Origin of the sequence: Arthrobacter sp. ISL-65 (assembly GCF_018613795.1) — a bacterium.
Taxonomy (GTDB): domain Bacteria; phylum Actinomycetota; class Actinomycetes; order Actinomycetales; family Micrococcaceae; genus Arthrobacter.
Window position 1 is genome coordinate 1 of record NZ_JAGGPN010000002.1, and the last position, 52,323, is coordinate 52,323.

Below are 52,323 nucleotides of genomic sequence, written 5' to 3' on the forward strand. Positions count from 1 at the left end.
AACCGCGCAGGCGGCCATCGCCTGGGTCGCCGCGCAGGACGGCGTCACGTCCGTCATTCCCGGTGCCCGTTCCGTCGAGCAGGCCCGGGCCAACGCGGCCGCCGCGGCCACGGTGCTCAGCCCGGAGTTCGACGAAGGCGTGCGCTGGATCTACGACCACTACTTCCGCGAGGCAGTCCACCCCCGCTGGTGAACGCAAGCCAGGGCTCTGACAGCCCCCTGGGGTGTTGCGAGAGGGGCTCACCGCCCGGGCCGGGGACAACATTGTCACCCGGGAAAACGCCGTCGGCTGGGAGTGCCGTTGTTTGAGCGGTGCCGGGCCGGTGACAGAGCCGTCGGGGTGGACGTCGCGGACGTCCCACACGTCGCTGTTTTCACGAAGTCTTTGCCGCGGTTCATAACGACGGGAACCTCACCGTCCGCGAACAGATCCACGCAGCCGGCGCCGCTGCCCGGCCCCTGCCGGACATTGTCCGCGGAGTACGGGACATCGACGCCCAAGCTAACGGGCTGCGCATGGCCAACATCGCTCGGCGCGAACTTGGCGACGCTACCGCCGAACCATTTGTCAGCTCCCATGCCTGGAGCGCGGCGCCGTCGCGACCCACCTGGGCAAAGCGAAGAACGTCGGGGACGTTGCGCGTGACCTTCCCAGATCGGGGCAGCCTGCGCAGCGGGCTCGCCGCCGTCGACCAGGTGAACAGCGCTTCGGAGCTGGTTGTCGGTGACCCGGCGTGGTCGGCCGTCACCCAGGTTCTTTTCCGGCTCTTCTGCGTCTGCTGATGGAATCGGTGACTTGATCTCGTGCCCGAGAGCGGTCACGATCGTGATCAGCGGCGACCCTTGGCGTGGTGGGGCTCTCCGTCTGGCCGTGCTGGAAGGGCGGAGTGCCTGGCGCAGTTGATAGGTGGAGCCGCGGCCGCAGGGGTGGACTTCTCCACCCGGGACTCTCCCGAACCGGTGGTAAATGTGTAGAGACCGTGGTCAGTGACGTCATCAGTTGCGCCTGGGCCCCGAAGGCGTACAGGAGCGTCATGGCGGTCTCGGCGTCGACGCCGTCCCTGTTCCGGTGGGAGGTGGCGGTGCGGTCTGGGGCTGGACGGCACGTCAGGCGCCTAGGTCAGCAAGTACACGGCGATGTCCATGAGTGCGCCAGCGCCCTCCTGGCGGTTCCAGCGTCTTCCCCGGTATGGGGGACTGCTTTTACGCGTGGGGAAGGGCTTTGCCGTCGACATCGAGGTAGTCGCGCCAAGATCGTTTCGGGGTCCATCCGAGCATGCGCTGGGCTTTGGCGCTGGAGATTCCCGAGGCGTCCGGGCGTGCTGTGGAGCGGAGTTCGATCTTGTCGCCGTAGTAGGTCTTAAGGATTTCACCGAAGTTCCGTCCTCCGACGTTGTCCGGGGAGGCAATGTAGAAGACCTCGTGTCCGGGCAGCTCAGATTCTGTTGCCAGCACGATTGAGTCGGCGAGGTCGTAGGCGTCGACGTAGCTCCACAGGTTGGGGCTGAGGACTGAGGCGTCGCGAACCTGGGGGCCGAGATTCTGCTCGTAGTTGCTTTCGTTCTGAACCCAGCTTGGGCGTAGCGAGATGCAGCGGATGTCCGAGCGCCGGACTGCGGCGTCCATTAGTTGCTCGCTAAAGTGCTTCGAGAGTGCGTAGGGATCCTGTGGGCGGATGGGGTGTTCCTCGTCAACGGGAGCGTAGTCCGGCAGGAAGTCGCGTTCGGGGAAGAAGAAGCCGGGAACGGTCTCGCTTGAGATGTTAACGAAACGCTTAACGCCGAACCTGATCGAGGCCTCAAGGATGTTGAAGGTCGCCATGAGGTTTGTTTGGAACACGACCTGGGCGGGGTTCCCGGTGGGCTCCGGAATGGCGGCGGCGTGCACTACGGCGTCTGCATGACGCACGACGGCGTATGCCTGGCCGGCATCTGTGAGGTCGGCCTGTTGGTAGCTGGCCGTTCCTTCTTCGGGACGGTCGAACCCGGGTCGCGTAAGATCCACCGCGAGAACATTGTGGCCTGCATCCAGAAGCGCCTGGGTTGCAGCGCGGCCAACTTTACCGTGGGCTCCGGTGATTACTACTTTCACGATTGTTGCTCCTTGTTCCATATGCGCGCGCCCCAATGGCGCGCTGTTTGTTGATGCCGGTCAGTTCGGCTTTCTGTGCCACATGTTCGGAGCGACAGCTCCAAGATGATTACTCTGCTGGCTGCTTGCTGCCAGTAGGCAGCAAATGCCCAGGAGGATAAGCGCGTTCTGGATCGGGAGGCGGATCCTCGCCGCCTTGGAGAAAAGCGCTGTGGCCAAGAGCTCCCAGTTGCCAGCCCGTTCTGCCGGCGCAGGTTTTGCTCCGGCCGCCTGCACGAAGGACGGGTTTTCCGGTTATCAGGGGGTGCCGGCATCAGAATCGCGCTGAGGGGCTGGACGCTACCGGATGGCTGGTGGTCCGAGGTCAGGTGGCGTTGGCGGCCCCGGAGGCGTCTTCGCTTTCCGGTGATCGCGACGTGTCCGTGACCGCGGTTTCTTCTGCTCCCAAGCTGCCGAGCATTGTGAGCGAGTCGGCAGATGGCGAACCCGGTTTCGCTGAATACACGCGAAGCACCTGATCAGGGTCGTCACGCGGTGTGAGGTCTTCAGAGTTCAGTTCCAGGTCTCCGACGACCGGGTGGCGGAGCCGGATACTTCCCGCGGACCCCGTAGCCACCCGGTGCCCGGCCCACCACTGCCGGAATTGCTCGCTGCATACCGCGAGTTCGCCGACGAGTTGGTTGGCTTGGGCGTCGTTCGGATGCCGACCAATATCCACGCGCAGTGAGCCAGCGGCTTCGGACGCTATGGACGGCCAGTCCTGGAAGAGGTCGCGTGCGAGCGGATCGAGGAAGATCCACCGCGTCAGGTTCCTCTCCGCAGCCGGCATGGCAGGGAAGTCGGCGAGCAAGAGAAAAGCCAGCCGGTTTCCGGCCAGCACATCGCTGCGGCGGCCCAGTACCAGAGCGGGCACGTTACCAACGGCACCCAGGAGCTGGCGCAGCTCGGGCCGCACTGTCTGCCCCGGAATCGGCGGACGCCGGGTGTTCGCGCAGTTCTCTATGAGGTCGATCATGTGCGCCAGTTCGCCGGGGTCCAGGCGCAGGGCCCGGGCCACCGACTCCAGCACGGCACGGGAGGGATGGATGTTGCGGCCTTGTTCCAGCCGCGTGTAGTAGTCCGTACTGACGTCAGCCAGCCGTGCAACCTCCTCGCGCCGAAGCCCGTGGACCCGACGGCCGGCGGAACTCGAGGCGAGCCCTGCGTTCTCCGGCCTCAGACGTGACCTCATGGCCTTCAGGAATTTTCCAAACTCGGCGCTCTGACCCATGTGATCCATTCTGCCGTGCCCGGCCCCTGGCTTTCCACGCCGAAGGTAGGACTCCCAGTCCTAGGAATCGCAGGGTGAGGAAAACCTGCTGATATCAATTCCTCACGTGCGTAGGATCGTGTTCGTGCCGCTCGGTAGGAACTTTCGCTACCCGTACGCTTGCGGGCTTGAAGGAAACCAAGCCAACCACGCAAACTCCTCGATTCGATCTGGAAAGCGTCCACTATGACCGGTGCTTGGGACGTGTTGACAGTTATTGGCTACTGGTTCGAAGGACCTTGAACGACAAGAAGATGATTATGGATAATTCGCTAGGGATGGCTTTCATGGTCATCCATTCCATGAAGCACGACTACGGCATTGCGTTGCCGAATACACGTTTTGCGGGGGTGCGTCGTACGCGTCTTGTACCGAGACGGCGGGATCGTCTGCGGGGCTGGCTGGCGAGCGTTTTACACCGCGCGGCCTGGGCCATTGAGCCAGCCCCGCCGACCGAGGCTGCCACCCGACCGTGAGGTCCCCGCCGCCGTCGCCGGCGGCGTCGGATTTCATGGACGGTTCGGCCGTAGAACTGTCTTTGGCTTAGCCGCAGCCAAGCCGTTTCGTGCCGAATTTGCCCTGCGCTCCGACTGCACCAAACCAACCAGCCCAACCCAACCCAACCCAACGGAAGAATAGATGATGGCCCAGACACAAGAAACCGCTGTTCCCACCGTGACCCTGAACAATGGCGTCCAAATCCCGCAACTCGGATTCGGCGTGTTCCAGGTCCCGCCGGAAGAAACCCAGCGCATTGTCGAGGATGCCCTCGAGGCTGGCTACCGCCACATTGATACGGCCGCCGCGTACCGGAACGAGGCCGGCGTCGGAGCCGCAATTGCCGCGTCGGGGATCCCGAGGGAGGAAATCTTCATCACCACCAAGCTGCGCAACGGCGAGCAGGGCAAAGCAAACGAAGCGTTCCATAACAGCCGCCACGCCCTAGGAGTCGACTACGTGGACCTTTACCTGATCCACTGGCCCGTGCCGTCCCAGGGACTCTTCACTGAGGCATGGAAGCAAATGGAAAAGCTTTACGCCAACAGCCAGATCCGCGCCATCGGCGTCTCCAACTTCCTGACGGACCACCTGGACACGCTCCTCGCGGTGTCGGACGTTGTGCCGGCCGTCAACCAGATCGAAATCCACCCCACATTCCAGCAGCAGGAACTGTCCGCGAAGAGCCGCTCCCTGGGCATCGCCGTGGAAGCGTACAGTCCCCTGGGCCAGGGCGCGGACCTCAACGCAGCCACACTGAAGTCGATGGCCGGTAGGTATGGGGCCAGCCCGGCGCAGATAGTGCTGGGATGGCACCTCGCACAAGGCACAATCGTCATCCCGAAGTCGGCAGATTCGACCCGCATGCGGGAAAACCTGGGAGCCGTGAGTCTCACGCTCACCCCGGCCGAGGTGGTCGAAATAACGGCTCTGGAATCAGGCGCCCGTGCCGGTGCGGATCCAGCCGTGGCTTCATTCAGCCAAATGTAGGCGGTTGCAGCTAAACGGGGGGCCGGAAACATCATCGCGCACCTGCAACATCCTCCACCGTCAAGTGGACTTATGCGACCTGGCGTGCTTGTCTTATCCGTCGCACCGGTGATAGCTGTTGTTCCGGATCCACTGATATTTGAATGTTGTTCCCGGGCCACTGGGAACTCGTGCCACGAGGCGTAGTGACCAGGCGTGGGCCGTTGAGTTTGATCGTTGACGAGCGAACGGGGCTGCAGGGTCTGGATTCACAGCCCGATGCAAAATGGGCCCATCACCGCCTCCGGGCGTTACGTGGCACCTGAAGGCAGCGGAGTGTGTGGTGAACAAACAACGAGAACTTTCCTGATCCGGAATACCGGAGAGCTTCGGCGGTTCTGATGGGACGGGCAGCTGGCTACTCAAACATCTTCAGGTACCGGACTATATGCCGGCCCGGGCGGGTCAGTCCCGGTGAGCCCGGGTGACGAAGTGCTCAACCCGGCGGTGAGGATACCTTTCCGCCCGGTGGGGTACGGAGCAGGGCGCGCAACGTCTGGATGGTGTCGGCCTCCGCGGCCGTCTTGTCGTCACGGTAGCGCTTGACGCGTGCGAATCGAAGGGCGATTCCACCCGGATAGCGGGGAGACCGCTGGACGCCGTCGATGGCGATCTCGACCACGGTGACCGGCTCGGTCCAGACCGTACCCGCCGTACGCCTCACCTCCAACTCCTGGAACCTTTCGGTCTGCCATCGCAGCAGTGCGTCGGTGAGGCCCTTGAAAGTCTTGCCCACCATCACGTAACCGCCGGGTTCGCCGAACTCGCCGATAGGGTCCAGGGCTCCGAGGTGCAGGTTCGACAGCAGCCCGCTGCGCCGTCCTGACCCCCATTCGCAGGCGAGCACCACCAGGTCGTAGGTGAGGACCGGCTTCACCTTGATCCAGTTCGATCCACGCCGCCCGGCGGCGTAGGCCGAGCCCACTGCCTTCACCATCACACCCTCGTGGCCGGCGGCCAGCGCATCGCGCGACACTCTCTCGGCAACAGCCGCATCCGCAGTGATTTTCCCCGGGATGCGGTGACCGGGGGCGATGCGCTCGAGCACGCCGATGCGTGTGGACAGCGGCTCGTCGAGCAGGTCGCGCCCGTCGATGTGCAGCACGTCGAAAAACCACGGATGCAGCAGCGTGGTGCGCGCCGCGTTCGCCCCGAACCGGGACATGGTCTCCTGGAACGGCCGGGGGCCGCCGTCCTCGTCGAGGGCTAGGGTCTCGCCGTCGAGGATCACATCGCGCACGGGCAGTCCGCGCACCATCTCCACCACCTCAGGCAGCCGGTGGGTCACCTCGGCCAGGGTGCGGGTGTAGATGCGCACGTCGTCGCCGGCACGGTGCACCTGGATGCGTGCGCCGTCGAGCTTGTATTCCACTGATGCTTCTCCCGTCGTCGCCAGCGCCTCGCCGGCACTGGCCGCGGTTGCGGCGAGCATGGGCTGCACGGGACGCCCGACGACGAGGCCGACCGCGTCAAGCTGGGCCGCGGTGCCTGTGATCGCCAGCAGGGCGGTCCCGCCGAGATCGCCGGAGAGCATCGCTGCGCGGCGTACGGCCTCGATCGGCCGGCCGGCGGCGCGGGCTACCGCATCCGTCAGTACGCCTTCGAGTGCACCGGTACGAAGTTCTCCGAGCAGCACGCCGGCGATGAATGCCTGCTCTCGCTCGGTGGCTTCCGCCATCAGAGTCCGAAGGGTGGCGGCGCGTTCCACGGTCGCGCCAGCGCCTGCGGCTGCCAGCAGCCGGTCCAACGCAGCGTCGAGGTGGGCGATAGTGAGATTCGGCTCAGGAGCGGGCTCGCCCCTGGCCGCCCTCATGCCGCTCCAGCCGATCCCGACTCGGCCCTGGCGAGGCTTGGCGGTGAGCAAGCCGACCGCCGTTGGGATGTCTGCGGGGTCGAGCCGGAGCAGCAGACCTGCCAGTTCGTTGACCTTGGCGAGCCGGGAGCGGGTGCCCGCGACGGCTTCCGAGGTACTCACGAGCTCGTAGAGCAGCATGGCACCAGTCTGTCACGGCCGCTGGCTATGGACAGCGATTAGACCCTGTTCCAGAATGGGCGCGTGGGAATCATCGTCGCCAACCTGTTTGTCACCCTCGACGGCGTCTATCAGGCGCCGGGCGGCAGCGAAGAAGATACCGCGGGCGGATTCGCCTTCGGTGGCTGGCAGGCGCCGGTGTCCGATGACGAGGCCGGCGCTGCCATCGGCGAGGAGATTGGCCGCATCGACGCCCTGCTCCTCGGTCGGAAGACCTACGACATTTTCGCTGCCTACTGGCCGCACCAGTCCGACGAGATCGGCGGCACGCTCAACCGGGTGCCCAAGTTCGTCGTCTCCAATTCACTGGTTGCTCCGGCGTGGGCGGGCACCAAGGTGCTACAAAATGCAGCGGCAGCGGGCCGGCTCCGTGAAGAGTTCGACGAGGTGCACATGTTCGGCAGCGGCGTCCTCATCCGGTCGCTACTGGCGGCGGACGTGCTCGACCGCCTCCACCTCTGGCTCTATCCGATCACCCTCGGGCAGGGCAAGCGCATCTTCGACGCCGGGACCGTCCCCGCCTCCTTCCGCCTCGCCGAGCCGGCGCGCACCTTCCCGAAGGGGGCAGTGTCGCTGGTATACGACCGAGCGGGCAGCGTGGCGACGCAGAATATGCCGGGCGCCTGATGGGCAAGGTTATCGCGTCCGTCACCACGCCGGTTGACGGTTCATTACGGGCCCTGACGACAGGCCCGGGTGCGGCCTGGGCAAGGGCGGAGAGCGCGCCTGCGCTACTGGGTGATGGGCGGCCCGTGGACCTACGACGGCGGGCACAAGTTCAGGATGAACGGCCCCGATAAGGATTTCTACAACGAGCCTGTGGCCGGCATCGTCGGCCGCAGGATGTAGGCGCCGCAGTGGCTTGGGGAGGGACCAATCCGTTCGCTGGCCCGTTTTTCGTGCTCGGCAGTGCAAGACCCTGATTGCCATCGAGGCCTGGAGTCCCGTTCACTGCGACGCGATTCCGTGGTCTCAGCTGCCTCGATAGGCAGCGACAGTTCCCATGAACTTTAGCTACGCCTCGGCGACACCTTCTGGGGAGTGTAGATCGGGCCATGTTTTCCGCCGGTCCGTCTGAAGCTCCTGAGACACAAAGGCCGGTCGAAGTACGGCCTTGCCTCTGGCACAACAACAGCTGGCCTCCGCTTTTGCGGCTTGCCCTTCCGCGGCTCATTCCGTCGTTCCGGCTTCAACGGCTTGACCGTGAGTAAACGTGGCTTGGTCCCACGCGTTCGCCAAGATGGTTGAACAGCGCTACGCCCAAGGACGCCGCCAAAACCGTTGGCTGGTCCAAGACCACCGCTACGTGAAGACGAACGCGGCCCCATAGGAAGCTGTTCGACCGAAGCGGGCCCGGGCCGGTCACGCCACGCCGAGAAAACAACCCCGCCGGACCGTCCATAGTCCAGGGCCGCAGCCCGGACCGATCGCACGGCGATGTCTTGCTGTTAGTTCCCGCGTGCGGGAACCTTGGTGAGTCAAATCAGATCACGTTCTACCGGGAGACCACCGTGTCATCCATGCGCACCAGCGTCGCGTTCCACGTCTCAGAGCAAGTGGCCGCGGCCGTTGCTGGAGGGCGCCCTGTCGTCGCTTTGGAATCGACCATTTTCACTCACGGGCTTCCCCGTCCGCGCAATCTCGAAGTTGCTTTGGAAGCCGAGGAACGCCTCCACAGTCAAGGAGTCGTTCCTGCAACGATCGGTGTCTTCGCCGGCGTTCCGACGGTAGGGCTCAACCTTGAGCAGATCACCTCGCTCTCCAATGACGGGGCAGTGAAGAAAGTCAGCCTCCGCGATCTTCCCGTGGCCGCTGCTCTTCGGCTCCACGGCGGCACCACCGTAGCAGCGACGGCGTTCCTGGCACATCGCGCCGGCATCAAAGTGTTCTCAACCGGCGGCTTGGGTGGAGTTCACCACGGTGCGGCAACATCCTTCGATGAATCTGCCGATATGACTACCCTGGCGGCTACCCCGATCATCGTCGTCAGCGCCGGCGTGAAGTCTATCCTGGACGTCGCGGCGACCCTCGAACGGTTCGAAACGCTCAACATCCCGGTCGTCGGTTACAAGACGAAGAAGTACCCTGGCTTCTACGTTTCCGACTCGGGGTTTGCGATCGAGTACGCGGTCAACACTCCGGAGGAAGTTGCAGCGATCTGCAGGGCACGCGATGACCTGCACATTGAATCGGCCGTCCTGTTGGCAAACCCGATCGCAGAGGACAAGCAGTTCCCTCCGGCCGAGCTGGACGATATTCTCTCCCGGGGGTGGGCGCAGGCAGAGAAGAACGGGATCAAGGGCAAGGACACCACACCGTTCCTGTTGGACTTCATTCAGCGCGATACGAATGGCCGCAGCGTGAATGTAAATGTCGATGTGTACCGCAGTAACGTGTCCCTTGGCGGCGAAGTCGCCATCGCGCTGACCCGCTAGCCCGGAGGAATGATGACGTTAGGTGCGGTCAGGCGGACGATGCAGGCCACTCATGGTGGTCCGGGGCGACCGGACTCTGGGCGGTGAACACCAAGCCAACCAGCTTCGCGGTGGCAGCCAAGCCCGACGGCTCGGTGTACGCCGACGGCTACCGGCAGAACTGGCCTCCAGCCGTCACCGGACGCCGGAGGAAAGGAGCAGGCTTCAGACCATCTGAGCTCCTCCGAGAGACTGCCCCTGAGGTTTGGATTGATCGGGCTCACATGACGCTCGGCTACGCGCGCAACGCATATGTCGGCAGCGGGAGGCTGACGGAGCTCGCCGGCGCCCTTGCCATATCCTGCGCGATGGCCGCGCACGCCGTGCTTGCCGCTCGGGGCGAATCGTACTTGTTGCCGTCCTTGCCCGCCCCTGTGGCATAGCCATAGAGTAGCGGTGCTTCAACTGATACAGTCTCGGCATCGTCAGGTGGAGTGGTGGGCAGGAGGTGGCCACATGGAATTCGTCGTGATGTATAGCCTCAGCGAAGGCATCGATCTCCCACGCGTTCTTGAAACGTTTCCCCGCCACAAGGCCTACTATGAAGCGTTCCAGGCCGGCGGCGGCGGGCTCCTCGCGCTGGGCCGGTTCCAACAATGGATCCGGCCGGTGCGTCGATGGCGATCCTCACCTCGCGCGAGGATGCTGAGCGCTTTGTCGCCGGTGATCCGTTCATTCTTGAGGGGCTCGCCGTTCCTCGAATCCTTGAGTGGAACGCCGTGCGCTTCGACTAGGCGCATTCCCCGTGTTAACCCGCTGATGCAGCTAGGAAGGTGGCCTGAGCTCTATGACACCGAACCATCAGCAGCTGATCGGACTCCTGGCCCGCGCCGACCCGGGGTTTGCCGCCGGGGACTTCGCCACGAGGTTCAGGAGCGCTTCCGCGCCGGAGGGCGAGACGGGCTCTTTCCGGTACTTCCCGGGCGGTTTCTGGGAGGTCAGCAACGACGGTGCCGGCCGCTTCCTCATGGCTCCGTGGGGCATCCGTGTTGAGCTGGAATCAGGTCTTGTCGAGGAAGGCCCTGGCAGGGGCACGCCACCCCGTACACCTCCGTGGTCCCTTGTGCTGCCGCGGTATTCGACATTCCTAGGCCGGGAGGATGATGACTGGCAGCTGGACGTCAGCCGGCTTCTGGTGGAGGAACCCGGCGTGCTGACTGCTGCGCTGACGAATCTGGAGGACCCCCAGTACAAGGGCACTCTGACAGTCAGCACGGAAACCTACACGATCACCTCAGTCGATCTGGGCCACGTGCTGCAGACGCTCGTCATCGTCCGTACCGAGCCCAACGATGACGATCTGGACGTCTTGGAGGACATCAAGACCAACGTCAAGGACGGCGGCAGCTGACCCCGATTCAGGTCTCAGCCACTGTGCGAGCGTCTCCGCTGACATGGCTGCTTCCTAGTCGTGGTCCGGTCGCGGTCGGGTGTCCGCCGGGCCGGGCGTGCTATGGGGGGAATGCCTTCCGGACCCGGCTTTTCTGAAGCGGCGGGGTTGCGGCGACCTTGCTTTTGCTTCAGGGACACCCTGAGTTTCCCGCCGGCGCATTGGAAAATGCGGGTGATGCCAGAGGGCCCGGTGTCTTCTGCACCCCGCATTTGCGGGGTCCACCCATCACTCTCAAGGTCTTTCCAAGATTCACGATGCTGGGAGGGCAATCCGCTTCGGCCTCCATCCCCGCTGCCGGCCGTTTCGCCAGCCTGGCACTGCCTCATCCAGGGTCTGCGTCTTGGCCTCATCCAGTTCGCCGCGGCGCAGCTTGGACCGCTGAAGGTGCAGCCAGATCCCGAGGTCGTGCTCGTCTCCGGTGATGACGGCCTTGTGGCGGGGCCAGTCGTTACCGGCGTCCCGGTAGGCGACCAGGGCAAGCGACAAGCCGGTCCGGCGCAGCCCCCTTTGGGCATTTCCCCAATTTCCATCAAGCTAAGCGGGTGAGGGGCAGGGGAGTGGCCTATTCGCTGTTCCAGATTAGGCCGCGCATCTGAAAGGGGTGCATAAATAGCGTAGCTGTCGTGGTGGAGTTCCTCAGATCTGCTGTGCCGAATCTTTGGGCTGACAAAACCGTCGCCTGGTCATTCTTAAGATCCATGCAGTGACACAGCCTGCGAAGCCCGTAGCCGTAATTCCCTTAGAACAGCGGCCAGGGCACCGCTGACATCTCACCGCTCGGAGCCGGAAACCGCCCTGCCAAGCGCAACCGGGCGCACCGCGCGGCGAGCGAAGCGATTTCTTCGGCGCTGAGCAAGTCCGCTAGGTTTCGGCCCAGCTCACCGTGCAGTCCTTCGCTGACACGATCGATGCTGTCGCGTTCATCGGTGGTCAGAGCGTCTCCCAGCCACCCCCACAGCACCGTGCGCAGCTTGTGGCCACGGTGAAAGGTGAGCCCATGGTCCACGCCGTGCCGGTGTCCGTCCGGCATGGCAAGAATGTGGTCGCCTTTGCGGTCGGCGTTGTTGACGACCACGTCGAACACCGCCATGCGTCTGAGCGCTGGCGAGTCTTCGTGAACGAGGGCGACCATCCGTCCGTTCTCATCTCGTCCCTCGAGAACGTGTTTCCAGCCCGTTTCCAGCCCGTCTCCGGCACGACGTCCCAGCCGAAGACCTGCGAGACCAGGCAGGCGGCCACCTCCCGGTGAGCCAGGGTGCCGTGGGGAAAATCCCACAGCGGACTTTCGCCTGCTATCGGCTTATAGACGACCACCACGTCGCCGATGCTGCCCAGGAATGTAGCGTTTGAAGCCGTCGTGATGCGGCCGGTGGGCGTCGGCTCGGCGGTCACTAGGTCCGGCGCTGGCATCAGACCTCGGGAAGGGTGCAGATGTGCCCGTCGGCGTCTATGGGGTTACCGCAGAGCGAGCACATCGGACGCCCGGCGCCCACGACCTCACGGGCGCGCTCGGCGAATGCGCGGGCGGTGCCGACCGGCATTCGCACCAGCAGCATTTCGGGCTCGTTAGCGCCGTCCTCATCACGGGATTCGTCGTTGTCATCAGCATCGACATCGGTGATGGGGTAGGCCTCTATAACGACCTGCGCCGTCGTTGGGTCCCAACCTAAGCTCATGGCGCCGGTCCGAAACTGCTCCTGAACGGCCTCGAGCTGGTCATTGTCGACAAGTTCAATGGGAGTACTGGTGGGAACGCTGAAGGGGTTGCCCTCGACGGTGATGAGCTGGTCGAGAATTTCGTCGATCTTCTCGGCGAACAGGGCCGACTGCTGCTTCTCCAGGGCAATACTCACGATCTGCGTCCCTGCGCGCACCTGCAGGTAGAACGTGCGCGCCCCCGGAAGGCCAATGGTGCCAACGACGACCCGATCAGGCCAGGCAAACTCGTGAACACGTGTAGGCATGTCAGTATTTTAGGCACATGAAATTCATGGCGCCTTTTGCCCTGCACCGCCGCCCACCGGCGCATCGCCAGAGTGGATGCTGTTCGACAGCCACGACAGATCCCCCGCGTCGGTGTTGGTCTAGCGCCGTAGCGCACGATCGATACGGAGGCGGGGCCCACGTTAATACGCTGGAACATTCTGGTCATCGCAATAGCCCTTCGTAGTGACGCTGCTGTGGCAGCGCGCCAGTTTGTCAGCTGGTTGGGCAAGCTGGAGGTCAGGCTGGCTATAAGGATGCTTTGGCCCTCGTCGCCAGCTCTTGCACTGCATTCTGTGTGCGGGGATGGCTGAAGTCGGATCGGGATCCATCAGTGAATGCTTCTACCCCAGGTTTCGTGGGCGAGAAGCCCCATTCGCCACATCATCGCCCCGGAATGGATCGCATCTGATTCCGGGCGCGGCAAACCGGCAGGATCGAGCTGACGTCAACATTGACGCTCCCGCCGATTGTGCTTTGGCTTATCGCACGGTCATTAAGAACGCTGAAGGTTCTCCACCACAGCGGTCCCTGGACCTGTACCTCATGTGGGTCTGCCCTTACGCCGGGCAGACCCACAGGACTTTGGCGTGCTACTTACTCGGAAGCAGGGAGGGTTCCTTGGCCAAGGTGTCGGGCGTCCAGCGCAGGTGCGCCGAAGTAGCCTCGGAGTCCGGTTCCCGCAGGAGGGAAAGACGCGGGCGGACGGCGTCGGTACGGGAACTCGGCGGCTTGCGGCGACCTGCCCTGAACTGGGGAATCCACTGGGCGCCGGGGCCCTGGTATTCCTGTTCGGCGGCGGCGTGCAGGGTCCACTGCGGGTCGTACAGGTGCGTACGGCCCAGTGCCACGAGATCGGCCCGGCCCGCAAGCAGGACGGAATTGACGTCGTCGTACGTGGAAATGGCGCCAACGGCGATCACGGCCACGCCTGCGGGTTCGGCTATTTCCTGTCGGATGCGGTCGGCAAACGGTGTCTGGTAGCTGCGTCCGAACGCGGGCTTCTCTTCCTTGGCCACCTGGCCTGTGGAGATATCGAGTCCGGCGGCGCCGTGGGCAACGAAAGCGCGGGCTATCTCGACCGAATCGTCGGAGGTGTTGCCGCCCTCGATCCAGTCGGTCGCTGAGATGCGGACCGTCACCGGCTTGCCGGCGGGCCACGCCGCCCGAACGGCGTCGAACACTTCCAACGGGAACCGCAGGCGGTTCTCCAGGCTGCCGCCGTATTCATCCGACCGGCGGTTGGAGACCGGCGACAGGAAGGAAGACAGCAGGTAGCCGTGGGCGGCGTGGAGCTCCAGGAGGTCGAACCCGGCCTGGTCAGCCCGAAGCGTGGCGGCAACGAACTCTTCCTTGATGGCGTCCATGCCGGCGCGGTCGAGTTCCAGCGGTGTCTGGTTGCCTGGGCCGTAGGGCAGCGCGGACGGGCCCACCGCCTGCCAGTTGCCGGACTCCAACGGCTCGTCAATGCCTTCCCACATCAACCTGGTGGAGCCCTTGCGCCCGGAATGGCCGATCTGGGCGCCGATCTTCGCCGTGGAACGGGCATGGACAAAGTCCACGATTTCCTTCCAGCTGTCCCGCTGGGCGTCGGTGTAGAGGCCGCTGCAGCCAGGGGTGATGCGGCCGGCTTCTGAGACGCAGACCATCTCGGTCATGACCAGGCCGGCACCGCCAAGCGCCTTGGATCCGAGGTGGACCTTGTGGAAGTCGCCCGGGACCCCGTCGACAGCGGAGTACATATCCATGGGTGACACCACGATCCGGTTCTTCAGCTCCAGCCCGCCGATGCGGTATGGCTGGAACATGGCCGGCGCCACGGTCGGCAGGTCCTGTTGATCGGCGAAATTCCGGTCCACGGCCTCCGCGAACTCCGGGTCCCGCAGTCGCAGGTTTTCCTGGGTGATCCGCCGGGAACGGGTGAGCAGGTTGAACGCGAACTGTGTGGGGTCCTGGTCCTTGTACTGACCGATTCGCTCGAACCACTCCAGTGACGCCTGGGCGGCGCGCTGGGTGGAGGCGACCACAGGCCGCCGCTCGGCCTCATAGGCGGACAGGGCAGCTTCCATGTCGGCATGTTCGTGAAGGCAGGCGGCCAGGGCGAGTGAGTCCTCCATGGCCAGTTTGGTGCCAGAGCCGATGGAGAAATGTGCTGTGTGGGCTGCGTCGCCCACGAGCACAACGTTGCCCTTGCGCCAGCTCTGATTCCGCACCGTGTTGAAGTTCAGCCACTTGGAGTTGTTGGACAGGACCTCGTAGCCGCCCAGTTCCTCGGTGAAGATCGAGCGGATTTTCGCGATCGCCTTCTCGTCGGAAACACCGGGCGGGAATACATCGTTCGCGGTCTCGTCAAAGCCCGCGGCGTGCCAGACGTCCTCGTGCATTTCCACGATGAACGTGGAGCCCTCATCCGAGTACGGGTAGCCGTGGATCTGCATGACGCCCCACTCGGTTTCCTTGACGAAGAACTTGAAGGCCTCGAACACCTGGTCCGTTCCGAGCCACATGTACTTGTTGGTGCGCGGATCCAGATCGGGGCCAAAGGCGTCGGCGTACTTGGCCCGGATCTGCGAGTTGACGCCATCCGCGGCCAGCACAAGGTCGTAGTTGGCCTCGAGTTCCTCAATGGGCGGCGCCATGGTGCTGAATCGCACGTCGACGCTGAGTTCGATGCAGCGGCGCTGCAGCAGTTCCAGCAGTTCCTTGCGGCTCATGGCAGCGAACCCCTGGCCGCCCACGGTCACGGTCTCTTCGCGGAAGTGGATGTCGATGTCCGACCAGCGGGCGAAGCGGCGGCTCATGTATTCGGCAACCACGGGATCGGCGTTGCCGATGCCGCCCAGCGTTTCATCGGAGAAAACGACGCCGAAACCAAAGGTATCCGTGGCGGCATTGCGTTCCCAGAGTGTGATGTCGTGTGACGGGTCGAGCTGCTTCATCAGTGCTGCGAAGTACAGGCCTCCGGGGCCGCCTCCGACGATTGCGATCTTCATGGATCGGTCCCTTCTAGGCTTGGGGTGCTGCCGCGTGGGCCAGCTGGTCGTTGTTGTTTTCGAGGCTTTGCCGCAGTTTGAAATGCTGCAGCTTTCCGCTGGGGTTACGCGGCAGTTCAGCAACGAACCGGACATCGCGCGGATACTTGTACGGGGCGATCGTTTGTTTGACGTAGTCCTGGATTTCCTTGCGCTTCGCCTCGTCGCCGTCGACGCCGGGGAAAAGGACGATGAAGGCACAGACCACGCTTCCGCGCTCCGGGTCCGGCCGCCCGATCACGGCACTCTCCATGACGTCGGGGTGCTGGTTGATGGCCGCCTCGACCTCCGGGGCACCAATGTTGTAACCGGAGGAGATGATCATGTCATCGGAGCGAGACTGGTAGATGAAGTAGCCGTCCTCGTCCCTGACGAAGGTGTCGCCGGTGATGTTCCAGCCGTGGGAGACGTACCGGGATTGGCGCTCGTCATCGAGGTAGCGGCAGCCGGTGGGTCCCAGGACAGCAAGCCGGCCGGGCTGGTTGGGACCCAGTTCGCAGCCGTCCTCGTCCAAAATGGCCGCCCGGAACCCGGGAACGGCCTTGCCCGTTGCGCCGGGCCGGCTGTCATCGCCGGTGGCCGAGATGAACACATGGAGCATTTCCGTGGCTCCGATGCCGTTCACCAGCCGGACCCCGGTGGCATCGTAGACAGCCTGCCATGTTTCCTTGGGCAGGTGCTCGCCGGCCGAGACTGCGATCCTCAGCCGGCTGAGCAGGTCGCCGCGCCCGGCCTTGAGGATGGCCCGGTAGGCAGTGGGGGCGGTGAAGAGGATTGATGCACCGGCGGCAGCCGCGTTCTCTGCCAGTTCCACGGGTGCTGCGCGCTCGGTCAGCAGCGCGGAGGCACCGAAGCGGAGTGGAAAGATGACCAGCCCGCCGAGTCCGAAGGTGAATGCGACCGGTGGCGAGCCCGCGAAGACGTCCTCGGCTGTGGGCTGGAGGATGTGGCGGCCAAACGTGTCGGCGATCGCCAGGATATCCCGGTGGAAATGCATGGTGATCTTGGGGGTGCCGGTGGTGCCGGAGGTGGGGCCCAGGATCGCGACGTCGTCTGCTGCCGTTTCAATGGTGGTGAATTTTCCGCTTTTGGCCGCGCAGCGGACGGCGAAATCGCCGATGCCGGGGCCTCCGTACGCGAGGACGGCCACGCCGGCATCCGGAGCGGCGGCCAGATCGTCAATGAAGCGGTGGTCGGAGAGTGCCACAACGGGCTTGGTCAGCTGGATCAGTGTCTGGATCTCGGCGGCCCGCAGCATCGGCATGGTGGTGACGACGACGGCACCTGCCTTGAGTACGCCCAGCCAGGCAGCCACGATCCAGGGGTTGTTGGGTCCCCGCAGCATCACGCGGTTCCCCGGAACCACGCCGAAATCCTCGGTGAGCACCTGCGCTGCCTGGTTGGCCCGAAGCTGCAGTTCACCGTAGGTCCAGACCTCGCCGTCGGGCGTGCGGAGTGCCGGCCGGTCGAGGCCGTAGTGCGCCGCGGTGTCATCGATGAGGACTGCCGCTGCATTCAGCTGCTCGGGGTATTGAAGTTCCGGGAGGGTGAACTCGAGGGCCGGCCAGGTCGCAGCCGGCGGCAGGTGGTCCCGCGTAAATGTGTCCACATGGGCCGATGTGCTCATGGCCACTCCTTCTATGGTTCGTGCTTCTGATGTCGGATTAGGATCCTGGCCGGATCATGCCCTCTTGGGCGACGGTGGCGAGCAGGCGGCCCTCGCGGTCGAAGAAGTGGCCAAGGGCCATACCTCTGTTGCTTTGACCGGAGACTGCCTTTTGTGCGTACAGCACCCATTGGTCTGCGCGGCCGTCGCGGTGGAACCACATGGAATGGTCCAGGCTGGCCGTGGCGAGCCCCGGGGAGGACCAGTGCAGGCCCTGGGCCCTGAGGAGGGGCTCCAGGATGGTGTAGTCGCAAACGTAGGCCAGGGCGATGCGGTGCAGGTTTGCGTCCAGTTGCTGGTTCGCGGTGCCCGGCAGTTCATCGAAGGCCTTCACCCAGATGGCCTGGTGCGCCTCGCGTCCGCCTTCAACCTCAACATAAACGGGGCCGGCGACGTGACGCATGTCGAAGCTGCGTCCTGTGGACCAGTACTCCGCGGCAGGTCCATCGACGTCCCGGAGGACTTCTGCGGCACTGCGCAGGGATTCCGGATCAATTTCAGTGGGGGCGGCCTGTCCGGGCGTAACGGGCTGGTAGTCGGCCCCGTCTTCGGGAACCTGGAATGAGCCCATGGCGACGAAGACGGTCTTGCCGTTCTGGTATCCGCGGACGCTTCGGGTGGAGTAGCCGCGGCCGTCGCGGAGGTGTTCCACTTCGTACCGGACGGTCGATCCCACATCCACCGGGCGCATGAAGTAACTGTGCATGGAGTGCAGCGACCGGTCCCCGGCAACTGAGCGCATCATTGCGGCAGCTGATTGGGCGACCATGTCTCCGCCGTAGGCCTTGGGCCAGGGAACGTACTGGGTGACCGCCTCATACGCTTCGTCATGGACCAGGGCCGGCACCTGGGTCAAGTCGATAGCGCGCAGAAACGTTGCGGAGGTCATCATCGGGGTGGTGGTTGGCGTGTTCATGGAGTTATGCGCGGCGGTAGTCGGCGAGGGTGCCATCCGGAACGTCTTCGAGGTTGACCACGATGTTTTCCGGCGTGCGGGTGGTGAGCCAGACGAGTTCTTCGGTGACGGACATGTTTGCCTCAACGTGCGGCATGAACGGGGGCACGAAAACCCAGTCTCCGGCTTTCATGTCCTGGTATTCGGAGTAGTTTTCGCCGTAGTAAATGCGGCCGTGGCCGCGCAGCACATAGCCGCCCGTTTCGGCTTCCCCGTGGTGGTGGGGGAGGGAGCGGTAACCCGGAACGTTGGATACCTGTCCGAACCAGATCTTGGTGGCAGGGGTGTGCTGGATGGAGACACCGGACACGCGGACACAGTCGCCGGACTGTGCCGTGTTTGTGTCTTCCTGCCCTGCCCGGGTGACGACAGGAACAACTTTGCCGTCGGCGCCGGCGTAGATGGAGTTGTCTCCCTCGGTGCGGTACTGGGTGGTCTCAGTCAGCTCGGTCATGGTCTTTACTCCTTGGTGGTTGCGGTGGCGACGGCGGCGCGCGGGGCGGCTGCGTCGTCGTTGGTGTAGATGCGGATTGTGTTTTCCAGGCGTCCGATGCCTGCTATTTCGGTGGTCAGGACGTCGCCGTCCTGCAGGAACCGGGGAGGGGTCATCCCCATCCCGACTCCCCCTGGCGTGCCCGTGAGGACGAGGTCACCGGGGCGAAGCATGGTGAACTGCGAAATGTAGGACAGGAGCCGGGCTGGACCGAAGACCAGCGTTCCCGTGTTCCCTGACTGCACCATGTCGCCGTTGACGTATCCGCGGACCTCGAACTCGCTGCTCACGTCGTCAGGTGTGACCAGGACGGGTCCCACCGGAGTGGTCGCGTCGAAGGCCTTTCCCTGGAACCACTGCAGGGTGCGGTTCTGCCAGTCCCGCATGGAAAGGTCATTGGCCACGGTGTAACCGGCGATGGCCTTGCTCGCCTGATCTTCGTCGGCCCGGTAAAGGGGGCTGCCCACGACGACGGCGAGTTCGGCCTCCCAGTCGATTTTCCTGCTGCCCCGGACTTCGATGGTGTCGTGGGCGCCGGTAAGCGTGTCCGCGTGCTTGGCAAAGAGAGTGGGGTACTCGGGCAGGTCCCTGCCCATCTCCTGGATGTGGTCGCCGTAGTTCAACCCGCAGCAGATGACTTTCCCGGCCTCGGGCAGCAGCGGGGCAAATTCGGCGGTGCCGGCGTCGATCGCCCCTCCGTCCGCCACTGAACCGGCAGGGCCGGTCGCAGCCGCGGCAGCTGCCTCGACAGTGGCCGGCCATGCGGGATCGGCCAGGAGTGCACCCACGCTCGGGTAGGGCAGCGGCAGGAAGGCGTCGGCGCCGAAGGCGAGGGCCGCTGTCGTACCGTCTCCGCCGGTGCGGAGTGTGGCCAGTTTCATCCGTCTGATTCCCTTCGTTTCGATATGTCGACTTTTTTACGGTCGTCACATATGCTCAAGGTAGCACGACACGAAGGACCCGAACAAGGGGCCTTTTGTAATAGGAATCAAAGGCCGACTTCGCAAGGAGCATCAATGAGCAAGAAGACCATCAACCCCGAGTCACTGCCCAAGCCGTCCGGTTACGCCCATGGCATCCTTGCCGGGAATGCGGTGTACCTGGGCGGCCAGACCGCTCTGGACGGCAATATGGAGATTGTTCCCGGGGGCATTGTGGAGCAGTTCAGGCAGGCGTTTTCGAACGTTTTGACCACCCTGCGGGCGGCGGGAGGGCAGCCGGAGGATCTGGTGAGCGTCACCATCTACCTGACCGATGTGGATGACTACATCGCGAACGGCAGGGAGATCGGGCGGATCTGGCGTGAAATGGCGGGTTCGGAATATCCGGCCATGGCCGGAATCGGCGTCACCCGCCTCTGGCAGAAGGAAGCCATGATCGAGATCCAGGGGATTGCCGTGGTCCAGGACCGCCAGTAGCGTCCGCAGAAGACAGGCTCCCGACGGCGGGAGGTTTGGTGGGGAAAGGAGCCCCCGGTGATCGTCCGCTCTAGGAAGCTGCGGGCGTCGCCGGGGGCTTCTTGGCGTTAGGAGCCTGCCGTCTGGGCAGTGCGGGGGCTGTTGGCCCGGGAGTGATCGTCCGCTCCCGCGGGTTGCGCGGGGGCTATGGCTTCCACGACTGCGGCAGGCCAGGGCTGCGCTTTGGCTGAGCCCGGCGGTACATGGGCCACCGTTACTGTTCCGAAGGCAGCCAGGCCGCCTGCAAAGCCATCGTGCGGATGGCCCTGAATCTCGAAGGCATACGTCATTGACGTCCTGCCCAGCTTGGAAATGCCTACGGTTGCCGTGATCCGCTGGCCGAACCACAGCTTGGCCTTGAAGTGGATCTCCTGGTGAATGCGGGGAACGCTCGGGAAGTAGTCGGGCAGCTTGAGGGTGCGGAGGAAGAGCTCGGCCTCGGCGGACTCTACCCAGCGCATCACTGCCGAATTGTGCTGGTGGCCGGAGGCGTCCGTATCCACCCACTCAACCGTGCGGTCCACGCTGGCACGGGGATTCGTTCGGGACAGACGGTCCACGGCAGGCTCCTCTCGATGGTCCGGATGCCAAGAATATATCAGCATCATGACGCTCGTAACTGTTGCCTAATAGAAATCTATGTCGATGTATTTACGAACGTCACGGTAACGATATAAAATTGTCTCAAGATGCATGCTTTGACGGACACAACCGGTGTTCCGCTCCACATGCCTTCACTAGGAGACAATGATGTCTGGTTCACGCTCTGAGGAGACCAAGGAAGATTCACAGGAACTGACCTTGGGCGCTCTGCTCGATGAAGAGTTCCGGTCGGTGTTCGGGGGGACGACGCCGGTTACGTCGCCATGGGCCGGGCTGAGTTTCATCTGACCTGCTCTTCAGCCCGGCTGCGGTATGGAAAGTACCGTCGTGAGTCCGGACCAGTCGGGATGTAGCCTATGACTGTAAATCGATTCCCGAACTAATTGAGGTAGCGCTTAATGGCCATGGCCGATGCCGTCCCCGACGTTGCTCCCACGCCGCGCCATCAACACCTGATCGTCACCATATATGGCTTGTATGCCCGCAACCAGGACGGCACGTTTGCGGTTGCTGACCTGATACAGCTCCTGGGGGACCTGGGGGTTGAATCAGCTGGTGTGCGGTCTTCAGTGTCGCGGCTGAAGAAACGCGGAGTCCTTGTCAGCCTCAAACGCGGAGGTTCTGCCGCCTACAAGCTCTCACCGGAACTCGAGGATGTGTTCAGTGCCGGAGACGAACGGATTTTCGCTCCCCGCCGTGCCCAAAAAGACGACGCGTGGCTCCTGGCGTCCTTCTCCATCCCGGAGGCGCAACGGCACCTGAGGCACAAGCTCCGAACCATCCTGACCCGCGTCGGCTGCGGACAGGTCTCCCCGGGATTGTGGATCGCTCCCGGCAATCTTGCGGACGAAGTGGAGCAGCAGCTTCAGCGGGCCGAGCTCATGGAGTATGTCGACCTCTTCAAGGCAACGCATCTAACTGGAGGCCACATCGATGAGAAGGTGGGTCAATGGTGGGACCTGCCCTCTTTGGAAGCGCTTTACACGGACTTCCTGGCGCGGCACCAGCCCGTACTTCAGCGGTGGGAGAACCTTGAGGGAGACGCCGAGTCGCCCGAACTGCTGAAGCAGGCCTTTGCGGATTATGTTCCCATGGTCACCCAGTGGCGGCGGCTGCCCTATATGGATCCCGGGCTCCCCGAAGAATACTTGCCGGACAACTGGCACGGCCTGGCCGCCCAGGAGCTCTTCAGCAAGCTGCACGCGCTGCTGGGCCCGAAGGCCCAGCACTATGCGATTTCCGTCGTCGGATCAAACTAAACCACGTCGCGAAGGGGGCTGGGGCCTGCCACACCCCAGCCCCCTTCGCAGGTGTCCCGGTCTCTTTATCCGGGGGGATCAGTGTCCTTGGAAAGCCTCCGCCAGCCACCAGGAGCCACCGTCCGAGGCGATCTTCGCATCGATCACCAAGGGCCGGTCCTGCCCGCCGTCGCGGATGGCCGCAACCCATTCCCGCACCGGCTGCATGTCATCAAGCGTCCGGACAGTGACGCCGTCGGCTCCATATCCCCGGGCGATCGCCGCGATGTCTGTCTCCGGGAACGAGACGCTGGCCAGCTCCTCCTGACCGTGATGTTCTGCGAAGTGGTGGACCTCGGCGCCGTATGCGGCGTCGTTGTAGACGATGCAGACCAGCGGCAGTTTAAGCCGGACGGCCGTCTCCAGTTCACTGATGCCCATTAGGAACCCGCCATCGCCCGCGCCCAGTACCGGTAGCCGGTCAGGCCGGGCAACGGCGGCTCCAATCGCCGTGTAGAGGCCAAGGCCAATGGCCTGGAAGGCCTGGGTGAAGCAGAAGCCGAACTCGTCCGGCACCGCCAGGTACTGGCTGGGGTAACCCATGAAGTTGCCCGAATCCACTGCCACAATCCTGTCCGCGGGAAGGAGTGAATCGAGTTCCCGGCTGATCACCCGTGGGTCGATCGATGTTGCGGTGCTGAGGTCCGGTGTTACCACGTCCCGCCACCGTGCGCCCTGTTTGATGGCGAGCGCATTCTGCTCGGTGCGGTATTTTTCCGCCGAGGCTGGTTGGATCCTGCGCAGGGCTTCCAATGCATCGTCAGCCGTGAGGGCGGAATCGCCCAGCACGCCCAGTGTGATCTGCCTGTTGGCGCCCAACGATGAATCTTCGACATCGATCTGGATCACTTTTGTTCCGGGGGAGATCAGCCGACCGTGACGCATGGTCCACATGTTCAGCGTGCATCCCCATCCGACGATGAGGTCGGCTCCGGTGATGAGCTCCGCAGTCAACGGAGAGGAAAAGCCGCCGGAGATGCCCAGATTGTGCGAATCGCCGTTGAACAGGCCATTGGCCACGGCCGAGGTAGCCACGAGCGCCCCGGCGTGCCGGGCCAGGGCCAGGATGGAATCCCGGGCGTCCCTGCCTCCCCGTCCTGCGACGAACACCGGGCGCTGGGCCTGGGAAATGAGGGCGACCAGTTGTTCTACGGACGCGGAATCAGGCCGGACCCGGGCCGGCCCCTGCACCTCGACGGATCCGGTCAGATCCGCCGCAAAACCGCTCTGAACGTCCAGCGGCAGGTTGAGGACGACGGTCCGGCGTTCGTTCACCGCGGTGCGGAAGGCCCTGACAGTGTCTGCGATGGCTGTTTCGGCGGAGTGGATCCGTTCGGCAACTGCCCCGACGCTGCGGACAAGGGCATCCTGGTCGATCTTGAAATTGGACCGGACCGCAGCCGCCTGGGTGTCGGCGGTGAGCACGATGAGTGGCGTACGGCTCTTGGCTGCCTCGCCGATGCCCGTGACGGCATTGCTGAGCCCGCACCCCTGGTGGGTTGTCAGCACACCGACTTTGCCGGACATCCTGGAGTAGGCATCGGCCATGGTTGCCGCGCCCCCTTCGTGCCTGGCGGCGGTGTAGGGAACGCGTTCATCGATGAGGGCGTTGGTCACGTCAAAATTGCCGCTCCCCACCACACCGAAGACGTGGCCGACGCCGAGCCTGGCCAACGTTCTGCCGACGAGGGCCGCCACCTGTACTTTCTCGTTCATGAACCCTCCACCAATGCAAAGACCCGGCTGGGGCTGCCGGTGCCACCGACTATCGGCAACGGCGCGACCACGATGGTCGCCCCGGTGACGGGCAGGCGGTCTACGTTGCGCAGTGACGTGAGCCCGTATTTGTCTGCGCCAAGGAGAAACGAGTGGACGGGGAACATGGGGTCCATGGTCGCCGCCTGGCCGGCATCTACGCCAACGGTTTCGACTCCGAAGCCGCTAATTCTGTCGTTGCCGGCGATCCACTTGGCACCGGCGGGCGAGACGCCGGGGGTGTGCGGCCCGTTTTCGTCCGCGTTGACGAAGTCCGCACTGTTTCCACCGCGGGCGGACCAGCCTGTCCTGAAGATCACCCAGCAGTTCTCCGGCAGTTGCCCGTGATCCAACTGCCACTGTTCAAGGTGTTCCGGCTCCAGCAGGAAGTCGGGATCCTGGGCGGCTTCGGCGCATTTGTCGATGACGACGATCGGGCCAACCAGGCGCTTCGGCTCGATCTGGTCCACGGATTTTCCGTCCCGTCCCGTAATCCAGTGGACGGGAGCGTCCAGATGCGTGCCGGCGTGCTCGCCCACGGTGACGTCGTTCCAGGCCCAGGCAGGTCCGGCGTCGTCGAAATTACTCACCGGAGTCAGCGAGAGTCCAACCGTGTTGGCGAGTGGTTGCGGAAGGTTCAGGATCGGCGTGTCACCGCTGAGCGGCGTGGTGAGGTCGACGACTTCGACGACGCCGGCTGACAGGGCTGCGGTGAGCCCGTTTAGAACAGACATTGTTCTCCTGTCGGGTTGATGTGGGGGTTCATTTGAGTTTTTGGGCCACCAAGTGGCCCGATCCGCCGGATAGCCCGGGGCCCGGGTGGGTGGACGCGCCGATGTGCCACAGGCCCTTGATCGGGGTTCTGTGGTTGGCTGCCTGGGGGAAGGGGCGCCAGAGGAGGTTCTGGAAGAGTTCTGCGGATCCGCCGTAGGGGTCGCCCTTGACGGCATTGGGGTTCTCCGCGGCAAGATCGGTCGGTGCCAGGGTGTCCCAGGCCAAAACGGAAGCCCTCGTACCCGGTGCAAAGTGTTCGAGCCTGGCCAGGACACGCTCCATGTACCGCTCCTTGAGCTCCTGGGTCCAGCCGCCGTCGACGTTGAGCTTCCCGGCGGCATCGCCCGCCGGTGCGAACGGCACTTCCTGCAGCTGCAGCCACAGCGTGGCTTTGCCCGCGTGCCCTGGACGGATCCAGGACGCACTGCTGACCGACGACGACGGTAGGCTCAGTTGGCAGCAGCCCCGCCTCAGCTTGGGCACAGGCAATTCCTGTGCTGTCGGAACCGTTGCTCAGATGAATGAGGGGCACCGAATCCAATCGGGAATCCAGCCATTGGACCGGTCTGCTCAGGGCCAGATGGATCTGCATCGCCCCGCGGCCGTTCTGATAGCGCGCCGCCGCCTCGGCCGCCCCGGCCGGTGGCCGGCGCAACAGCTTAGAGTACAGGGCCTGGGGAGACACATTCGCCAGGACAGTCCGGGCACTGACCAGGCCGCGGGAGGTTTTCACACCCGTTGCCCCCTTGGAGTCGACGAGTATTTCCTCGGCGTCTGTGTCCAGCATGATCCGCGCCCCGTTGTCCTGCAGGAGCGACTCAAAAGCCGAAACAAAGTTCGATGCCCCGCCTTTCACCACGGGGAGACCATGGCCATGCATACTCAAGGCCATGACCGGAAGCATCACGCCGCCGGTCGCCTGGTCTGGGCCGAGGCCGGCATGCAGGAGCCATGGGGACCACAGCTGATCTGCTTCCCATCCATCAAACCGGCTGCGGAGGTAATTGCGGCCGCTCATCACCGAATCCCGCACGAAAGCCTCGGTACCCTTGACTTTCCCTCGCCTCAGGGCGCCGGCGGCAATCTTCACGACATCCTTGAAAGATCGCATTTCAGCGCCGAACGCACCGAAAATGGTGCCGGCATTGCGGCCGAGGTCTTCCAGCATCGCCAGGTACGCGCCTTCATCCCCGCCGGCTTGCAAAGCCGAAGCCGTGAGCACCGGATCGCGATGGGCAACGATGACCCGCTGGTGCCCCGTCCTGGGGTCGGCGGCCACGCTGGCCGTCACGGCGCCGTCGGCATTGCAATATTCCAAACCCCTGGCATGCAGCTCTTCTCCCAATGCCTGGTAAGCGCCTCCCGAAACGAACAAGGGATGCCAGGAGGAGAAGGAGTCGTGGATAAAACCGGGCAGAGTCCGTTCCGCTGAGTGGATGAAGCCGCCGAGCCTGCCGGCCCGTTCAATGAGGCAAACGCGCTTCCCGGCCATCGCAAGCTCCGCAGCAGCCACGAGGGAGTTGATCCCTGAACCAATAATCGCAATGTCAGTGGAATCGTCCATGGAGCGCTCCGTCCTCTCAGAAGTCTGGATGGCTGGCCGTTGCGTGGTACTTGCCGGCATGGAACACCAGGGGATCCCTTCCGGCGTTCTCGTATTTCTCGACCTCGCCGACATAGATGACATGGTCGCCGGCGTCGTGGCGGGATACCGTCCGGCATTGGAAGGTGGCCACGGCTCCATCCAGCAGCGGGATCCCGGCGATTCCCTCCGAGGTTTCCGCGCCGGCAAACTTGTCAGGTGACGGGGTGGCGAATTGTCGTGACAGCACGTGCTGGTCGCTGGCGAGGATGTTGATGGCGAAATGCGTGGATTCCTCGAAGTCTGCAAGGCTTGGCGCCCGCTTGCTGGGGCACCACAGAACCAGCGGGGGTTCCATCGAAACGGACGTGAAGGAATTGGCGGTCATCCCCACCTTTCGTCCGTCGACACCCAGGGTGGTGACCACGGTGACGCCGGTGGCGAATTGTCCCAGGGCGCCCCTGAAATCCCTGAGGTCAAAGGCCGCTGAATCTTCGTCTTTTAGGGCCTGCACAAACTCGGCGGCAGCAGCGGGATCGAACCACCAGGGGTAGAAGGTGCGCGGATCATCGAAGCCGCCAGCGATGCTGGCGGCCAGCGCCGGGTGCTCCGCCGCTTCGGCCAGCACTGACCGCTGGTGGTCCCTGCGGGGTTTGAGCATGTCGTTCGTCCACGCCACGGCCCACTGTCCCCAACCGCGCCAGAACTCGTCAAAGGTACGTTCCATCCACTGCCGGTCGAAAGGCTGCTGCCCCCTCCGGACGATGGAGTCAAGGTAGTAGCGGGAAGCCAACGTGGCATTGTTGGAGCCCTGCCCGGTCAGCGGATCGTTGAGCAGCACGGCGTCTCCGAGTCCGAACACGACGTTGCCGTTGGCCAGCTCGCCCACGGCGGACCGGACGGTTGGGGTGATCCGGCCAAGCAGGGTAGCCCCGTCGTCGGTGAGTCGTGCGCCGGCGAAGTTTTTCGCCTCATGGGGAAAATGCTCCTCCAGAATTTCCAGTGAGCGGCTCAGCTGCTCGTCCGGGCTTCCGACGTCGGCCCATCTGTCCATGGGGCCGCCTACGACGCCCTCAAAGACCATCATTTGGCATGGCCCGGAAACGGTCAGCCCGGGAAAGGTAAAGAATTCCCCGACGCCGGGCACGGCGGACATGCGGATGCTGTCACTGAGCTGCTCGTCCTGCTCACCGTTTGGCGCACCTGGCGAGACGTAGTTCAGTGCGAGGACTCTTTGGGGCCGATCGAAAGGCGACTTGGACCTGTCTCTGGGGAACATTTGGCCGATCTCTCCCTTGCCGGTGCTGACAATGACGAGTTCGTAGTCGCGTGACAGTTCCTCCAACATGCGCGGGGTGACATTCTCGATGCGGAAATCACCGCCGCCGGCTACGAAGGCTTCTATCCAGGCGGCACTTTTGATTCGCTGGTCAACTGAGCGTGCCGTCCCCTCCAGGGGCGCCTCCCACTCGATGGCATCCGCCCCGTGTTCGCCTTCAACACGCAACCGGATGGCGTTGATTCCTGGCACGACTGCACCGTCATAGAGGTTGGTCAGAGCTGAACTCAGCTGGGCTTCCGCGGCGAGGGCGGTGGCAAACATGCATTGGCTGGACATGACCTTGCCGGTGCGGATCTGGGCTGCCGACCGGTCCGAGAACAGGGTGATGGCATACCCCTCCCGCTGCAGGCCCAAGGCCAGTTGGGCGCCTGATTCACCGGCTCCGATTATTGCAATCTTTCGCATCTTAGGGCTTCCTTCAAAGGAGTTGTTTACCTGGGGAGATGGAGCGGCGGTCAGGATGCGGCCACGGAGTTCACGCTTGCCAGGTACGCGGCGGCCTTGTCGGGGTACATGAACCATTCCTGGAAGTCCGGCGGGTTGTTAAAGCCGTTGGCGAAGCGGTTGGCGATTTCGGCCGACTGGCCGGCGGCTTCCAGGAGTTCAAGAACATGCGGCGGCGGGGGAGCCAGAAGGGCGTTGGTCCAATGGGCCACGTGCCGGGCATAGTTCCAATAGTTTTCGAAAGTCGCCTGCATAAACGCTGCGTCGAAGGAGGCTTCGCCGTGTTCCTTGATGCTCCGCAGGTACGAGGCCGCACATTTGCTGGCGTTGTTGGAGCCCTGACCGGTGATGGGGTCGTTGAGGACCACGACGTCGGCGAGGCCCAGGACGTTCCGGCCGCTGGGCAGGGTGGCAACGGGATGCCGAACGGTGGGGGCAAAGCGGCCTTGCAGTAAGCCGTTCGGGTCGGTCAGTTCGACGTCGGCGGCGCGGCTGGCTTCCCAGGGCAGGTACTGCTTCAGGATGTTCTTGGACGTTTCCAGGTGTTCCAAGGGCGTCAGGCCCTTCCAGCAGTCCATGGGCCCGCCGGGGATGCCTTCAAACACCATTATTTCGCAGAGGCCGGTTGTGGTGAGGGCGGGGAAAGCGAAGTATTCGCCGACCCCAGGAATCAGGTTGAAGGAAACGGCCGAGTATTCTGCCCTGGGTTTCATCCCCTTCACGTACGTCAGGGCCAAGGCACGTTGGGGTGCGTCGTAAGCGCTGCGCTCGGCGTCGCGGGTGAAGAGCTGTGCAATTTCTCCCTTGCCGGCGGCCACAATGACCAGATCGGAGTTCACGGCGTAGCGTTCGAGGTCCTCGACGCCGGCGTCCTCAAACACGAGCTCGCCTCCCTGGGCCACAAACTCCTCCATGAACCGGGGGAATTTGACGCGTTGGTCAATGGACATCGCCGGGTTATCGAGGCGGGACGCCCAGCTGATGGCCTTCTGCCCGGCGACGTCTGGGTGCGGGATCGTGAAGGAGATTCCATCGACCGTAGGAGCCTCAGGCCAGAAGTCCAGGCCGAGCGCCCTCTCGTGTTCCAGTGCATTGTGGAAGATGCACTGGCTGGAGGAGACCTTGCCTTCGTAGATTTCTTCGGCGGTGCGGTTGGATATCGTGGTCACTGCGAAGCCGGCTTTGAGCAAACCAATGCTCAGCTGCAGGCCGGACTGTCCCGCTCCGACGATGGTGATGTGGCGTTGTGTCATGTTGTTGCCCTTGTCTTTCTACTGTCCCGGCATCCGTGGATGAATGGGGGAGTCGCTAGTTGGCCCGGCCTCGGGGCGGGTTCGGGGTGGGTTTGTTCCCATCCGGGGTGGCCCATGTGCACGAACCTGATGTCGTTCACTTGTCGTCACCTCGTTTCATCGGCGAGTAAGGGGATGGTTTCCTCGGCGCGTTCGGGCCCCATGGCGGAGTACCCGCCGTCGACCGCCCAATCAGCACCGGTCACGAAGCTGGCCGCGTCGCTGGCGAGGAAGGCAACGACGGCTCCGATCTCCTCGGGCCGTCCGACTCGCTTCAGAACGTGGAAGGGAGCAGCCACGGCGTCCGTTTTATCAATGTTTCCGTTGGTCAGGGAGTCCATGATGTTGCTCCAGACCCATCCCGGACTGACCGAGTTGACCCGGATGCGGTCTTCGGCGAAATCTACTGCCATGCTCCGGGTCAGTTGGACGAGCGCGGCCTTGCCCGCCGGGTAGAGCCAGCGGCCCGTCTGGGCAACCGAACTGGAGATCGAGGTGAAATTGATGATGGCTCCGTGCTGGGACGCCTTCAGGTAGGGTCGCGCCGCCTTGCTTGCCATGACTGCGCTCACGACGTTGACGTTTAGTGCGTCGAGCCAGTCGTTCCGGCCGGATGCTGCACCGTCGTCTTTGTAGGTGCAGGCCAGGTTGACGAGGACATCGATGCTGCCGTGCGATGCTGCGGTGTCATCCATCAGCCGGGACACGGCTGAATCATCCGTGATGTCAGTGTGCGAAAAGCTGACGCCGCCGCCCATGGTGTTGAGTTGGGCGCCTCCATCGGCGTCAATATCGGCAACCACCACGGTGGCGCCCGCCTCGCGCAGCGCTGCGACAACGCCCCGGCCGATCTTGGTTACCCCGCCGGTGACGATTGCGGTCCTGCCTGAGAGTCCTGACATGGTCAAACCTTTCATGATGAATCTGTGGGATCAACAGTGTTTCCTGCGCATGACGTTCGTCATACCCGGGGGAGTGGCTACTTGGCAGCGGGCCTGGGCATGGGCTTCGGATGAGTCCGTTCCCATTCCATACGCCGCTCGTGCACGAGCTTGACGTTCTTCATCTCTGCTCACCCCTTCCAACGGGTTTCGTTGTTGCATTTCTATGACGTGCGTCATACTTGTTCTAAAAGTGACTCTATTCACACCCTGAAAACCGGTATATCCAGTTGGCGCAGGGCTCATCCGAAATACGAAAACCGGGGAAGTCAGGTGCTCGATGGTGAGAATTCTTCCGCGCGACGTCCTTAGGGGCCGCCCCACCGTGGCCACCACGGATGTCGACGATGCCCACCAGAAGATTGCCGAGTTGTTCTGTGGCCATGATCTGGTTCCGCAGGCCCGTGCCGGGTCGGTGGACATGAAACTGAGGTCCCTCCATCGGGGTGACGTCGGGATCGAGTATCTGGATTACGGCGCGGAGGTCCGCATTAATCCGCAGGGCTTGGAGAACTTCCATCTGGTCCAGATTCCCCTCGCCGGCCACGCGCATATGGATGTGGGCTCCTTCGCGGTAGAGTCCAGCCCCAGAACGGCGTCGGTTCCACCGATCGACCGCCCCTTTTCGATGACGTGGGATCGCGGAACACCGCATTTGATTGTTTACGTGAGGCGTATTGCACTTGCTTCGGTGGCCGAGCAGCTGTATGGGGACAAGCCGCGGGGTGTCGTGAAGCTCGGCTATGCGATGGATTTAACCGGGTCAGCGGGGCGGGCTTTCCTGAGATCCGTCGTGGAACTGCACGACGACATGATCAGCCAAGCCTCGAGCACCGCTCCTGTCTTCGTCCAGAGGCTCCTCGTGGACACCATGCTGTCGCGACTGCTCATGGCAATGGATAACACGGCGGTGCAGGGAGGGCTGAATCCGGATTCGGAGAGCCGCTTGATCCGGCGTTTCCGGGACCTTCTGGAACGTCACGCCTCGGAGGAGCTCGCGGTACCGGACATAGCCGAGAACCTGGGGGTTTCTGTGCGCACCCTCCAGCTGGCCCTTCGCTCCGAAGTCGGGGCGACGCCGTCGGAGCTGTTGAGGAGGGTTCGGCTGGATCGGGCCAGGGAGATGCTCCTTGCGGCCGAGCCCGGGCAGGAGACCATCATTTCGATAGCCGAGCGCTGCGGCTTTTCCCATCAGGGCCGCTTCTCGGCTCTCTACCTCGACACGTTCGGCGAGCTGCCGTCAGAGAGCCTTCGGCGGTAACCTCCACTCGATATTACGGTCTTATGACGATCGTTACAAAGAAAGTATGCCTAAATCTTTACTGTCGTAAAGAAGCCGTGACATCATTGGCGTGATCCACACCACATACCGCATCGTGAGAACGAGAGGCATTCATGGCGCAGTCACTGCCAACGGCAATAAGAACCGAGGCCACACCGGCCTGGAAGGGGCGCACAGTCCTCCTTCTATGCTTTGTCACCATCGTCTTTGACGGATATGACCTCGTCATCTACGGCTCCACTATTCCCTCCATCCTGAAGTATCAGGAATGGGGACTCACCACGGCACAGGCCGGCCTCATCGGCAGCCTGGCCCTCATCGGCATGCTGCTTGGGACCATGTCAGTCGGGATGCTCACCGACAGGCTCGGCCGGCGCCGGATCATGCTGGCGAGCATCACGGTGTTTTCGACCTGCATGCTGATCACGGCCTTTGCGCCGTCAGCCGAAACTTTCGGCGCATTGCGTTTTCTCACAGGGCTCGGCCTTGGCGGCGTTGTTCCCACCTGTATCGCCCTGACGGTTGAGTACGCCCGCAAAGAGCGGCGGCAAATTGCCAACGCCGTGATGTTCAGCGGCTATTCGTTCGGTGGCGTGGGGGCGTCCATCCTGGCGATCAACCTGTTACCGCACATCGATTTCCGTTGGCTGTACGCTATCGGCGCACTGCCGCTGGTGACCCTTCTGCCGGTGGCGTGGAAGCTGCTGCCCGATTCCGTGGCCTACCTCGCCCGCAGCGGGCGCAGTGCGGACGCGAAAGACACGGCTGAGCGCTACGGCCTGATCTATTCGGATATCGTTTCCTCCCAGGACTCGGCTGAAGGTCCGGCCAAAAAATCCAGTCTCCGGACGATTTTTTCCCGCAAATTCATCCTGTCGACCGTTCTTTTTGCCTTGGCGAACTTCTGCGGCCTGCTCCTCGTTTATGGCCTGAACACCTGGTTGCCGCAGATCATGCGGCAGGCTGGGTTCAACCTGGGGGATTCCCTGACGTTCCTCCTGGTGCTGAATGCCGGAGCCATCGTTGGTTCCGTGAGCGCTTCGGTCATCGCGGATCGGATTGGCATCAAGAAGGTCGTCACGGCGTCTTTCGTGTTGGCCTTCGCGGCCATCCTCATGTTGACCCTGCAGTTGCCGCTTGCCGTGCTCCTGGTGATCGTTGCCTTCGCTGGTCTTGGCTCGGTAGGCACGCAAATTCTGGTTGGCGGCTACTGTGCGACCCACTACCCCCAGGCACTCAGCGCTACCGCCCTTAGTTGGTCGCTGGGGGTCGGCAGGGTCGGGGCAATTTGCGGCCCGATCATCGGCGGCGCGGTCGCCAGCCTGGCGCTTGGTTGGCAGTTGAACTTCTACATGTTCGCGATCTTTGCCGTCGTCGGCGCAGGGGTCGTGTTTGCCGTCCCGCGCCGGCTCCGTCCGTAATCCAGGCCGCCTGCCACCACGCAGGGATGCAGGGTGCCGTGGACATCGCCGCAGCGCGAAACGCTGGTGATTTCCAGCCCAATCGCGGCCGAAAGTGCGGCAGGCACAACCCGGTGTCTGCCGCGCTTTGGCGTCAAAGGCGATTGCCACGCGGTAAGCGCAAGGCTTGGCCAGGGCCGCTGGGGGAAGTACCCCAGCTTATCCGTTATTCCGTCGGGCGGAGTTTGTCGAGTTCCTCAAGGTCAGCCAGCGAAGGGCGCATTCCCCGGTGGAGCACAATTCCTTCCGGCAGATCCATCACATCCACTCGGGAGCCCGACACATTGAAAGAGAATCGGGACCCACCCATGTCGACGTTCGTGGCGTTAAAGTCTCCCCACGACTCCGGCAAGACCGGGTCGATCCAGAGGCCGCCCAGGGACAGGTGTGCGTCGTAGCGCAGGAGGCTCCTGATAAGCATTATCGGGGTTGTTGCGGCCCAGGCCTGGGGCGAGCAAGCCGTCGGATAGGGGAGCGGCTGAGGGTAGTCTGAGCGACTGTAACCGCAAAACAGCTCGGGCAGCCTGTGGTCTGTGTATTCGGCGGCTTCCATCAGTGCCGAGGCAAGCCGTTGGGCTTCCTCCACGAACCCATAGCGCAGCAGGCCCGCGACGATCAGGGCGTTGTCGTGTGGCCAGACGGAGCCGTTGTGGTAGCTGACCGGGTTGTAGGCACCCATGTCAGTCGCCAGGGTGCGCACGCCCCAGCCGCTAAACATCTCCGGGGACATCAGCCGATCGGCAACCTGCCGGGCTTTGTCCTCATCCACGATGCCGGACCACAGGCAGTGGCCCATGTTGGAGGCGCAGGCATCGACCGGACGTTTATCGCGGTCCAGTGCGATCGCGTAGTACCCGCGGTCCGGCAGCCAGAACTGCTCGTTGAACTGTTTCTTGAGCAGCTCTGCACGGCCCCGGAGCTCGCCTGCCAGCATGCGGTCGCCGGCGTCGTGAGCCATCCACGCACGGGCAGTGTATGCGCTGTAAACGTAGCCCTGCACTTCGCATAACGCGATGGGCGCCTCAGCTATGCGGCCGTCGGCGAAATTAATCCCGTCCCAAGAGTCCTTCCAGCCCTGGTTGATGAGGCCCTGGTCGTTAAGGCGTTCGTACTCGACGAACCCATCCCCGTCACGGTCCCCGTAGTCCCGGATCCACTCCAGGGCCCGGTCGGCGTGGGGCACCAGAGCGGCGATATCCTCATTGGCAAGTCCCCACCGGCTCACTTCGCCGAGCAGGGCCACGAACAAGGGCGTGGCATCGGCGGTGCCGTAATAGACCGATTTCCCGCCCAGTGCTAAGCCCACGCCAACACCCAGCCGCACCTCGTGCAGGATCCGTCCGGGCTGTTCCTCGGTTACTGGGTCAACCACAACTCCTTGCCGCTCGGCCAGTGTCTGCAGTGTGCCCAGGGCCAGCGGTGCGTTGATGGGCATCACCATGAACGAGGCCAGCAATGAGTCCCGGCCGAACAGCGCCATGAACCACGGTGCCCCGGCGGCAACGACCATCCGGTCGGGATGCTGCGGGTCGACGATGCGCAGAGCACCGATGTCAGAGTAGCTGCGATAGACGGTTCGCTCGAGGGACCTGTTCCCTATCCGGACGGGCGGGATACTCGCATCCCAGGACTGCTGCCGCCGGAACTGAGGTGAAACGGTGTCCGAACTGGCGTGGAAGGACGGCGGGGCCGGAACGCTCCCGTCCGGGATCGGCTCCGCGGTCGCCCTGACACTCCACTCCCCGTGGGCCGGAATCATGGTGTGGAAGAGGAGACCATCCGCCCCGGCCTCACCGCCGGGTGCCCGAATGATGACGCCCTTCCGAACATCCTGCCAAACGGCCTCCATCGTCACCGAACCGACCTCGCACCGGCGGGTCTGTTCCCATTGCCGGTGAAACCGTCCGTCCTTGACCTCAAACAGATCCGCAAAATCCGTGTCCATAAACAGCCCGACGTCGCAGGCGGCTGGCTGCAGGGCATGGTTGCGGATCGTGATGTCCTCGAGAATGCCTCCGCCCAGCTCTCGCCTGCGCTCCACCGTCAGCGGACTATCTGCCCGGCCATCAGTACCCACGGCCCTGCCAACGTACATTCCCTGGTACGGTGCTGGCGTCCAGGCACCCAAGGGCTCCACCGGCTGACCGTTGACGGTCAGGCACCAGCGGGACAGAATCCTGGTGTCCTCGTGAAAAACTCCATGAGGATGATGGGGAAAGATGTCCCCGTTCTGCAGCGATATGCAGAACGACGATCCTTCCACGAGTGTCACTGCACCTTGTCCCACAGGACCCGCCGCGTTGTCTGCATTCCATCCGGCCACTGCTGGCTCCTTTAAGCCCCCGCTTGTCACGTGATCTGAATCTACGCCGGTAGCCGAATGCCTTCCAGACCTCGCGGGAAGCGCCCGCAGAGGCAGGGGACTAACTTTGCCGACACTGCTTGACTTCGTCCTCGTCATCTACAGGAAGGGTCATCACAGCCTGAAGTTTAGGCACACATGGGCTGCTGGTCGGCCGCCTAGATCGAAATGCCGTTGCTGTCGAGCAACCAGGATCTCGGCCGGAGGACACCCGGACGGCCTTCCTAAGGCTGTCAATACTCGGTCATTACCGCCATTCTAGGAGCCTTCTCCGGAGCGCCCCTGCGCATAGGATGGTCCGGTGTCCGATGATCCCAAGAAACACCGATTCCTGACTGTCCACCAGGCAGCTGAAGAGCTAAACGTGAAGCAAAGCCTCATCCGGTCACTGGTTAGGAGCGGTGAGCTTCGCGCCATCCAGGTCGGCGGCCGGGCCATCTGGCGCATCGGGGCCAACGACCTCGAGGACTACATCGCCGAGGCCTATCGGCGCACCGCTGAGCGCGTCGCTGCCGGCGAACTCAAGGACGACGGGGAGGCCGACGCGGAGCAGGCGTAATGCACCTCAAGCGTCACACGTACTCCGCCCACTGCCCCTGTCCACGGCGTATCGCCCGGGCTGGGCAGCAGCAGATGAGCGAAAAGGTACCCCTGCTCAATTGCAATGACCTGTGAAGTGGTCCCGGCGCAATCCAGCGCGAGCTCCATCGGCCGAAAGGGGGCGCCGGGGTGCTCCTGTCCAACGGCGACCTTCGCGCTGGAAGCACCAACACAGGCTGCAGTGACCGTGTACAGCCCGGCTGCCGGCACCTTCGCCGTCGTGCCAAAGCCCCTGAGGGGGCCATCGAGTGGCCCCTCCTCAGAAAGGAGAACTGGCCCCGGCGCTGCCTTAAGGAGCCGGTCCAGCTCAGCGTAGCTTTTGACCTCGCGCTCCCGGACCTGAGGATCAGTGTAGGGCTTAGGGGGCCCTGCTACCGGCGTCGGGTCAGGGGTTGGGGGGTGCACGGGTTCCGGGTATTCGTAGACGCACCCCGCAGTCCCGCTTAGAGGGATCAGCAGGCACAGGGCAAACCCGATCCGGTGCCGCCCGTCCTTCATTCCCACAGTTCCATGGTGGGCAAGCCAGCAGTTCAAGACAACCACCGTGCCGATCAAGATGCATCATCTGGAAGACACGCCGCACGGTACCCGCAATCCTGTCGGTGACCGGGAGGACGATGGAACTATGACGGCTCCAACGGTGGAGGCGGCCATCCATGAACTGATGGATCTCGCCTGGAATGTTGTCTACGACCTGCTAGCCGGGCGGGGACTGCTCGGTGACGGATTGTTCGTCGAGGAGTACACCGGCATCCACTCCTGGCTGGACGGGCGCGTCCGGTACACCGTCGTCCATTCCCGCGAGGTCGCGGTCCTGTTCGTGGGCACCCGGCCAGTGGATGCCATCGTGTTCCATCACGACCTGCTCGGCGCCGACGACCCGAAAGGCTTCTTCAGTGTCTCGGGGTAGGCCCGGCGGGAACGCCGCTTAAGCGCATTCGGTTCCTCTACGTCTGCCAGCCCAGCCAGCTGATAGCTTCCCTGGCGATGGCGGTGAGTACCGTATGGCCGCCCGGGAACTCTCGGTAGGTGACGTCATAGCCGTCCGCTCTTAGGAGGGGCACCAACCGGCGGCTGGTTCGGTCAATCGGCAGGACGGTATCGCCGTCTCCGTGTGAAACGAAAAGGCGGGGTTTCCCATAGCGCGGGGCGGGAGGGACAAACCCTGGGGAAAACGCTATGACCCGGGAAAAGAGGTCCCCATTTGCCAGGCCCAAACCCAGCGCGTAGGAGGCCCCGTCCGAGAAACCGCCCACAGCGATGCGCTTCGGGTCAACGAAGACCATGTGGAAGATTCGCTCCAGTGCTTGGTTAATCACCTTGACATCGGGGCCGAAGACTCCTCGTACGCCATCCCAGGTTGAGGTACGCGAAGACGGTGCTGCCAGGATGATCTTGTGCGTTTCGGCAAAGGCGGACAGTAGCGCTAACCCTCCTGCTGCTTCACCCCCGGCGCCGTGGAGCAAAAGAATAAGCGGGGCCGGCTGTACACCCGGTATGCCCGCCGGCATATAGAGCAATGTGTCCCGTGCAGATTCGAGGCCCAGAGCATGCTGTCCCGGAACAGGTGCCGAGGCCGGTTCCTTGCCGGGCGTGGCACTCAGAGCAGCGAGGTTCAGCGAAGTTTCCCGCGGACGATCCATACTTACTCCAGAACAGGCATACTCCAGAACAGGCGGAGAGGGCAGCGGCGGCTGTAAGGGCTCCTGCCCTGACCATGAAGCTTCTACGTGTGGTCACGCGCGCTGAGGACAGGCTCCCTGGGCCAAGACGGCCTCGGTTAATCCTCGAAGCCCAACGCTGGTCCGACGGCGGGCTACCTTTGGACCCGGTTCATGTCAACGCCCCATAGGCTGACGGCGTCGGCGGCGCCTAGTAGAAGGAAATGAGTTCCACGAGTTCTCCGACGCGGTCCTCGGGGTAGTTCCGGGCGACGTCTGCCTGCGTGAGGATACCGACCAGGTCATGGCCGTCGATGACCGGCAGCCGACGGACCTGGTGCTCTCCCATGGTCCTGATCGCTTCTTCGATGGAATCGTCCGCGCCGATTGTCACCGGCTTGCCCTGGCCAAAATCCCCGGCCTTGGCCGTGCGGGGGTCACCACCTTCCGCGAAGCATTTGATGACGATGTCGCGGTCAGTGATCATACCCTTGAGCCTGTTGTCCTCTCCGCAAATTGGCAGCGCGCCGACGTCCAGCTCTTTCATTTTCCGGGCAGCAGCTTCCAGGGTTTCGTTTTCACCGACGCATTCAACGCCGCCGGTCATGATTTCACGTGCTGTAGTCATGGCGCTCTCCTTGTGCGTGTTGCTGGACTTTATGGCCGGCGCCGGTCGTGCCGTTCGGGTTGGCACGCCAAGCGCATCACGGTCACGGGTTAAAGGTAAGTATGCTGAGCGTTGGTGTCCAGCCCGAATAGTGACCTGTCCGGGCACATGCGGCACCACTCTCGGCAGGGCCGTTCCGGTGGCGGTGGTGCTGGTAAGGTCCGGCCCATGGATGAACTGCTGACAGACCTGACCGCGACTCCCGGCACTAAGGCGACGAACTAGCCGAACGGGAAGGCCTAGACGAGAACTTCCTGGGCGTGCACGTGCCCTTACCGGCACTCGCCGCCCGTGCGGAGACCGCGCTGCTGCTGTATACGCACTTCTCGGTGCTGATGCGCCTGGACAAGCGTCTGGCCGCGGTCACCGGCGTGGGGATCGACGGCGAGAAGCTCATGGACCTGGACCGGTCCGGGATCAACTGGCGGCTGGATCCCCGGCTTCCCGCGGAGCAGCAGACGGGGGAGCGGGTCTACGCCCGGAACGACCTCGACCGCGGAGACCTGGTCCGGCGCTCATCGGCCGTCTGGGGTGATGCCATTGCAGAGGCCGAGCAGGCCAACGAGGACACCTTCCACTACACCAACGCCGCCCCGCAGGCGGCCAAGTTCAACCAGGGCATGGAACTGTGGCTGGGCATCGAAGACTACCTTCAGCAGCACGCCGCCCAGTACCGGAGCCGGGTCGTGGTCTTCACCGGTCCGATCTTCAGTGCCCTCGATCCGGTGTACCGGGGCGTGGACATCCCGCTGCGCTTCTTCAAGGTCGCCGCCTTCATCCCACCAGGGCGAGCTGGCGGCCACCGGCTACGTGGTGGACCAGACCCCACAACTAGCCAACATACCGGATGTGCCGCGGCCCGGAGGTGTTGAGGACGTCCCGCCGCTGGGCCCGTTCCGGACCTTCCAGGCCCCGATACGGGACATCGCCGAGCTTACCGGACTGGACCTTGACCAGCTGATCACCGTGGACCGGATGCCCATCGCCGCCACCCTAAGTGCTGACCGGGTCGGGTCCACCTGGCGGGAACTGGGTGCCGTCGAAGACCTCGATCTCGACTTCGACCTGGAGGACTAGACTCTCGGGCTTCGCCGACACACAGCCAGGATGGCAGCGTGACACACCACGACCACCCAGGCGCCGACGCGCCCACCTCCTTCGTCGGGTTTCAGGAAGGCTTCGCCCGAACAGTCACCGCGGCCCTCCGGTCTGCTCCAGGGGTGCGTCACCGTCGGAGTGGTGGTGGGTCGGGGAGAGCTGTGTTGCGAGGCCCGTGAGAAGGATGGTGAGTCCTTGGTCGAGTTCGGCGGCGCCGTCGTAGTCGGCCAGGACCGGGCCTAGGGCGCGGAGGTGGGGAAAGTCTTTGGCCGGAAGACGGTGCAGGCCCAGGCGCAGGATGGCTTCGTTTTCCTCCGGGTCCACGATGTATTCCTGGAGTTCGTTCAGGAGGTGTCCGTAGAGAAACCCGTAATACGCGCGGTAAACATGCAGGGCGTCTGCCGGCGTGAAGCCGGCCTCTATCAGCAGCGCCAGGATCTGTTCCAATGGACGCAGAGTCCCCAGCGGACGCATACCCAGAGGAGTAGACAGCGGCCGGGTAACCAGCAGCGGGACGACATTGGGATGCCGCAGCGCCAAGAGCCGGAGGTCGTGGGCAATGCGACGCAACTGCGCCTGCCAATCCGGGTCATCAGGAAAAATCGCCAGCTCGTTCAGCACCATTTCAGTGACACCGTCCAGCAGGGCTGCACGGTTGGCTGCATAACGGTAAAGGCTCATCGGATCCCGGTCGAGCTCCTGCCCCAAACGGCGCATGGACAGGGCGTCCAGTCCTTCAGCGTCCACCAGCGCCAGCGCGGTGGAAAGCACGAGATCCCGGCTCAGGCGCGCCTTCCGGGCACCTCTTAGATTGTCGGATTTCTCGGAAGAGGCCATCGGCGGGTCCGCTCCTGTTCGATATGTGAGGCCCACCCATGCAAAAGATACGTAAGCTTGCTTATTATTTCGTCTACACCTAAAGTCTACAGTGTAGAGAAGTTGTCGACATGGTTTCAGTAGAGGGATCAGGGTTTGCAAGGCCGCCACGGCTGCTCACATCACCTCAAGGAGAACCACATGACTACACACTCCCAGAACGAACACTCCACCACTGTGCGCAACGCAAACGACATCAAGGTTTCGACCCGGACCCTCGAGTTCGCCGTTTACGTAGCCGCGGTCATCGCCACCATCATCACCGCCGCAGTGGTGGGCGACAACGCAAGCGAAAACGGTGTCGACGTCTTCAACGCCAATGACGCCATGCAGTACATCACTTGGCTCACCGTCGGCCTGATGGTGGCCCGTGGCCTGGCGAAGGCCGGCAACCGCGTTCACCGCAACAACGCCTAACCCGCGCTTTTCCGGCCCCGGCCGGAAACTGAGAGATCCTGGCGCGGCACCTAATGGTGCTGCGCCAGGCTCATCCTGGTCTGACCAGTGTTTGGCCTGCCGGAGCCGAAGAACCCGATACTCCCGCAGTTCCGCTCAATGTCCCGTGCACGGCATTGAGCTTGAGGCCGCTGTAGCCGAACGGCGGACACGCGCACCGTAGTGAAAAGAGCCACCGTGGCACATTCACAGTTCGACCAGTTCCTCCGGGAAGCCACCTACCGTGACCCGGAGTCCGACTCGACTCTTGACAGGGATGCCTTCTACGGGCTGTACACCAGCTGGTGCTACGTATCCCAAACCCCGCGAGAGTTAGAGCACACCTTCAGGGCCGCGATGAGACAGCGCCTCCATCCCAGGTACAAACTGCGCATGAAGGGCCCTGCGGCTGCGGACTACATCTTGACCAGCTACCACGCCGTGGTCTGACTACATTGACTGCAACTTCGAACAGCTACATCCCCCGGGACGCCCATCAGCCCCGCGGAAACACCCCTGGTGCGCGAACTGTGACACCGACCAGCACCTCGTGGCCGAATCCCCGGCCATCACCGGCCGGCAGACAGGCACTCTAGTCGTGGCAGTCCACTGCTCCAATTGCCGCCGGTCCCGCGTGCTGGACACGACCGAAGAGCACCTCGCGACCCTTCCTACACACTCAGCGAAGCAAGAAGGACTGGTCCACCGGAGCGACGGCTACTTCCACTGCGGAGAACCGATGTCCCTGACCGGGCCCCGGGCTGAAACCACGCTGCGGACATCTCCTGGCCGGTCAGGCGCCGTAAACTCACTGGCCGCCTACCTCTCCACCGAGGTACTGCGATGCCGGTGCGGTTTCCAGATGGAACTGCCCCGCTAACCCACCACCACCCTCTGCCCCAAGGGCAGGACCAGAGAGACCGGCGACCATGACGAACACCATCCCCACCACCGCACCCCCAGCCACCACCGTTAACGGGCAGGAAAACCTCACCAGAATTGAGGACCTTGACCTCACGCCCGACGGCCTCGCCGACGCACCGGCCCACCAACAGGACCCCTCAAGCATCGTCCACACCGGAAACAGCTAAGAACCCGCCCCCGAGCTGCGGCCGGCCCCAAACCTCACCGCCACCTGCCCCTACAGGAGTTCGGGTTGCCGGTTTTGGACCGACCGTAGCAGCTGAGGACAAAAGCCGAACCACGGCGCCGACGGGACAAGATCCACAAAACGCGCCCCCAGACGCCGGGGAGAAAACATGTTCGAAGCGGGGACAGCCCGCACGCGCGAAGACCCGATCAACTTGAGTTCGCAGAACTATGGAGCATGAATGCAGGACGGAAACGAACAGGGGCTTGAATTGGCAGGGAATGCAACCTTCCGGCATATCAATACCGCGCTGCTTTCGGTGAGCAGTGTCGAGGCTCCGAGGATCGTGAGTTCCATGGATTTCGACCGGAGGTTGGCTTCGACCCTGCAACGGCTGAAGTTCCCGCCGAGGCTGCTGGAGCGCGTTGCCGGAATAACGCACCGCCGCTGGTGGGCCGCCGGGACATCGTTCGATGATGCGGCAGTCGAAGCGGGCGCGAAGGCCCTGGCCGAGGCCGGCGTCGGGGCATCCGAAATCGGCCTGCTGATCAACACCTCGGTCACCCGGCGCAACCTCGAACCGTCTGTCGCGGTGAAGATCCACCACGGACTAAGCCTGCCGTCGTCGGCCATGAACTTCGACCTTGCCAACGCCTGCCTCGGATTCGTCAACGGCATGGCCCTGGCGGCCAACATGATTGACTCCGGCCAGATTAAGTACGCGATGATCGTCAACGGTGAAGATGCCCAGGCCACGCAGGAGGCCACTTTGGCCAGGCTGCAGCGGCCCGAGACGACCCGCGAGGACTTCAACCGCGAGTTCGCCACCCTCACCCTGGGCTCCGGCGCCGCTGCAGCGGTGCTGGGCCCGGCGGACGAGCACCCCGGCGCGCACCGGATCGTCGGCGGCGTGATGCGGGCCGGCACGGAGCATCATGAACTGTGCGTGGGCGGGATCGACGGCATGGCCACCGACACCAAGGGCCTGCTCGACGGCGGCCTGCAGCTCGTGGTGGACGCCTGGCACGAGGCCCAGCCGGAGTGGGACTGGGGCGCGATGGACCGCTACGTCACGCACCAGGTCAGCAATGCCTATACGAAGGCCATCATCGACGCCATCGACCTGGACCCGGACAGGGTGCCCATCACGTTCCCGCACTGGGGAAACGTGGGCCCGGCCTCCCTCCCCATGACCCTCGCCGCCGAGGCGCAGTCACTTAACGCCGGGGACCGGGTCTTGTGCATGGGTGTTGGTTCCGGTCTGAACACCGCCATGATGGAAATCGTTTGGTAGCCGCCGACTGGCCCGGCGTGGACCCGGAATGATCCCGGACAATCGGCGTAAGATCCACATCGCATTCGATGTGCCAGGGACGCTGCCCCGCTGGCACCTGTTGGACAACGGTGCCCAGCTCTCCCGCTATGGCCTGGCTCCCGCCGGACCCGGCTGTCGTGCCCACTAGAATGTTCGGCTTCTCTGGTTCAATTTTCGCGGAATCGTGCAAGTTCGATTGCAAGCCGAAATTGACGTAACTATGTCTCGCAGCCTTCTGCTCGACTCGGCGTGTTCATCGTTATTTACGAGGCACGTGAGAGCGGCACATGTCGGAGCTGAGCGGCGACGCGCGTTTCGACGCGGAAGCAGTTATCTGACCGGCAGCAGGCGGACCTTCTGGCCGCCGACGTTCGACGCGATGACCTCCATGTCTTCTCGCAGATGCGCTACGGGTTGACAGTGTGCAGTGAAGGCATCCGTCCCACTTCGGTTCCCAGGATGATCCAACGGGGAGGTCTTGCCGGTGTCGGTGGAATGTCGATTGCCATCAGGGCCACTGCATCGTGGAGGACACGTAGATGGTTGAAGAGCCCTTAGTTGTGTCCCTCACGGAGATGGAGGCGCGGGAACCTCGACTTCCAACAAAGCAATGGGCGCCTGCCTCCACGACTAAAGGGTTAATTGCCTGGTGTTGCCCTTGTTGGTCTCCAGACAGAACTACTCCGGGAGGAACCCGGGATCCGATTGCCCCCAGGCCAGGCGCAAGTACATCCTTAATGATGGCTAGGAAGTATCGGTGGCGGGTGGTGGTGACAAATGGCCTCGAGCGCACCGCGGTCTGGTTCGGCATGGCCGCCAGCAAGGCGGAAGCCGAAGCGCGGGCCCTTTCCGAACACCCCGGATGGTTCGTCCAAGAAGCTGACCGTGCTGTCCCGCCTTACTAGCTGGGCAGGGAAGCGGGGGCGGGCTCGCTCATCGGCCCGCAGTTCGGGCGGGCACTGGCGGCAGGCGGTGACGTCCCTTCGGAGTCCGCGAGGAGCCGGACGTTGTCCGTCGGTAGCCAGGCTGAGTGGTAGTGGCCCTCGTCATCCGGCCAGAGGACCCGGGCTAGATTCTGTATAGCCGTCGATACAGGCGCCTACCCGGCAACCACATGCACCTGCACCCGCACCGAGGATTACTACTGTGACGGCTTGTTTGTGGCCGGAATGATGAAACAACTTACGGGACGACAGTGTGATGCGCATTCCGAGCGGTTTCATATCAGGGGGAGTGTCCCCCCAACGGTGTTCCGGTTTCAAGGACAACGAGATGTTGAACCGGGCTGTCCACCGGGCAGTTCGCCGAATTCATCCAGGTTGAAATTTGCTTTCTTGGGCCTTAGCCAAAGCCCTTATCCTCGTGAGGTTACGTGCGAGGAGTTTGGGCTCTATCTTGCGGTTGTCTTCGGTTTCCGCAAAGAACCATAATAACCGTGTGGCAATGTCGCTGCTCTTTGGTGTCGTGACCTCCAGTGCCTTGATTCTGGGGGCATTCATCGGGGTGCGTTTCGAGTTGCCGAAGCGGCTCCTGGCGATCATCCTGTCCTTCGCGGCAGGCGCCTTAATTACGGCCCTGAGTTTCGAGTTATTCGAGGACGCCTTCCAGCGCGGCGGCATTTGGCTCGCAGCGATCGGCCTGTTTGTTGGTGCAGTCGTGTTCACTGTCTTGAGCGCGCTGCTAGACCGCTGGGCGCAGGCAGGCCAGAACCCGGTTCCAGCGGACGAACACCGGGGCAGCGCGAAGCTTGACACTGATGCCGCCGCCGCGGGCCGTGCGCCTTCGCCGGCGTCCACGCGGGGTGCAGCGGGCCTGGCTCTGCTGGCGGCCGCCACGCTGGACGGCGTACCGGAGAATCTCGCGCTGGGCGTCTCGCTCGGGGAGGGGACCGGAGGGCTGGCGCTGCTAGCCGCGATCTTCGTCTCCAATTTGCCCGAGGCCCTTGTCGGGGCAGCCTCAATGCGCAGCCAGGGCATGTCCACGCCTGCCATAGTTAGACTCTGGGGATTGTGCTCGGCTGTCCTGGTCATCGCCGTGATAATCGGCGCCGGGCCTTTGTCCGGCAGTGACCCTAAGACCATCTCGTTGCCGCTGGCCTTCGCGGCTGGCGCAGTGATCGCCGCGCTGGCGGACACCCTCATGCCGGAGGCGTTCGAGCACGGGGGACCGGCAGTGGCGCTGAGTACCGCCGCCGGCTTCGTGCTTTCCTTCGTTTTGTCCCTAGCATGAGGTACCAGCACCCGAGTTCCCTCATGCGCGACCCACCCAGACGTCCTTCACGGGAACGGCCGGCACCGAGACAAGCCCGAAATGCCGCGGGCTCTGGCCGGTCCGGTGGTAGGTAGCGCCATCACCGCTTCCTGTTGCCGGTAGTAGTAGCACGATTCTAGGAGCGCCATGGGTTGCCTGAGGCGGGCAGCAAACACAGAAAGTACGCATGCGGACTTGCCGCACACGTGGGCGGCATAACCCGAAAAGGCCCCGGGCTGCACAACATTCCGGCAAGTTCATCACCATCGTGGAGGACTGCCAGGGGAGTGCCATTCGGTGCGAACCTAACCGGCACCGGCACCCCGCCATCTCTGTATCGCCGACGCGAAAAAAGCCGGCCTGCTGACCGTGGGAGGAGAGGACGCGGCAGCCCTGGTCTCTGTTTTGTTCTCGCCGACGCGGGCGCGGCCACTTGAGGCCGCGCCCACTGGAAAGTAGCCGCCACTAGTTGGCGGTTGCGTCTCCTTGGTTAGACGTTTGCTGTGAAGCTAGGGAGCTTACGGCAGCTTCAACGGCAGCCACGAGAGATTGGACATCGGTGTCGGTGGTGTCCCAGGAACACATCCACCGGACTTCACCGCGTGCTTGGTCCCAGTCATAAAAGCGGAAGGATTCCCGGACTTTCGCGGCTGCCCCGGGTGGAAGGACGGCAAAGACGCCATTGGCCTGTGTGGCTTGCGTCAGGGAGACACCGTCGATGGCCGAGATCCCTGCGCTGAGGCGCTGAGCCATCTCGTTGGCGTCACTGGCGGACCGCATCCACAACCCATCCGTCAGCAGGGCTATCAGTTGCGCGGAGACAAACCGCATCTTTGAGGCAAGCTGCATGTTCATCTTGCGCAGGTAGTTCATGCCCGGGTCGGACTGTGAGTTGAGCCAGACAACGGCTTCGCCGAACAGCAGCCCGTTTTTGGTGCCACCAAAGGACAGGACGTCGACGCCGACGTCGGTGGTGAATGCCCGCAAAGGAAGCCCGAGATGTGCTGCAGCGTTGGCCAGCCTTGCTCCGTCCAGGTGCAATTTCATTCCCTTCGCGTGGACGTGATCAGCGATGCGTTGGATTTCTTCCGGCGTGTAGCAGGTGCCAAGTTCGGTGGTCTGGGTGATCGATACGGCCAGCGGCTGTGCCCGATGCTCGTCTCCCCATCCCCAAGCTTCGGCGTCGATCAATTCCGGGCTGAGCTTGCCATCCGGAGTGGGGATCGGGAGGAGCTTTATTCCGCCAATGCGTTCCGGGGCGCCGTTTTCATCGGTATTGATATGCGCTGTTGCCGCGCAGATGACAGCGCCCCAGCGCGGGAGCAGGGTTTGTAGGGCAAGGACATTGGCCCCGGTTCCATTGAAGACGGGATATGCGGTAGCAGCTGTCCCGAAGTGGCATTGGACGACCTGTTGGAGCGCCGCTGTGTAGACGTCTTCGCCATATGCGGTGACGTGGCCTTCGTTGGCTGCCTGAACTGCTTCGATGATTTCCGGGTGAGCCCCGGCGTAGTTATCCGACGCGAAGCCACGGTAGTTCGGGTCGTGCAGGCGCCCGGCCAGTTCCAGCGGGACCCCTGCTTTGGAATCGACGTTAACGCTCATGCCAGTGCACCAACAAGGTGTCCGGCCGTGAGGGGCAAGCGCCGCCCGTTGATCTGTTCTGCCTCCAGGTCGAAGATCCGCTCTACAGCGTCGGCAAGGACACTGACATCGGTGAATCCCGGAAATTTGCGTTCCGGCTGGGCTGCGCGCATCCGGTCATCGACCAGAGCCTTGACGATGAAGACCAGGGCGGCTGAGTGCTGAGCGGAGATGGGGCTTTCGTTTCCTCCCTGCAGTTGCCGGAATCCGTCGGCCACGGCCAGGGTCCATGCCTCAGCGGCAGACTTGACGGCAGCATAGGCGGCGCCATCCGCTGTCGGGGAGGAAGCGGACTGTGCGGAAACGATGGCCAGGCGTCCGGCCGGGGAGGCAGCCAAGTCATCGTAAAACGCGCGGCTGGTGTTCCTCAGGGTGGTGAGGACGCTGGTGTGCAGGAAGTCCCAGTCGTCGTCCGTCTGGTCTTTAACGCCTGCACCGCCGCGCCACCCTCCGACAAGATGGATAAGGCCGTCCACGGAACCTAGATCGTTTCGGACAGACTTCGCCAAGTTTTCAACGGCCCGCAGATCCGCGAGGTTGCAGACATAGCCTGTGACGTTCTCGTACGTGCCCGAGAGCTCCTGCACTCGGTCCTCAAGAATGTCCACGGCGGCTACGCGTGCCCCTGCTTGCGAGAGGGTACGGACGACTGCAACGCCGGCAGCGCTTGTCGAACCGGCGACGACGACCGTTCGCCCCGAGAGATCCTGGCTCATGCGCCTGCCTCGCCCGCAGTCTTCACAGGGCTCTTACCGGTGATCCCGGCAGTTGATTCAATGACCGGGCGCATCTTCTTCTCCAGTGCCTCGTAGAACATTGACAGGGGGAATTCGTCATCAAGGACCTGGTCCGTCAGTCCCCGCGGAGGGCCGTCGAGCGGAAGGGCGCCCGGTCCCTTGGTCCAGGCGGAGGACGGGTTGGGGGTGAGGGTTTCCGAGACGAGCTCATAGGCAGCCAGCCAGTGTGCGGTCTTCGGCCGGTCGATTGAACGCCAGTAGAGTTCCTCGATGCGGACACCCAGCTCGACGACCACGCTGGCGACGTCCTTCCAGTCGATGCTCAACTTTCCATCGGTCCAGTGCAGGACCCGGTGCTGGTGCATCCAGGCGAACAGCAATTGGCCGCCCACGGCGTCGTAGTTGCGGACCCGGTTCCCGGTAATCGCGAAGCGGAAAATGCGATCGAAGATCACGGCGTATTGGACCAGCTTGGCGTGTTTGCGGGCGTCCTCGGAAGCCGTTTCGTCCCGTTCGATGAGGACTGATTCGCGGAAGGCGGTCAGGTCACAGCGAAGCTCCTCGAGGGAGTACAGGAAGTACGGCATCCGCTGCTTGATCATGAACGGGTCAAAGGGCAGGTCACCGCGCATGTGGGTCCGGTCGTGGATTAGATCCCACATCACGAAGGTCTTTTCCGTGAGGTGTTGGTCTTCGAGCAATTCCGCGGCGTCAGCCGGCAGGTCCAGGGAAGTAATGTCGGCAGCAGCTTTGAGGACGCGACGGAACCGGGCGGCTTCGCGGTCCGCGAAAATGCCTCCCCAGGTGAACGAGGGGGTGCTCCGGACCGACACGCTCTCGGGGAAGAGTACTGCGGAGTTCGTGTCATAGCCGGGCGTGAAGTCGGCGAAGCTGATGGGGACGAACAGCTTGTTGGAGTAGTTTCCGGCCTCCAGTTCAGCGACGAAGGAAGGCCAAATAACCTCGATGAGGACGGCCTCAAAGTAGCGGTTGGTGCTGCCGTTCTGCGTGTACATGGGGAATACAACCAGGTGCGGCAGCCCATCGATGCGCCACTGCTCGGGGTGGAAGGCTACCAACGAGTCGAGGAAATCAGGTACGCCGAAGCCCTCGGACGCCCACCGCTGGAAGTCCTGCACGAGCAGTTCAAGGTATTCCCTGTCGTGGGGAAGGTGCGGACGCAGGTCGACGATTGCGCCAGTGATGACACTGACATTCTGGCGGGCCTGGTCGTGGTTAGACGGTTCCGGAACGGAACCGTCCTGCGCTTGAACCCGCTGCAGTCCAATGACGGCCGTCTTTAGAGCCTGCCATGCCGGGAGCGCCTTGAGGTCTTCTGCTCGGCTGGTTGTCACTTCGGGGCTTGCGAGGACAGACATGTTCGTTCCTTCCGTTGAGGGGGTCCCGAAGAACGTAGCAATGGATAAGCATGCATGATGGGTCTTTTCACGAAGCGTAAGAAAGTCTTGTGCTCAGAGCCTCGCTTTTCAGGCTATTAGTAAGACTTCGAGCATTTGTCGGGCAACATTCGCTTCGCCGACGGGCTCTTTCTTTCCATGTGTTAGCTTGATCACCGTCCTTCCCGGCCGGGCCCGCCGGAAAGCTCAACCCACCGCAGCTACCTTCCCGGAGGCACCATGGAACTCAGCTCCCCCACGCAAACAGATAATCGGGCGATCACTCCCGGCCCCCATGAAACCGGTCTGTGCTTCGGCTCAAGACTGTTCCTCAGCCCGGGGTGCACCACCGCACAGGCAGGACCCCTCGGGGCCTTTTTGGTCTACCGGCTCGGCACGGCCATCGTAGAAGCCTGCACCCGTCGAGCCAAAGACGGCACGGGGAATCTGAACCGGATCGCATTGATGCCCCTTGGCGGTGTTGCATGACACCAACGAGCACAACTTCCACAGAAATCAAACCCGATGCAGTGGCACAACCCGGATCCTCCCTAGCGCCAGGGGCAAGCCGCGCCTCCGACGAAACCACCAACGAACTCAAGCGCGGGCTGAGCAGCCGCCACCTGCAGATGATTGCCATAGGCGGTGCAATCGGTACCGGGCTGTTCGTGGCCTCGGGCGGCACCATTTCCCAGGCCGGTCCCGGCGGTGCGCTGGTCGCCTACGCGCTGGTAGGACTGATGGTATTCCTGTTGATGCAGTCACTGGGCGAAATGTCGGCCAAAATTCCGGTCGCCGGTTCCTTCCAGTCCTTTGCCACCCGTTTTGTCTCCCCGTCCTTTGGGTTCGCGATCGGCTGGAACTATTGGTTCAACTGGGCCATCACGGTGGCCGCCGAGCTGGTCGCGGCCGGAATCATCATGGACTTCTGGTTCCCGGGGGTCCCCGGCTGGGTGTGGGCCGGGATCTTTCTGCTGGTGTTGACCGGGCTCAACGCCCTCTCGGCCAAGTCCTTCGGTGAGTCGGAGTTCTGGTTCTCCCTCATCAAGGTCACCGCGGTGGTGCTCTTCCTGATCGCCGGAGTGCTGATGATCTTCGGCGTCCTGGGGGGTAACTCCCCGGGGCTGAGTAACTGGGAAACCCGCGATGAAGTGTTCCACGGGGGTTGGGTCTCGATCATCTCGGTCTTCATGATTGCCGGGTTCTCCTTACAGGGCACCGAGCTGGTGGGTGTGGCCGCAGGCGAAGCCAAGAACCCGCGTCGCGAAGTGCCGAAGGCCATCCGCACTGTCTTCTGGCGCATCATGCTTTTCTACATCGGTGCCATCTTTATCATCGGCTGCCTGATCCCGTTCACCGATCCGAGCCTGCTCGCCTCCGGCGAGGCCGATGTTGCAACATCGCCGTTTACCCTGGTCTTCTCGCGCGCCGGGATCGCCTTCGCAGCGGCCCTGATGAACGCGGTGATCCTGACCGCCATCCTGTCCGCGGGCAACTCCGGACTATATGCCTCCACCCGGATGCTTTACGCCATGGCCCATGACGGCATGGCCCCGAAGGTCTTCGGCCGAACCAATGCACGTGGCGTGCCGATCCCGGCGTTGCTGGCGACCGCGGCCGTGGGACTCTTCGGGTTCCTCTCCGCGATCGTCGGTCAGGGCGCGGCCTACTCCTGGCTGCTGAACATGTCAGGCCTGTGCGGCTTCATCGTCTGGGCAGGGATCGCGGTCTCCCACTACCGTTTCAGGCGCGGCTTCCTGGCCCAGGGGAACAAGGTCAGCGACCTGCCTTACAAGGCGTCCCTGTTCCCCATTGGCCCACTGCTGGCCTTCGCCCTGCTGGTCCTGGTGATCGCGGGACAGAACTACGAGGCTGTGCTTGCCGGGAGGGTGATGGAGGTGCTTTCCTCCTACATCGGGTTGCCGGTCTTCATTGTCCTATGGCTGGCTCACCGCTTCACCACCAAGTCCAAGGTGGTGCCGCTGCTCGAGATGGATCTCACGGCACCTAAGGACCTCGAGGACGAACCCCGCGGCGGCACCCAGTGACGATGCCGCCGCGGGCCTACCCCACGCATTGAACGGGAAATAGGGGAGCCGGGTGAGAACTGCACCCGGCTTTCCCTGTTGCCCGTGTAGGTCAATAACGACCGTTTCTGCGTCCCGTCACTAGGCGCATAGTTGGCCAGTGGTGTCCGTGACTGTTAACGGCGAATGGCGGTTAAATCGCAGTTCAAGATGGCGGTTTTCGAACCCTTCGCCTGTAGATTTTGCCCGCACCTTGCCGGCGTTTTGTGATCGCTTGGTGTCGCTCTAAGTGGGGATGCGACTCGACTAGCTTGTGAGTGCCCGGGACCGTCTATAAAACGTCCCTGGGGACATTCCGAGATCGCGGGCAATTTGCGCTGCGGGGTCGCCGCCTTCGACCAGGCGGACAGCACTTCGTATCTGACTGTCAGTGACCCTGCGGGGCCTGCCGCCAAGATCTCTTCCGGCTTCTCTGCGTTTGCTGATGGAATCGGTGACGCGTTCGCGCTTGATCTCGTGTTCCATTTCCGCAAGGGCGGCCATGATCGTGAACAGCATCGACCCCATGGGTGTCGCTGTGTCTACGTCGCCTCCGCCCAGGTTCAGGACGCGCAGGCCCGCACCTCGGCTGCGGAGTTTCGTCGGCGAAGGCAAGCACGTTCTGGGTGAACCGCCCGAGCCGGTCCAGCGTCGTGACAAGGGTGTCGCCCTCGATCAGCGCGTCGAGCGCCCGATCGAACTGGGGTCGTGAGGATCGTGCTCCAGACACACCGTGATCCACGTATAGGTCATCGCGTCTGACGCCGGCCGCCAGCAGTCCGCCTGCTGCCGGTCAGCCCGACTGCTGCCGCGTGGAAACGCGGCATAACCGATCAGTTTCGGCACGGGCTGCTCCTATGTGTTTCATAACTAACGATGAATACACCGATTCAACCAGAAGGTTATGCGACATAGTTATGAGCTGGGGAGCCGCTCCGCG

The 52,323-nt window shown here is 63.2% G+C and carries 48 protein-coding genes and 4 pseudogenes; 22 read left to right on the forward strand and 30 right to left on the reverse strand.

Annotated features, from left to right (window positions below; all coding sequences use genetic code 11):
- A partial coding sequence (locus tag J7I85_RS00540; protein WP_214845253.1) for an aldo/keto reductase occupies positions 1 to 193 on the forward strand: 193 nt, incomplete at its 5' end.
- A gap of 74 nt (positions 194 to 267) precedes the next feature.
- Here the strand turns inward: J7I85_RS00540 and J7I85_RS00545 are convergent.
- The gene (locus J7I85_RS00545; RefSeq protein WP_214845255.1) at positions 268 to 579 is read right to left on the reverse strand and encodes a hypothetical protein; all 312 of its coding nucleotides are present in this window, start codon (positions 577 to 579) and stop codon (positions 268 to 270) included.
- A gap of 63 nt (positions 580 to 642) precedes the next feature.
- Between J7I85_RS00545 and J7I85_RS00550 the strand changes: the two genes are divergently transcribed.
- The gene (locus tag J7I85_RS00550) at positions 643 to 783 is read left to right on the forward strand and encodes a hypothetical protein (protein ID WP_214845263.1); all 141 of its coding nucleotides are present in this window, start codon (positions 643 to 645) and stop codon (positions 781 to 783) included.
- Between the two features lie 420 nt (positions 784 to 1,203).
- Here the strand turns inward: J7I85_RS00550 and J7I85_RS00555 are convergent, their stop codons facing one another.
- Together J7I85_RS00555 and J7I85_RS00560 are read right to left on the reverse strand one after the other, a co-directional pair.
- Complete coding sequence (locus tag J7I85_RS00555; protein ID WP_214845265.1) at positions 1,204 to 2,091, reverse strand: NAD(P)-dependent oxidoreductase; 888 nt, start codon at positions 2,089 to 2,091, stop codon at positions 1,204 to 1,206.
- A gap of 364 nt (positions 2,092 to 2,455) precedes the next feature.
- Entirely contained in the window at positions 2,456 to 3,361 is a 906-nt protein-coding gene (locus J7I85_RS00560; RefSeq protein WP_214845267.1) for a helix-turn-helix transcriptional regulator, read from the reverse strand.
- A gap of 681 nt (positions 3,362 to 4,042) precedes the next feature.
- Here J7I85_RS00560 and J7I85_RS00565 point away from each other — a divergent pair.
- Complete coding sequence (locus J7I85_RS00565) at positions 4,043 to 4,888, forward strand: aldo/keto reductase (RefSeq protein ID WP_214845348.1); 846 nt, start codon at positions 4,043 to 4,045, stop codon at positions 4,886 to 4,888.
- A 475-nt stretch (positions 4,889 to 5,363) separates the two neighbouring features.
- Here J7I85_RS00565 and J7I85_RS00570 read toward each other — a convergent pair whose 3' ends face one another.
- Positions 5,364 to 6,920 carry an ATP-dependent DNA ligase gene (locus tag J7I85_RS00570; protein ID WP_214845269.1) on the reverse strand — a complete coding sequence of 519 codons (1,557 nt, stop codon included), beginning with the start codon at positions 6,918 to 6,920 and terminating at the stop codon, positions 5,364 to 5,366.
- Positions 6,921 to 6,983: 63 nt separating this feature from the next.
- Here J7I85_RS00570 and J7I85_RS00575 point away from each other — a divergent pair, with 63 nt between their 5' ends.
- From J7I85_RS00575 to J7I85_RS00590, 4 genes are all read left to right on the forward strand, one after another.
- A complete protein-coding gene (locus tag J7I85_RS00575; protein WP_214845271.1) occupies positions 6,984 to 7,586 on the forward strand; it encodes a dihydrofolate reductase family protein in 603 nt (200 codons plus the stop codon).
- A gap of 893 nt (positions 7,587 to 8,479) precedes the next feature.
- Positions 8,480 to 9,394, forward strand: coding sequence for a pseudouridine-5'-phosphate glycosidase (locus J7I85_RS00580; protein ID WP_251023759.1), 915 nt, complete (start codon positions 8,480 to 8,482; stop codon positions 9,392 to 9,394).
- Between the two features lie 635 nt (positions 9,395 to 10,029).
- Positions 10,030 to 10,167, forward strand: a complete 138-nt coding sequence (locus tag J7I85_RS24755) for a hypothetical protein (RefSeq protein WP_251023760.1) — start codon at positions 10,030 to 10,032, stop codon at positions 10,165 to 10,167.
- A 53-nt stretch (positions 10,168 to 10,220) separates the two neighbouring features.
- Positions 10,221 to 10,784 (forward strand): hypothetical protein, encoded by a 564-nt coding sequence (locus J7I85_RS00590; RefSeq protein WP_214845275.1) that lies wholly within the window; start codon positions 10,221 to 10,223, stop codon positions 10,782 to 10,784.
- A 291-nt stretch (positions 10,785 to 11,075) separates the two neighbouring features.
- Here the strand turns inward: J7I85_RS00590 and J7I85_RS00595 are convergent, their stop codons facing one another.
- From J7I85_RS00595 to J7I85_RS00630, 9 genes and pseudogenes are all read right to left on the reverse strand, one after another.
- Positions 11,076 to 11,312 carry a helicase associated domain-containing protein gene (locus tag J7I85_RS00595; RefSeq protein WP_214845277.1) on the reverse strand — a complete coding sequence of 79 codons (237 nt, stop codon included), beginning with the start codon at positions 11,310 to 11,312 and terminating at the stop codon, positions 11,076 to 11,078.
- A gap of 253 nt (positions 11,313 to 11,565) precedes the next feature.
- Positions 11,566 to 12,236 (reverse strand): annotated as a pseudogene (locus tag J7I85_RS00600) (SCO1664 family protein).
- Positions 12,236 to 12,790: a DUF3090 domain-containing protein gene (locus tag J7I85_RS00605; RefSeq protein ID WP_214845280.1), complete on the reverse strand. Its 555-nt coding sequence runs from the start codon at positions 12,788 to 12,790 to the stop codon at positions 12,236 to 12,238. Before J7I85_RS00605 ends, J7I85_RS00600 begins: the two are co-directional and overlap by 1 nt.
- A gap of 24 nt (positions 12,791 to 12,814) precedes the next feature.
- Positions 12,815 to 12,969: pseudogene (locus tag J7I85_RS24760) on the reverse strand (histidine phosphatase); the annotation flags it as partial.
- 433 nt (positions 12,970 to 13,402) lie between these two features.
- Positions 13,403 to 15,802 (reverse strand): bifunctional salicylyl-CoA 5-hydroxylase/oxidoreductase, encoded by a 2,400-nt coding sequence (locus tag J7I85_RS00610; RefSeq protein ID WP_214845282.1) that lies wholly within the window; start codon positions 15,800 to 15,802, stop codon positions 13,403 to 13,405.
- 13 nt (positions 15,803 to 15,815) lie between these two features.
- Positions 15,816 to 17,468, reverse strand: a complete 1,653-nt coding sequence (locus J7I85_RS00615; RefSeq protein ID WP_251023761.1) for an AMP-binding protein — start codon at positions 17,466 to 17,468, stop codon at positions 15,816 to 15,818.
- A 37-nt stretch (positions 17,469 to 17,505) separates the two neighbouring features.
- Positions 17,506 to 18,423 carry an acyl-CoA thioesterase II gene (locus J7I85_RS00620; RefSeq protein WP_214845286.1) on the reverse strand — a complete coding sequence of 306 codons (918 nt, stop codon included), beginning with the start codon at positions 18,421 to 18,423 and terminating at the stop codon, positions 17,506 to 17,508.
- Between the two features lie 4 nt (positions 18,424 to 18,427).
- Positions 18,428 to 18,916: a cupin domain-containing protein gene (locus tag J7I85_RS00625; RefSeq protein WP_214845288.1), complete on the reverse strand. Its 489-nt coding sequence runs from the start codon at positions 18,914 to 18,916 to the stop codon at positions 18,428 to 18,430.
- Positions 18,917 to 18,921: 5 nt separating this feature from the next.
- Positions 18,922 to 19,836, reverse strand: coding sequence for a fumarylacetoacetate hydrolase family protein (locus J7I85_RS00630; protein WP_214845290.1), 915 nt, complete (start codon positions 19,834 to 19,836; stop codon positions 18,922 to 18,924).
- A 135-nt stretch (positions 19,837 to 19,971) separates the two neighbouring features.
- On the opposite strand from J7I85_RS00630, the gene J7I85_RS00635 reads away from it, so the two are divergent.
- Positions 19,972 to 20,373 (forward strand): RidA family protein, encoded by a 402-nt coding sequence (locus J7I85_RS00635; RefSeq protein WP_214845292.1) that lies wholly within the window; start codon positions 19,972 to 19,974, stop codon positions 20,371 to 20,373.
- A gap of 107 nt (positions 20,374 to 20,480) precedes the next feature.
- On the opposite strand, the gene J7I85_RS00640 is transcribed toward J7I85_RS00635, so the two are convergent.
- Positions 20,481 to 20,972 (reverse strand): thioesterase family protein, encoded by a 492-nt coding sequence (locus tag J7I85_RS00640; RefSeq protein WP_308159344.1) that lies wholly within the window; start codon positions 20,970 to 20,972, stop codon positions 20,481 to 20,483.
- A gap of 441 nt (positions 20,973 to 21,413) precedes the next feature.
- On the opposite strand from J7I85_RS00640, the gene J7I85_RS00645 reads away from it, so the two are divergent.
- On the forward strand, positions 21,414 to 22,274 hold the full coding sequence (locus J7I85_RS00645) for a PaaX family transcriptional regulator C-terminal domain-containing protein (RefSeq protein ID WP_214845294.1): 861 nt from the start codon (positions 21,414 to 21,416) through the stop codon (positions 22,272 to 22,274).
- Positions 22,275 to 22,352: 78 nt separating this feature from the next.
- On the opposite strand, the gene J7I85_RS00650 is transcribed toward J7I85_RS00645, so the two are convergent.
- The 7 genes and pseudogenes from J7I85_RS00650 to J7I85_RS00675 all read right to left on the reverse strand — a co-directional run bounded on the left by J7I85_RS00650 (position 22,353) and on the right by J7I85_RS00675 (position 30,404).
- Positions 22,353 to 24,029 (reverse strand): thiamine pyrophosphate-binding protein, encoded by a 1,677-nt coding sequence (locus J7I85_RS00650; RefSeq protein WP_214845296.1) that lies wholly within the window; start codon positions 24,027 to 24,029, stop codon positions 22,353 to 22,355.
- The gene (locus tag J7I85_RS00655; protein ID WP_214845298.1) at positions 24,026 to 24,802 is read right to left on the reverse strand and encodes a cyclase family protein; all 777 of its coding nucleotides are present in this window, start codon (positions 24,800 to 24,802) and stop codon (positions 24,026 to 24,028) included. The genes J7I85_RS00650 and J7I85_RS00655 overlap by 4 nt, the downstream gene beginning before the upstream one ends.
- A gap of 28 nt (positions 24,803 to 24,830) precedes the next feature.
- Positions 24,831 to 25,325 (reverse strand): hypothetical protein, encoded by a 495-nt coding sequence (locus J7I85_RS24765; protein WP_251023770.1) that lies wholly within the window; start codon positions 25,323 to 25,325, stop codon positions 24,831 to 24,833.
- A 91-nt stretch (positions 25,326 to 25,416) separates the two neighbouring features.
- A pseudogene (locus J7I85_RS24770) lies at positions 25,417 to 26,529 on the reverse strand (phytoene desaturase family protein); the annotation flags it as partial.
- Entirely contained in the window at positions 26,423 to 28,171 is a 1,749-nt protein-coding gene (locus J7I85_RS00665) for a flavin reductase (RefSeq protein WP_214845300.1), read from the reverse strand. The pseudogene J7I85_RS24770 and the gene J7I85_RS00665, both read right to left, overlap by 107 nt.
- Before the next feature lie 50 nt (positions 28,172 to 28,221).
- On the reverse strand, positions 28,222 to 29,463 hold the full coding sequence (locus tag J7I85_RS00670; protein ID WP_214845302.1) for a styrene monooxygenase/indole monooxygenase family protein: 1,242 nt from the start codon (positions 29,461 to 29,463) through the stop codon (positions 28,222 to 28,224).
- Between the two features lie 146 nt (positions 29,464 to 29,609).
- Positions 29,610 to 30,404 carry an SDR family oxidoreductase gene (locus J7I85_RS00675; protein WP_214845304.1) on the reverse strand — a complete coding sequence of 265 codons (795 nt, stop codon included), beginning with the start codon at positions 30,402 to 30,404 and terminating at the stop codon, positions 29,610 to 29,612.
- 364 nt (positions 30,405 to 30,768) lie between these two features.
- On the opposite strand from J7I85_RS00675, the gene J7I85_RS00680 reads away from it, so the two are divergent.
- Positions 30,769 to 31,704: an AraC family transcriptional regulator gene (locus J7I85_RS00680; protein ID WP_308159346.1), complete on the forward strand. Its 936-nt coding sequence runs from the start codon at positions 30,769 to 30,771 to the stop codon at positions 31,702 to 31,704.
- A 134-nt stretch (positions 31,705 to 31,838) separates the two neighbouring features.
- The gene (locus J7I85_RS00685; protein ID WP_214845308.1) at positions 31,839 to 33,146 is read left to right on the forward strand and encodes an aromatic acid/H+ symport family MFS transporter; all 1,308 of its coding nucleotides are present in this window, start codon (positions 31,839 to 31,841) and stop codon (positions 33,144 to 33,146) included.
- 205 nt (positions 33,147 to 33,351) lie between these two features.
- Here the strand turns inward: J7I85_RS00685 and J7I85_RS00690 are convergent, their stop codons facing one another.
- Complete coding sequence (locus J7I85_RS00690; RefSeq protein ID WP_214845310.1) at positions 33,352 to 35,508, reverse strand: glycogen debranching N-terminal domain-containing protein; 2,157 nt, start codon at positions 35,506 to 35,508, stop codon at positions 33,352 to 33,354.
- Between the two features lie 340 nt (positions 35,509 to 35,848).
- Here J7I85_RS00690 and J7I85_RS00695 point away from each other — a divergent pair, with 340 nt between their 5' ends.
- Both J7I85_RS00695 and J7I85_RS00700 read left to right on the forward strand, forming a co-directional pair.
- Positions 35,849 to 36,106, forward strand: a complete 258-nt coding sequence (locus J7I85_RS00695) for a helix-turn-helix domain-containing protein (protein WP_214845312.1) — start codon at positions 35,849 to 35,851, stop codon at positions 36,104 to 36,106.
- Positions 36,107 to 36,772: 666 nt separating this feature from the next.
- Entirely contained in the window at positions 36,773 to 37,057 is a 285-nt protein-coding gene (locus tag J7I85_RS00700; RefSeq protein WP_214845314.1) for a hypothetical protein, read from the forward strand.
- Positions 37,058 to 37,094: 37 nt separating this feature from the next.
- On the opposite strand, the gene J7I85_RS25460 is transcribed toward J7I85_RS00700, so the two are convergent.
- From J7I85_RS25460 to J7I85_RS00715, 3 genes are all read right to left on the reverse strand, one after another.
- Positions 37,095 to 37,466, reverse strand: coding sequence for an alpha/beta hydrolase (locus tag J7I85_RS25460; RefSeq protein ID WP_214845316.1), 372 nt, complete (start codon positions 37,464 to 37,466; stop codon positions 37,095 to 37,097).
- A gap of 124 nt (positions 37,467 to 37,590) precedes the next feature.
- Positions 37,591 to 37,887, reverse strand: coding sequence for a twin-arginine translocation signal domain-containing protein (locus J7I85_RS25855; protein ID WP_214845318.1), 297 nt, complete (start codon positions 37,885 to 37,887; stop codon positions 37,591 to 37,593).
- Positions 37,888 to 38,019: 132 nt separating this feature from the next.
- The gene (locus J7I85_RS00715) at positions 38,020 to 38,436 is read right to left on the reverse strand and encodes a CBS domain-containing protein (RefSeq protein WP_214845320.1); all 417 of its coding nucleotides are present in this window, start codon (positions 38,434 to 38,436) and stop codon (positions 38,020 to 38,022) included.
- Between the two features lie 305 nt (positions 38,437 to 38,741).
- Between J7I85_RS00715 and J7I85_RS00720 the strand changes: the two genes are divergently transcribed.
- Together J7I85_RS00720 and J7I85_RS24775 are read left to right on the forward strand one after the other, a co-directional pair.
- Complete coding sequence (locus J7I85_RS00720; protein WP_308159347.1) at positions 38,742 to 39,347, forward strand: DNA/RNA non-specific endonuclease; 606 nt, start codon at positions 38,742 to 38,744, stop codon at positions 39,345 to 39,347.
- Complete coding sequence (locus tag J7I85_RS24775) at positions 39,325 to 39,552, forward strand: hypothetical protein (protein WP_251023762.1); 228 nt, start codon at positions 39,325 to 39,327, stop codon at positions 39,550 to 39,552. The genes J7I85_RS00720 and J7I85_RS24775 overlap by 23 nt, the downstream gene beginning before the upstream one ends.
- Positions 39,553 to 39,666: 114 nt before the next feature.
- On the opposite strand, the gene J7I85_RS00725 is transcribed toward J7I85_RS24775, so the two are convergent.
- On the reverse strand, positions 39,667 to 40,410 hold the full coding sequence (locus tag J7I85_RS00725; protein ID WP_214845322.1) for a TetR/AcrR family transcriptional regulator C-terminal domain-containing protein: 744 nt from the start codon (positions 40,408 to 40,410) through the stop codon (positions 39,667 to 39,669).
- Positions 40,411 to 40,590: 180 nt separating this feature from the next.
- On the opposite strand from J7I85_RS00725, the gene J7I85_RS00730 reads away from it, so the two are divergent.
- From J7I85_RS00730 to J7I85_RS00755, 6 genes are all read left to right on the forward strand, one after another.
- Positions 40,591 to 40,866 (forward strand): hypothetical protein, encoded by a 276-nt coding sequence (locus J7I85_RS00730; protein WP_214845324.1) that lies wholly within the window; start codon positions 40,591 to 40,593, stop codon positions 40,864 to 40,866.
- 216 nt (positions 40,867 to 41,082) lie between these two features.
- Positions 41,083 to 41,334, forward strand: a complete 252-nt coding sequence (locus tag J7I85_RS00735; protein WP_214845326.1) for a hypothetical protein — start codon at positions 41,083 to 41,085, stop codon at positions 41,332 to 41,334.
- A gap of 479 nt (positions 41,335 to 41,813) precedes the next feature.
- Positions 41,814 to 41,975: a hypothetical protein gene (locus J7I85_RS00740; protein WP_214845328.1), complete on the forward strand. Its 162-nt coding sequence runs from the start codon at positions 41,814 to 41,816 to the stop codon at positions 41,973 to 41,975.
- Between the two features lie 240 nt (positions 41,976 to 42,215).
- Entirely contained in the window at positions 42,216 to 43,268 is a 1,053-nt protein-coding gene (locus J7I85_RS00745; protein ID WP_214845331.1) for a 3-oxoacyl-ACP synthase III, read from the forward strand.
- A gap of 761 nt (positions 43,269 to 44,029) precedes the next feature.
- Complete coding sequence (locus tag J7I85_RS00750) at positions 44,030 to 44,194, forward strand: hypothetical protein (RefSeq protein WP_214845333.1); 165 nt, start codon at positions 44,030 to 44,032, stop codon at positions 44,192 to 44,194.
- A gap of 538 nt (positions 44,195 to 44,732) precedes the next feature.
- Positions 44,733 to 45,518, forward strand: a complete 786-nt coding sequence (locus J7I85_RS00755; protein WP_251023769.1) for a ZIP family metal transporter — start codon at positions 44,733 to 44,735, stop codon at positions 45,516 to 45,518.
- Positions 45,519 to 46,004: 486 nt separating this feature from the next.
- Here J7I85_RS00755 and J7I85_RS00760 read toward each other — a convergent pair whose 3' ends face one another.
- The 3 genes from J7I85_RS00760 to J7I85_RS00770 are packed head-to-tail and all read right to left on the reverse strand — an operon-like array spanning position 46,005 to position 49,299.
- Entirely contained in the window at positions 46,005 to 47,144 is a 1,140-nt protein-coding gene (locus J7I85_RS00760; protein ID WP_214845336.1) for a low specificity L-threonine aldolase, read from the reverse strand.
- A complete protein-coding gene (locus J7I85_RS00765; RefSeq protein WP_214845338.1) occupies positions 47,141 to 47,899 on the reverse strand; it encodes an SDR family NAD(P)-dependent oxidoreductase in 759 nt (252 codons plus the stop codon). The genes J7I85_RS00760 and J7I85_RS00765 overlap by 4 nt, the downstream gene beginning before the upstream one ends.
- The gene (locus J7I85_RS00770; RefSeq protein WP_214845340.1) at positions 47,896 to 49,299 is read right to left on the reverse strand and encodes a DUF6421 family protein; all 1,404 of its coding nucleotides are present in this window, start codon (positions 49,297 to 49,299) and stop codon (positions 47,896 to 47,898) included. Before J7I85_RS00770 ends, J7I85_RS00765 begins: the two co-directional genes overlap by 4 nt.
- Positions 49,300 to 49,802: 503 nt before the next feature.
- On the opposite strand from J7I85_RS00770, the gene J7I85_RS00775 reads away from it, so the two are divergent.
- Positions 49,803 to 51,365, forward strand: a complete 1,563-nt coding sequence (locus J7I85_RS00775) for an amino acid permease (protein ID WP_214845342.1) — start codon at positions 49,803 to 49,805, stop codon at positions 51,363 to 51,365.
- Positions 51,366 to 51,650: 285 nt separating this feature from the next.
- On the opposite strand, the pseudogene J7I85_RS00780 reads toward J7I85_RS00775, so the two are convergent.
- Positions 51,651 to 52,229: pseudogene (locus J7I85_RS00780) on the reverse strand (recombinase family protein).
- Between the last annotated feature and the right edge of the window lie 94 nt (positions 52,230 to 52,323).

Bases quoted from the DNA above. Each gene is read 5' to 3' on its own strand.
- J7I85_RS00545 (WP_214845255.1), bottom strand. From the start codon at position 579: ATGGGAGCTGACAAATGGTTCGGCGGTAGCGTCGCCAAGTTCGCGCCG.
- J7I85_RS00560 (WP_214845267.1), bottom strand. From the start codon at position 3,361: ATGGGTCAGAGCGCCGAGTTTGGAAAATTCCTGAAGGCCATGAGGTCA.
- J7I85_RS00565 (WP_214845348.1), top strand. From the start codon at position 4,043: ATGGCCCAGACACAAGAAACCGCTGTTCCCACCGTGACCCTGAACAAT.
- J7I85_RS00570 (WP_214845269.1), bottom strand. From the start codon at position 6,920: ATGCTGCTCTACGAGCTCGTGAGTACCTCGGAAGCCGTCGCGGGCACC.
- J7I85_RS00580 (WP_251023759.1), top strand. From the start codon at position 8,480: ATGCGCACCAGCGTCGCGTTCCACGTCTCAGAGCAAGTGGCCGCGGCC.
- J7I85_RS24755 (WP_251023760.1), top strand. From the start codon at position 10,030: ATGGATCCGGCCGGTGCGTCGATGGCGATCCTCACCTCGCGCGAGGAT.
- J7I85_RS00590 (WP_214845275.1), top strand. From the start codon at position 10,221: ATGACACCGAACCATCAGCAGCTGATCGGACTCCTGGCCCGCGCCGAC.
- J7I85_RS00605 (WP_214845280.1), bottom strand. From the start codon at position 12,790: ATGCCTACACGTGTTCACGAGTTTGCCTGGCCTGATCGGGTCGTCGTT.
- J7I85_RS00610 (WP_214845282.1), bottom strand. From the start codon at position 15,802: ATGAAGATCGCAATCGTCGGAGGCGGCCCCGGAGGCCTGTACTTCGCA.
- J7I85_RS00615 (WP_251023761.1), bottom strand. From the start codon at position 17,468: ATGAGCACATCGGCCCATGTGGACACATTTACGCGGGACCACCTGCCG.
- J7I85_RS00620 (WP_214845286.1), bottom strand. From the start codon at position 18,423: ATGAACACGCCAACCACCACCCCGATGATGACCTCCGCAACGTTTCTG.
- J7I85_RS00625 (WP_214845288.1), bottom strand. From the start codon at position 18,916: ATGACCGAGCTGACTGAGACCACCCAGTACCGCACCGAGGGAGACAAC.
- J7I85_RS00630 (WP_214845290.1), bottom strand. From the start codon at position 19,836: ATGAAACTGGCCACACTCCGCACCGGCGGAGACGGTACGACAGCGGCC.
- J7I85_RS00635 (WP_214845292.1), top strand. From the start codon at position 19,972: ATGAGCAAGAAGACCATCAACCCCGAGTCACTGCCCAAGCCGTCCGGT.
- J7I85_RS00645 (WP_214845294.1), top strand. From the start codon at position 21,414: ATGGCCATGGCCGATGCCGTCCCCGACGTTGCTCCCACGCCGCGCCAT.
- J7I85_RS00650 (WP_214845296.1), bottom strand. From the start codon at position 24,029: ATGAACGAGAAAGTACAGGTGGCGGCCCTCGTCGGCAGAACGTTGGCC.
- J7I85_RS00655 (WP_214845298.1), bottom strand. From the start codon at position 24,802: ATGTCTGTTCTAAACGGGCTCACCGCAGCCCTGTCAGCCGGCGTCGTC.
- J7I85_RS00665 (WP_214845300.1), bottom strand. From the start codon at position 28,171: ATGCGAAAGATTGCAATAATCGGAGCCGGTGAATCAGGCGCCCAACTG.
- J7I85_RS00670 (WP_214845302.1), bottom strand. From the start codon at position 29,463: ATGACACAACGCCACATCACCATCGTCGGAGCGGGACAGTCCGGCCTG.
- J7I85_RS00675 (WP_214845304.1), bottom strand. From the start codon at position 30,404: ATGTCAGGACTCTCAGGCAGGACCGCAATCGTCACCGGCGGGGTAACC.
- J7I85_RS00685 (WP_214845308.1), top strand. From the start codon at position 31,839: ATGGCGCAGTCACTGCCAACGGCAATAAGAACCGAGGCCACACCGGCC.
- J7I85_RS00700 (WP_214845314.1), top strand. From the start codon at position 36,773: ATGACGGCTCCAACGGTGGAGGCGGCCATCCATGAACTGATGGATCTC.
- J7I85_RS00715 (WP_214845320.1), bottom strand. From the start codon at position 38,436: ATGACTACAGCACGTGAAATCATGACCGGCGGCGTTGAATGCGTCGGT.
- J7I85_RS00725 (WP_214845322.1), bottom strand. From the start codon at position 40,410: ATGGCCTCTTCCGAGAAATCCGACAATCTAAGAGGTGCCCGGAAGGCG.
- J7I85_RS00730 (WP_214845324.1), top strand. From the start codon at position 40,591: ATGACTACACACTCCCAGAACGAACACTCCACCACTGTGCGCAACGCA.
- J7I85_RS00740 (WP_214845328.1), top strand. From the start codon at position 41,814: ATGACGAACACCATCCCCACCACCGCACCCCCAGCCACCACCGTTAAC.
- J7I85_RS00745 (WP_214845331.1), top strand. From the start codon at position 42,216: ATGCAGGACGGAAACGAACAGGGGCTTGAATTGGCAGGGAATGCAACC.
- J7I85_RS00750 (WP_214845333.1), top strand. From the start codon at position 44,030: ATGGCTAGGAAGTATCGGTGGCGGGTGGTGGTGACAAATGGCCTCGAG.
- J7I85_RS00755 (WP_251023769.1), top strand. From the start codon at position 44,733: ATGTCGCTGCTCTTTGGTGTCGTGACCTCCAGTGCCTTGATTCTGGGG.
- J7I85_RS00760 (WP_214845336.1), bottom strand. From the start codon at position 47,144: ATGAGCGTTAACGTCGATTCCAAAGCAGGGGTCCCGCTGGAACTGGCC.
- J7I85_RS00765 (WP_214845338.1), bottom strand. From the start codon at position 47,899: ATGAGCCAGGATCTCTCGGGGCGAACGGTCGTCGTCGCCGGTTCGACA.
- J7I85_RS00770 (WP_214845340.1), bottom strand. From the start codon at position 49,299: ATGTCTGTCCTCGCAAGCCCCGAAGTGACAACCAGCCGAGCAGAAGAC.
- J7I85_RS00775 (WP_214845342.1), top strand. From the start codon at position 49,803: ATGACACCAACGAGCACAACTTCCACAGAAATCAAACCCGATGCAGTG.